At 73.3% G+C, this 57,671-nt stretch carries 47 protein-coding genes and 1 pseudogene (1 of these 48 running past the window's edge); 20 read left to right on the top strand and 28 right to left on the bottom strand.

Features of this window, described 5'->3' with window-relative positions:
* Nucleotides 1-2,496 carry the 3' portion of a right-handed parallel beta-helix repeat-containing protein gene (locus tag ACFC09_RS02225; RefSeq protein ID WP_376522943.1) on the top strand. 207 nt of this gene lie to the left of the window's left edge, so the window shows 2,496 of its 2,703 coding nt (coding positions 208-2,703); the start codon falls outside the window, past its left edge; the stop codon is at nt 2,494-2,496.
* Nucleotides 2,497-2,674: 178 nt separating this feature from the next.
* On the opposite strand, the gene ACFC09_RS02220 is transcribed toward ACFC09_RS02225, so the two are convergent.
* The 14 genes from ACFC09_RS02220 to ACFC09_RS02155 all read right to left on the bottom strand — a co-directional run bounded on the left by ACFC09_RS02220 (nt 2,675) and on the right by ACFC09_RS02155 (nt 16,410).
* Nucleotides 2,675-3,514: a sirohydrochlorin chelatase gene (locus tag ACFC09_RS02220; RefSeq protein WP_376522940.1), complete on the bottom strand. Its 840-nt coding sequence runs from the start codon at nt 3,512-3,514 to the stop codon at nt 2,675-2,677.
* A gap of 8 nt (nt 3,515-3,522) precedes the next feature.
* Entirely contained in the window at nt 3,523-4,425 is a 903-nt protein-coding gene (locus ACFC09_RS02215; protein WP_376522938.1) for an ABC transporter permease, read from the bottom strand.
* Nucleotides 4,412-5,191 carry an ABC transporter ATP-binding protein gene (locus ACFC09_RS02210; RefSeq protein ID WP_376522935.1) on the bottom strand — a complete coding sequence of 260 codons (780 nt, stop codon included), beginning with the start codon at nt 5,189-5,191 and terminating at the stop codon, nt 4,412-4,414. Before ACFC09_RS02210 ends, ACFC09_RS02215 begins: the two co-directional genes overlap by 14 nt.
* A 33-nt stretch (nt 5,192-5,224) precedes the next feature.
* A complete protein-coding gene (locus ACFC09_RS02205) occupies nt 5,225-6,337 on the bottom strand; it encodes an aliphatic sulfonate ABC transporter substrate-binding protein (protein WP_376522932.1) in 1,113 nt (370 codons plus the stop codon).
* Between the two features lie 226 nt (nt 6,338-6,563).
* Entirely contained in the window at nt 6,564-7,877 is a 1,314-nt protein-coding gene (locus ACFC09_RS02200) for a sulfate adenylyltransferase subunit 1 (protein ID WP_376522930.1), read from the bottom strand.
* 2 nt (nt 7,878-7,879) lie between these two features.
* Nucleotides 7,880-8,815, bottom strand: a complete 936-nt coding sequence (cysD, locus tag ACFC09_RS02195; RefSeq protein ID WP_376522927.1) for a sulfate adenylyltransferase subunit CysD — start codon at nt 8,813-8,815, stop codon at nt 7,880-7,882.
* Nucleotides 8,812-9,348 carry an adenylyl-sulfate kinase gene (gene cysC, locus ACFC09_RS02190; protein WP_376523611.1) on the bottom strand — a complete coding sequence of 179 codons (537 nt, stop codon included), beginning with the start codon at nt 9,346-9,348 and terminating at the stop codon, nt 8,812-8,814. Before cysC ends, cysD begins: the two co-directional genes overlap by 4 nt.
* Nucleotides 9,349-9,374: 26 nt before the next feature.
* The gene (locus ACFC09_RS02185) at nt 9,375-10,085 is read right to left on the bottom strand and encodes a phosphoadenylyl-sulfate reductase (RefSeq protein ID WP_376522924.1); all 711 of its coding nucleotides are present in this window, start codon (nt 10,083-10,085) and stop codon (nt 9,375-9,377) included.
* On the bottom strand, nt 10,082-10,360 hold the full coding sequence (locus ACFC09_RS02180) for a hypothetical protein (RefSeq protein ID WP_376522922.1): 279 nt from the start codon (nt 10,358-10,360) through the stop codon (nt 10,082-10,084). The genes ACFC09_RS02185 and ACFC09_RS02180 overlap by 4 nt, the downstream gene beginning before the upstream one ends.
* Nucleotides 10,357-12,054: a nitrite/sulfite reductase gene (locus tag ACFC09_RS02175; protein WP_376522920.1), complete on the bottom strand. Its 1,698-nt coding sequence runs from the start codon at nt 12,052-12,054 to the stop codon at nt 10,357-10,359. The genes ACFC09_RS02180 and ACFC09_RS02175 overlap by 4 nt, the downstream gene beginning before the upstream one ends.
* Before the next feature lie 126 nt (nt 12,055-12,180).
* Complete coding sequence (locus tag ACFC09_RS02170; protein ID WP_309486338.1) at nt 12,181-12,264, bottom strand: putative leader peptide; 84 nt, start codon at nt 12,262-12,264, stop codon at nt 12,181-12,183.
* A 127-nt stretch (nt 12,265-12,391) separates the two neighbouring features.
* Nucleotides 12,392-12,964, bottom strand: a complete 573-nt coding sequence (locus ACFC09_RS02165; protein WP_376522918.1) for a GNAT family N-acetyltransferase — start codon at nt 12,962-12,964, stop codon at nt 12,392-12,394.
* 17 nt (nt 12,965-12,981) lie between these two features.
* Nucleotides 12,982-14,313 (bottom strand): hypothetical protein, encoded by a 1,332-nt coding sequence (locus ACFC09_RS02160; protein ID WP_376522915.1) that lies wholly within the window; start codon nt 14,311-14,313, stop codon nt 12,982-12,984.
* Nucleotides 14,314-14,763: 450 nt separating this feature from the next.
* Complete coding sequence (locus tag ACFC09_RS02155; protein ID WP_376522913.1) at nt 14,764-16,410, bottom strand: acyl-CoA dehydrogenase family protein; 1,647 nt, start codon at nt 16,408-16,410, stop codon at nt 14,764-14,766.
* A 163-nt stretch (nt 16,411-16,573) separates the two neighbouring features.
* Between ACFC09_RS02155 and ACFC09_RS02150 the strand changes: the two genes are divergently transcribed.
* Both ACFC09_RS02150 and ACFC09_RS02145 read left to right on the top strand, forming a co-directional pair.
* Nucleotides 16,574-17,731 carry a YihY/virulence factor BrkB family protein gene (locus tag ACFC09_RS02150; protein ID WP_376522911.1) on the top strand — a complete coding sequence of 386 codons (1,158 nt, stop codon included), beginning with the start codon at nt 16,574-16,576 and terminating at the stop codon, nt 17,729-17,731.
* Between the two features lie 159 nt (nt 17,732-17,890).
* The gene (locus ACFC09_RS02145; RefSeq protein WP_376522909.1) at nt 17,891-18,577 is read left to right on the top strand and encodes a helix-turn-helix domain-containing protein; all 687 of its coding nucleotides are present in this window, start codon (nt 17,891-17,893) and stop codon (nt 18,575-18,577) included.
* Here the strand turns inward: ACFC09_RS02145 and ACFC09_RS02140 are convergent.
* Nucleotides 18,560-18,961, bottom strand: a complete 402-nt coding sequence (locus ACFC09_RS02140) for a VOC family protein (protein WP_376522906.1) — start codon at nt 18,959-18,961, stop codon at nt 18,560-18,562. The two genes, ACFC09_RS02145 and ACFC09_RS02140, sit on opposite strands and share 18 nt — an antisense overlap.
* Before the next feature lie 202 nt (nt 18,962-19,163).
* A complete protein-coding gene (locus ACFC09_RS02135; protein ID WP_376522904.1) occupies nt 19,164-19,415 on the bottom strand; it encodes a hypothetical protein in 252 nt (83 codons plus the stop codon).
* A 338-nt stretch (nt 19,416-19,753) separates the two neighbouring features.
* Between ACFC09_RS02135 and ACFC09_RS02130 the strand changes: the two genes are divergently transcribed.
* Nucleotides 19,754-20,617, top strand: a complete 864-nt coding sequence (locus ACFC09_RS02130) for an oxaloacetate decarboxylase (protein WP_376522903.1) — start codon at nt 19,754-19,756, stop codon at nt 20,615-20,617.
* Nucleotides 20,614-20,895: a hypothetical protein gene (locus tag ACFC09_RS02125; RefSeq protein ID WP_376522901.1), complete on the top strand. Its 282-nt coding sequence runs from the start codon at nt 20,614-20,616 to the stop codon at nt 20,893-20,895. The genes ACFC09_RS02130 and ACFC09_RS02125 overlap by 4 nt, the downstream gene beginning before the upstream one ends.
* 390 nt (nt 20,896-21,285) lie before the next feature.
* Here the strand turns inward: ACFC09_RS02125 and ACFC09_RS02120 are convergent, their stop codons facing one another.
* Entirely contained in the window at nt 21,286-22,656 is a 1,371-nt protein-coding gene (locus ACFC09_RS02120; protein WP_376522899.1) for an aldehyde dehydrogenase family protein, read from the bottom strand.
* A 163-nt stretch (nt 22,657-22,819) separates the two neighbouring features.
* Nucleotides 22,820-23,257 (bottom strand): GFA family protein, encoded by a 438-nt coding sequence (locus tag ACFC09_RS02115; protein WP_376522896.1) that lies wholly within the window; start codon nt 23,255-23,257, stop codon nt 22,820-22,822.
* 254 nt (nt 23,258-23,511) lie between these two features.
* On the opposite strand from ACFC09_RS02115, the gene ACFC09_RS02110 reads away from it, so the two are divergent.
* Nucleotides 23,512-24,495: a helix-turn-helix transcriptional regulator gene (locus tag ACFC09_RS02110; RefSeq protein ID WP_376522895.1), complete on the top strand. Its 984-nt coding sequence runs from the start codon at nt 23,512-23,514 to the stop codon at nt 24,493-24,495.
* Between the two features lie 58 nt (nt 24,496-24,553).
* On the opposite strand, the gene ACFC09_RS02105 is transcribed toward ACFC09_RS02110, so the two are convergent.
* Nucleotides 24,554-25,606 (bottom strand): LacI family DNA-binding transcriptional regulator, encoded by a 1,053-nt coding sequence (locus ACFC09_RS02105; RefSeq protein WP_376522892.1) that lies wholly within the window; start codon nt 25,604-25,606, stop codon nt 24,554-24,556.
* 533 nt (nt 25,607-26,139) lie between these two features.
* Between ACFC09_RS02105 and ACFC09_RS02100 the strand changes: the two genes are divergently transcribed.
* A complete protein-coding gene (locus ACFC09_RS02100) occupies nt 26,140-27,711 on the top strand; it encodes a carboxylesterase/lipase family protein (RefSeq protein WP_376522889.1) in 1,572 nt (523 codons plus the stop codon).
* 208 nt (nt 27,712-27,919) lie between these two features.
* Here ACFC09_RS02100 and mmuM read toward each other — a convergent pair whose 3' ends face one another.
* Nucleotides 27,920-28,846 carry a homocysteine S-methyltransferase gene (gene mmuM / locus ACFC09_RS02095; protein ID WP_376522887.1) on the bottom strand — a complete coding sequence of 309 codons (927 nt, stop codon included), beginning with the start codon at nt 28,844-28,846 and terminating at the stop codon, nt 27,920-27,922.
* 881 nt (nt 28,847-29,727) lie between these two features.
* Here mmuM and ACFC09_RS02090 point away from each other — a divergent pair.
* The 3 genes from ACFC09_RS02090 (at nt 29,728) to ACFC09_RS02080 (ending at nt 31,892) form a co-directional block, all read left to right on the top strand.
* Nucleotides 29,728-30,201, top strand: coding sequence for an HPP family protein (locus ACFC09_RS02090; protein WP_376522885.1), 474 nt, complete (start codon nt 29,728-29,730; stop codon nt 30,199-30,201).
* Nucleotides 30,202-30,411: 210 nt separating this feature from the next.
* Nucleotides 30,412-31,350, top strand: a complete 939-nt coding sequence (locus ACFC09_RS02085; protein WP_376522883.1) for an isocitrate lyase/phosphoenolpyruvate mutase family protein — start codon at nt 30,412-30,414, stop codon at nt 31,348-31,350.
* A gap of 110 nt (nt 31,351-31,460) precedes the next feature.
* On the top strand, nt 31,461-31,892 hold the full coding sequence (locus tag ACFC09_RS02080) for an NUDIX hydrolase (RefSeq protein WP_376522882.1): 432 nt from the start codon (nt 31,461-31,463) through the stop codon (nt 31,890-31,892).
* On the opposite strand, the gene ACFC09_RS02075 is transcribed toward ACFC09_RS02080, so the two are convergent.
* From ACFC09_RS02075 to ACFC09_RS02065, 3 genes are read right to left on the bottom strand one after another with little or no spacing between them, the layout of a single operon-like run.
* Nucleotides 31,873-32,601: a hypothetical protein gene (locus tag ACFC09_RS02075; RefSeq protein ID WP_376522880.1), complete on the bottom strand. Its 729-nt coding sequence runs from the start codon at nt 32,599-32,601 to the stop codon at nt 31,873-31,875. The two genes, ACFC09_RS02080 and ACFC09_RS02075, sit on opposite strands and share 20 nt — an antisense overlap.
* Nucleotides 32,602-32,638: 37 nt before the next feature.
* Nucleotides 32,639-34,024, bottom strand: a complete 1,386-nt coding sequence (locus ACFC09_RS02070) for a hypothetical protein (RefSeq protein ID WP_376522879.1) — start codon at nt 34,022-34,024, stop codon at nt 32,639-32,641.
* A gap of 60 nt (nt 34,025-34,084) precedes the next feature.
* The gene (locus tag ACFC09_RS02065) at nt 34,085-34,693 is read right to left on the bottom strand and encodes a TetR/AcrR family transcriptional regulator (protein ID WP_376522876.1); all 609 of its coding nucleotides are present in this window, start codon (nt 34,691-34,693) and stop codon (nt 34,085-34,087) included.
* Nucleotides 34,694-34,904: 211 nt separating this feature from the next.
* On the opposite strand from ACFC09_RS02065, the gene ACFC09_RS02060 reads away from it, so the two are divergent.
* Nucleotides 34,905-36,116, top strand: coding sequence for an MFS transporter (locus ACFC09_RS02060; RefSeq protein ID WP_376522874.1), 1,212 nt, complete (start codon nt 34,905-34,907; stop codon nt 36,114-36,116).
* A gap of 273 nt (nt 36,117-36,389) precedes the next feature.
* Here the strand turns inward: ACFC09_RS02060 and ACFC09_RS02055 are convergent, their stop codons facing one another.
* The 3 genes from ACFC09_RS02055 to ACFC09_RS02045 all read right to left on the bottom strand — a co-directional run bounded on the left by ACFC09_RS02055 (nt 36,390) and on the right by ACFC09_RS02045 (nt 42,356).
* Nucleotides 36,390-39,245, bottom strand: a complete 2,856-nt coding sequence (locus tag ACFC09_RS02055; RefSeq protein ID WP_376522872.1) for a glycoside hydrolase family 2 TIM barrel-domain containing protein — start codon at nt 39,243-39,245, stop codon at nt 36,390-36,392.
* Between the two features lie 492 nt (nt 39,246-39,737).
* Entirely contained in the window at nt 39,738-40,973 is a 1,236-nt protein-coding gene (locus ACFC09_RS02050; protein WP_376522869.1) for an ROK family transcriptional regulator, read from the bottom strand.
* Between the two features lie 138 nt (nt 40,974-41,111).
* Complete coding sequence (locus ACFC09_RS02045) at nt 41,112-42,356, bottom strand: FAD-binding protein (RefSeq protein ID WP_376522866.1); 1,245 nt, start codon at nt 42,354-42,356, stop codon at nt 41,112-41,114.
* Between the two features lie 194 nt (nt 42,357-42,550).
* On the opposite strand from ACFC09_RS02045, the gene ACFC09_RS02040 reads away from it, so the two are divergent.
* The 6 genes and pseudogenes from ACFC09_RS02040 (at nt 42,551) to ACFC09_RS02015 (ending at nt 50,647) form a co-directional block, all read left to right on the top strand.
* Complete coding sequence (locus tag ACFC09_RS02040; RefSeq protein WP_376522863.1) at nt 42,551-43,882, top strand: radical SAM protein; 1,332 nt, start codon at nt 42,551-42,553, stop codon at nt 43,880-43,882.
* Between the two features lie 283 nt (nt 43,883-44,165).
* Complete coding sequence (locus tag ACFC09_RS02035; protein ID WP_376522861.1) at nt 44,166-45,707, top strand: cellulose binding domain-containing protein; 1,542 nt, start codon at nt 44,166-44,168, stop codon at nt 45,705-45,707.
* A 247-nt stretch (nt 45,708-45,954) separates the two neighbouring features.
* Complete coding sequence (gene rsgA / locus ACFC09_RS02030) at nt 45,955-47,049, top strand: ribosome small subunit-dependent GTPase A (protein ID WP_376522859.1); 1,095 nt, start codon at nt 45,955-45,957, stop codon at nt 47,047-47,049.
* Nucleotides 47,050-47,148: 99 nt separating this feature from the next.
* On the top strand, nt 47,149-48,660 hold the full coding sequence (locus ACFC09_RS02025; RefSeq protein WP_376523609.1) for a DNA-3-methyladenine glycosylase 2 family protein: 1,512 nt from the start codon (nt 47,149-47,151) through the stop codon (nt 48,658-48,660).
* Nucleotides 48,657-49,173: pseudogene (locus ACFC09_RS02020) on the top strand (methylated-DNA--[protein]-cysteine S-methyltransferase). The gene ACFC09_RS02025 and the pseudogene ACFC09_RS02020 overlap by 4 nt, the downstream one beginning before the upstream one ends.
* Before the next feature lie 208 nt (nt 49,174-49,381).
* A complete protein-coding gene (locus ACFC09_RS02015) occupies nt 49,382-50,647 on the top strand; it encodes an SGNH/GDSL hydrolase family protein (protein ID WP_376522856.1) in 1,266 nt (421 codons plus the stop codon).
* Nucleotides 50,648-50,698: 51 nt separating this feature from the next.
* On the opposite strand, the gene ACFC09_RS02010 is transcribed toward ACFC09_RS02015, so the two are convergent.
* Nucleotides 50,699-51,181: a DUF456 domain-containing protein gene (locus ACFC09_RS02010; protein WP_376522853.1), complete on the bottom strand. Its 483-nt coding sequence runs from the start codon at nt 51,179-51,181 to the stop codon at nt 50,699-50,701.
* A 47-nt stretch (nt 51,182-51,228) separates the two neighbouring features.
* The gene (locus ACFC09_RS02005; protein ID WP_376522851.1) at nt 51,229-52,218 is read right to left on the bottom strand and encodes a helix-turn-helix domain-containing protein; all 990 of its coding nucleotides are present in this window, start codon (nt 52,216-52,218) and stop codon (nt 51,229-51,231) included.
* 1,857 nt (nt 52,219-54,075) lie between these two features.
* On the opposite strand from ACFC09_RS02005, the gene ACFC09_RS02000 reads away from it, so the two are divergent.
* The 3 genes from ACFC09_RS02000 to ACFC09_RS01990 all read left to right on the top strand — a co-directional run bounded on the left by ACFC09_RS02000 (nt 54,076) and on the right by ACFC09_RS01990 (nt 57,638).
* Nucleotides 54,076-55,023 carry a protein phosphatase 2C domain-containing protein gene (locus tag ACFC09_RS02000; protein ID WP_376522849.1) on the top strand — a complete coding sequence of 316 codons (948 nt, stop codon included), beginning with the start codon at nt 54,076-54,078 and terminating at the stop codon, nt 55,021-55,023.
* Between the two features lie 91 nt (nt 55,024-55,114).
* Complete coding sequence (locus ACFC09_RS01995) at nt 55,115-56,857, top strand: pyruvate dehydrogenase (protein ID WP_376522846.1); 1,743 nt, start codon at nt 55,115-55,117, stop codon at nt 56,855-56,857.
* A gap of 298 nt (nt 56,858-57,155) precedes the next feature.
* Nucleotides 57,156-57,638: an ATP-binding protein gene (locus tag ACFC09_RS01990; protein ID WP_376522844.1), complete on the top strand. Its 483-nt coding sequence runs from the start codon at nt 57,156-57,158 to the stop codon at nt 57,636-57,638.
* The last annotated feature ends 33 nt before the right edge of the window (nt 57,639-57,671 follow it).

Genomic DNA, 57,671 nt, shown 5'->3' with positions numbered 1-57,671 from the left:
TCACCCACCGGCGACGACCACGCCGACGGCAGCGCCCGCCATCCCGTCCGCACCCCGCAGCGCGCCCGCGACCTGGTCCGCGCCCGGACCGCGGAGATGCGGACCGACCTGACCGTGCACCTCGCGCCGGGCACCTACCGTCTGGCGCAGCCCCTCGTCCTGGACGCCCGCGACTCGGGAACGGACGGCCACCAGGTGATCTGGCAGGGCGGCGGCGACGCCGTGTTCAGCGGCGGCCGTCAGGTCACCGGCTGGCACCGGGTGCCCGGCCGCACCGGGCTGTGGTCCGCGCCCGCACCCCAAGGGCTCACCGACACACGGCAGTTGTACGTCGACGGCGTGCGCGCACAGCGGGCCCGCGGCACCGTACCGGTGACCCTCACCCAGACCGCCACCGGCTACACGGCGTCAGCCGACACGATCGCCCACTGGAAGCGTCCCACCGACGCCGAGTTCGTCTACACCAGCGGCGAGGCCCTGTGGAACGTCGAACGCGACGGGCTCGGCCAATGGACCGAGCCGCGCTGTCGCATCGCCGCCGCCCAGGGCACCACGATCACCATGGTCCAGCCCTGCTGGGACAACTCCAACAAACGGGTGGAGTTCCCCGACATCCCCGGCCGCACCGTCAGCATGGTCGGCCCAGGACGGCTCACCAACGGCGGTCGGGCCTCGTACGTCGAGAACGCCTACGAACTCCTCGACCAGCCCGGCGAGTGGTACCTCGACCGGGCGGCCCGGACGGTCTACTACCTGCCGCGTCACGGCGAGAACCTCGCCCGCGCCGACGTCGAGGCCGCCGCGGCCGAGAAACTCGTCGACGGGCAGGGCACGGCCGCCGACCCCGTCCACGACATCGCCTTCCGCGGCCTGCGGTTCAGCTACGCGACCTGGCTGACCCCGAACACCCCCACGGGCTTCTCCGAGATCCAGGCCGGCAACACCATCACCGGAGAGCGGGGCTGGGCCACCCAGGGCCTGTGCCAGTACGTCGAAGGCGGCACCTGCCCCTTCGCGTCCTGGACCAAGATGCCGGGCAACGTCTCCTTCAGCCACGGCCGGCGCATCGAGTTCAGCGACGACGTCTTCGCCCATCTCGGCGCCGCCGGACTGGACCTGGGCACCGGCAGCGCCGACGCGACGGTCCGCGGCAGCGTCTTCACCGACATCTCCGGCAACGGACTTGAGATCGGCGGAGTCGACGGCGGGACCCCCGCCTCCGGCGTGACGGTGACCGACAACCACCTCTACGCGCTGCCCCGCGAATACCACGGCGGGGTAGCCGTCCTCGACGGCTACACCCAGCACACCACGATCGCCCACAACCAGATCGACCACGTCGGCTACTCCGCCGTCTCCATGGGCTGGGGCGGCTGGCCCGACAAGATCGGCGACCCGGCCACCCCCAACCCCAGCCACGACAACGCCGTACGCGACAACCTGATCTTCGACTACATGCAGATGCTCGACGACGGCGGCGGCATCTACACCCAGGGCCTGACCGGCACCTCGATGACCGACGGCGAGAAGGTCACCGGCAACGTCATCCACGACCAGTGGGGCCTCGGCAAGAGCGTCTACACCGACAACGGCTGCACCTACGAGACCGTCGAGGGCAACGTCCTCTACGGCGCGTCCTACGCCAACGTCGCCTCCCGGCACACCGACTACCGCGACGGCCTCGGCAACAACGACCCGACCCTGGTCAAGGACAACTGGTGGGAGGAGGGCACCGCCGACGGCGCCGACAAGGGCCTGGTGACCACCGGCAACCACATCATGACGGGGCCGGCCGACGTACCGGCGGACATCCTGGCGAACGCCGGGCTCGAACCGTCCTACCGGTACCTGCTGAACCTCTCGGTCGCGGCGCCGTCCGTGCCCGAGGCGCCGTCCCGCGTCGGCACGAGCACGGCGGGGCCGGACGCGCTGTACGTCACGTTCAACCCGACGTTCGCGGACGGCGGGTTGAACGTGACGCGGTACACGGCGCGGGCGTACGACGCGGTGGGCCGGCAGGTCGCCGAACAGGCCGTCGGCGTCGCCGAGTTCAAGCGGACCGCGTTGCTGCGGATCGACGGCCTGCCCGCGTCCGGAGGTCCGTTCACGGTGACCGTCACCGCGCGCAACGCGCACGGCGACAGCGCCCCGTCGCTCGCCTCGCTCCCGCTGGCCCCCACGGCCGCGACCGTGCCGGCCGGTGCCCCCACGAGCCCCAAGCTGCGTACGGCGGCCACGGCGGCGACCCTGGCCTGGACCCCGCCGTCCGTGACGGGCGACGCGAAGATCGTCGGCTACCGGGTGACGGTCTCCGACGGCCGTGACCCCATCGCCGTCACCGGCCGGGACGCCCTGGTCACCCAGCCCTCGGCCAAGGCCATGTTCCGGGTGATCGGCGGGCTCGAACCCGGGACGTCCTACACGGTGACCGTCGCGGCGGTGACCGCGGCCGGCACCGGCCCGGCGGCCACGGTCACGGCGACCACCAAGCCCTGACCGCACCACACCCCCCTGCCGGGCCCGACCCCGACCAACCACCGGGCCCGGCACCCCCTCCTCCGCCCAAACCACCCGCGGTCGCCCCCTGTCGTAAGCCCCGTCTCTCAGGGGCGCGGGGAACTGCGCGAGAACTTCCCGCCGGCCCGCGGCTGCCCACTGCGGTAAGCCCCGTCTCTCAGGGGCGCGGGGAACTGCGCGAGACCCTCCCACTGGCCCGCGGTCGCCCACTGTCGTAAGCCCCGTCTCTCAGGGGCGCGGGGAACTGCGCAACCCACGCCGACGCCGACGCCCCGTCATACCGCTCCAGCACCACCCGGGCCACCTCCGGCGCCGCCCCCAGCACGTCCGCCAGGACATCCGCATCCCGCGCACCACGCGCGATACGGTCCGGCAGGAACCCGGGAGCCAGGACGTACGGCGCGACAGCGACCCGCGCGCAGCCGACCGCGCGCAACTCCCGCACCGCGTCCTCCGTACGCGGAAACCCCACGGACGACCCGGCGGAGGCGGACGCGGGCCGCACGGCCCGCCAGCCGGTGCGCCGCCGCCACTCCCGCGCGAGATCCGCGATCACCTCGATCGCCTCCGGGTCGGTGGACCCGGCCGTGGCCAGCACCACCCCGGTCGAGGCCCGGTCGCCGGGCGCGACACCGGCCTCGCGCAGCCGGCGCTCCAGCGCCGCCAGCAGCAGCGGCGCCGGCCCGAGCACCTCGGCCTGCCGGATCCGCAGCCGCGGCGGCGCGTCCCGCAGCACCGCGGGCACATCGGCCTTCGCGTGGAAGGCACGGGTGAGCAGCAGCGGCAGCGCCACCACGTCCCGCACGCCGTCCGCCGCCAGGCCCTCCAGCACACCGTGCACGGACGGCACGTCGAAGTCCAGGAAGGCCGTCGCCACCCGCAGCCCCGGCCGCAGCGACCGTACCCGCCGTACCAGGGCGTGCACGGTCGCGGCGTGCCGCGGATCGCGGCTGCCGTGGGCGATCACCACGAGGGCGGGGCGGACCGGTGCGCGCACGGGATGCCTCAGTTCCGCACCAGCAGCCCGCGGCTGCGCAGCACCCACCGCTCCAGCGGGCTGAAGATCAGCAGGTCGATGGCGATGCCGACGAACAGGATGAGCAGGATCGCCTCGAACACCATGGCCATGTCGCTCGCGTTGCGGCCGTTCTCCAGCAACTGCCCGAGGCCCACGCCGAGATCCGGGAACGACGCGATGATCTCGGCGGCCATCAGCGAACGCCAGGAGAACGCCCAGCCCTGCTTCATGCCCGCCACATAGCCGGGCAGTGCGGCCGGCAGCGTGACGTACCAGGTGCCCTTGAGGCCGGTCGCGCCCATCGTGCGGCCGGCCCGCAGGAACAGCGGCGGCACCTGGTCCACGCCGGACACCAGGCCGTTGGCGATCGAAGGGACCGCGCCGAGCAGGATCACCGCGTACATCATCGAGTTGTCCAGGCCCAGCCAGATCACGGCCGGCGGCACCCACGCCACCGACGGCAGCGACTGGAGCCCCGACAGGATCGGACCGATGGCCGCGCGCACCGGCCGCACCCGCGCCACCAGCAGGCCGAGCGGGGTGCCGATGATCAGCGCGAAGCAGAAGCCGAGCAGTCCGCGCGAGACACTGGTCCAGATGTAGCCGAGCAGCTTTCCTTCGAGCCAGGCGTCGTGGAACTCCTGCCACACGGCCTTCGGGGACGGCAGCTTGGTGGGATCGTCGACGATCTTGAGGGATATCAGTCCCTGCCAGACCACCAGGACCACCAGGATCGCGACGAGCGGCGGCAGGATCTTGTCGACGAACGTCCTGCGGAACGGTGTACGGCTGGTGTGCGAACTTTCCAGCGCGTCGAGGCCCGCCCCGATGCCGGGCAGTTCGGCGGGGTTCGTCGCGGCGTCCGTCGTCTTCGTCTCAGTGCTGGCCATGACGGCGGATCTCCCCACGCAGGACTTCGGTGATCTCGACGGACAGTTCCGCCACGGGGGCGTCCTCGACGCGGCGCGGCTGCGGGATGTCGACCGTCCACTGCCGGGCCACCCGGCCCGGCCGCGACGACAGCAGCACGACCCGCTGGGCCAGCCGCACCGCCTCGCGCACGTTGTGCGTCACGAACAGCACGGACAGCCCGGTCTCGGTCCAGATGCGGGTCAGTTCGTCGTGCAGCACGTCCCGGGTGATGGCGTCGAGCGCCGCGAACGGCTCGTCCATCAGCAGCAGACTGCTCTCCTGGGCGAGCGAGCGGGCCAGCGCCACCCGCTGCCGCATACCGCCGGACAGCTCGTGCACGCGCTTGCCGTACGCGCCCTTCAGCCGGACCAGTTCGAGCAGTTCCTCGGCCTTGGTGCGCCGCTCGGGCTTGGCGACGCCCCGCAGCTTGAGGGCGAGTTCGATGTTCTTGCCCGCGGTCAGCCACGGGAAGAGGGCGTGCTCCTGGAACATCAGGGCCGGGCGGCCGTCCGTCGTGATCGAGCCCGTGGTGGGCGCGTCGAGGCCCGCCACCAGGTTCAGCAGCGTGGACTTGCCGCAGCCCGAGGCACCCAGGAGGGTGACGAACTCGCCCGGCGCGACATCGAGGTTGATGTCGTCCAGGACGAGCTGCTGCCCGCCCGGCCCCGTGAAGGACTTCGAGACGTGGTCGAGGCGGGCCGCGTGCTCCACGGACTCGGCGGCCTCGGCGTACGTCGTGGCCATGGTCGTCACCTCCTGGATACTCGTCGGAACGGGTCAGCTGGTGCCGAGACCGGCGGCGGAGACCGGGCTCTCGCCCTCGGCCTTGAGGACCTTGTTGAGGATCGTCAGGTCGTAGATGCCGTCCAGGTCGGGCTTCGCCAGCAGGCCGGCCTTGACCGCGTGCTCCGCCTCCGTGTTCAGCGTGGCGGCCAGTGGGTCGTCGGTGACCTGGATCGACTTCCAGGCCGGGTCCAGCACATCGGCGGGCAGCGCCTTGCCGGAGTCCGTCTCCAACTGCTTGTTGGCCGCGGCCTTCGCCTGGTCCGGGTTGGCCTTGATCCACTTGTTGGTCTCGACGGACGCCTTCAGCACGGCCTCGACGGCCTTCGGGTGCTCCTTGAGGAACTTCTGCGACACGATGATGTTCGTGATCACGAACTTTCCGTCCGGCCACAGCGAGGACTCGTCGAGGAGGACCTTGCCGCCCTCGGCGACCAGCTTCGACGCGGTCGGCTCCGGCACCCAGGCGCCGTCGATCGAGCCGGACTTGAACGCGTCCGGGGTCACCTTGTTGTCGCTGCGGACGACCGTGACGTCGCCCTTGCCGCTCTGCGCGTCGGCCTTCCAGCCCTGGTCCGCGATCCAGTTGAGGAACGCCACGTCCTGCGTGTTGCCGAGCTGGGGCGTGGCTATCTTCTTGCCCTTGACGTCCTTCAGGGTCTTGATCTTGTCCGGATCGACGACGAGCTTCACCCCGCCGGAGGCCGAACCGCCGATGATCTTCAGGCTCTTGCCCTTCGACTGGGTGTAGCCGTTGATCGAGGGGGAGGGGCCGATCCAGCCGATGTCGATGGAACCGGCGTTCAGCGCCTCGATCTCGGAGGGTCCCGCGTTGAAGGTGGCGTACTGGGCCTTGGTGGCGCCCAGCTCCTTCTGGAAGAAGCCCTTCTGGTTGCCGACCAGCGCGGTCGCGTGGGTCAGATTGCCGAAGTAGCCGATCTTGACGGAGTCCAGGCCGTCGATCTTCTCGGCGCCCGCGGCGACCTTCTGGTTCGCGGAGCTGTCGTCGGACTGGGAGCCGTAACCGCAGGCGGCGAGTGCGAGCAGGGGGAGCGCGGCGGCCACGGCGAGCGCGCGACGCAGTGCGGGGGTGCTGTTGGCAGGCACGGGAGGGGTTCCTCTCGTTGGCCCGGCGGTCACGGTCTCTCAGGGCGTGGCCGGGAGGTCGGCAGGTCTTCGGACAAGGGCGTGGGGGGTGTGGGCGCGCAGGCAGTGCGCGTACGTCAGCGCACACATCGGGCCACTCCGCCCTGTCCGCTGCCGAGGGCGCCGCTGCCGACGCGCCCGCCTTCCTTGGCGAACGTCGAGAAGACATCGGTGGACGAGGTCACGGTCAGAAGTCCCAGCCGTCGTTCTCGGTCTCGTCCTTGACCGGTTCGGGCGCGGCGAAGGACTCGCCGACCATGCCCGCGGTCAGTGTCGTGCCGTCGCTCGGGTCGATCAGGATGAACGAGCCGGTGCGACGCGAGTCGGCGTACGAGTCGACCGGCAGCGGTTCGGCGGTGCGGATCTTGACCCGGCCGATGTCGTTGGCGACGAGCTGCCCCGGGTGCGGGTGCAGGGAGAGGTCGTCGAGGGTGAGCCGGGAGGGGATGTCCTTCACGATCGCCTTGACGGTGCGGGTGCCGTGCTTGAGCAGCACCCGGTGGCCGACCTCCAGCGGCTGGTCGGCGACGTGGCAGACGGTCGCCTCGACGTCCTGGGTGACCTCCGGCGCGTCCTTGCTCGGCACGATCAGGTCGCCGCGCGAGATGTCGATGTCGTCCTCCAGCAGGATCGTCACCGACTGGGTGGTCCAGGCCGCTTCGACCGGTGTGCCGAGCAGGTCGATGCCGCTGATCCGGGAGGTCCGGCCGGCCGGCAGGACCGTCACCTCCTCGCCCACGCGGAAGGAGCCGGCCGCGATCTGGCCGGCGTAGCCGCGGTAGTCGGGGTGCGCTGCGGTCTGCGGCCGGATGACGTACTGCACGGGCAGCCGGGCGTGGCAGTGCGCCAGGTCGTGGCTGACCGGGACGGTCTCCAGGTGTTCGAGGACGGTCGGGCCGCCGTACCAGTCCATGGTCGCGGAGGGCTCCACCACGTTGTCGCCCACCAGCGCCGAGATCGGTATCGCGGTGACCTCGGGAACGCCGAGATCGGTGGCGTAGGCCGTGAACTCCTCCGCGATCCGTGCGAAGACGGGCTCCCGGTAGCCGACGAGGTCCATCTTGTTGACGGCGAGGACGACGTGGGGGACGCGGAGGAGGGCGGCGATGGCGGCGTGGCGGCGGGTCTGTTCGACGACTCCGTTGCGGGCGTCGACGAGGACGACGGTGAGTTCGGCGGTGGAGGCGCCGGTGACCATGTTGCGGGTGTACTGCACGTGGCCGGGGGTGTCGGCGAGGATGAAGCGGCGGCGGGGGGTGGCGAAGTAGCGGTAGGCGACGTCGATGGTGATGCCCTGTTCGCGTTCGGCGCGCAGTCCGTCGGTGAGGAGGGCGAGGTCGGGGGTGTCCTTGCCGCGGCTGAGGGAGGCGTGTTCGACGGCTTCGAGCTGGTCGGTGAGGACCGATTTGGAGTCGTGGAGGAGGCGTCCGACCAGGGTGGACTTGCCGTCGTCGACCGAACCGGCCGTCGCGAAGCGCAGGGTGTCGATGGTCGTGCTCATGTCTAGAAGTACCCCTCGCGCTTGCGGTCTTCCATCGCGGCCTCGGAGAGTTTGTCGTCGGCGCGGGTGGCGCCGCGTTCGGTGAGCCGGGAGGCGGTGATCTCGGCGATGACCTTGTCGATGGTGTCGGCGTCGGAGTCGACGGCGCCGGTGCAGGACATGTCGCCGACGGTGCGGTAGCGGACCTGGCGCTTCTCGACCGTCTCGCCGTCCCTGGGGCCGCCCCAGTCGCCGGCGGTCAGCCACATCCCGTCCCGCCGGAACACCTCACGCTCGTGCGCGTAGTAGATCTCGGGCAGGGCGATGTCCTCGCGGGCGATGTACTGCCAGACGTCGAGTTCGGTCCAGTTGGAGAGGGGGAAGACGCGGACGTGTTCGCCGGGGGCGTGGCGGCCGTTGTAGAGGTTCCAGAGTTCGGGGCGTTGGCGGCGGGGGTCCCATTGGGAGAATTCGTCGCGGAGGGAGAAGACGCGTTCTTTGGCGCGGGCTTTTTCTTCGTCGCGGCGTCCGCCGCCGAAGACGGCGTCGAATTTCTCGTGCTGGATCTTTTCGGTGAGGGGGAGGGTCTGGAGGGGGTTGCGGGTGCCGTCGGGGCGTTCTTTGAGGGTGCCGCGGTCGATGTAGTCCTGGACGGAGGCGATGTGCAGGCGCAGGTTGTGGGTGTGGGCGGTGTGGTCGCGGTGGTGGAGGACTTCGGGGAAGTTGTGGCCGGTGTCGACGTGGAGGAGGGCGAAGGGTACGGGGGCGGGGGTGAAGGCTTTGAGTGCGAGGTGGAGCATGACGATGGAGTCCTTGCCGCCGGAGAAGAGGATCACCGGTCGTTCGAACTCGCCCGCGACCTCGCGGACGATGTGCACCGCCTCCGACTCCAGCGCGTCCAGATGCGACAGGGAGTACGGCGTGTCCGTGCCCTCGCCGGACCGCGTGACCGTCGTCATGCCAGCCCCCTCTCGCTGAGCAGCGCGTACACCGACGCCGCCGACTCCTGCACGCTCTGGTGCTGCGACTCGATCCGCAGATCGGGCTTCTCGGGCTCCTCGTACGGGTCGTCGACCCCCGTCAGACCGGTCAGCTCGCCCGCCGCCTGCCTGGCGTACAGGCCCTTCACATCGCGTACGGAGCACACCTCGACCGGCGTCGCCACATGCACCTCGACGTACGACGTACCGTTCTCCTCGTGGCGTTCCCGGACGGCCGCGCGGCTGTCGGCGTACGGCGCGATCACCGGGACGAGCGCCTTGACGCCGTTGCGGGCCAGGAGTTCGGCGAGGAAGCCGATGCGCTGCACATTGGTGTGCCGGTCCGCACGGCTGAAACCGAGGCCCGCCGAGATGAACTCGCGGATCTCGTCGCCGTCGAGCACCTCGACGAGGTGGCCCGACGCGCGCAGCCGGCCGGCCAACTCGTGGGCGATGGTGGTCTTGCCGGCGCTCGGCAGACCCGTGAGCCAGACGGTGGCCCCGCTCGTCACGTGTGTCTCCTGGGTCTCGGTGATCGTCATTCGTGCAGCCCGCACTCGGTCTTGGCACGTCCGGCCCAGCGGCCCGCCCGTGCGTCCTCGCCCGCCGACACCCGGCGGGTGCAGGGCGCGCAGCCTATGGAGGCGTAGCCGTCCATCAGCAGCGGGTTGGTGAGCACGCCGTGTTCGGCGATGTAGGCGTCCACGTCGTCCTGCGACCAGCGGGCGATCGGGGCGATCTTGACCTTCTGCCGCCGCTCGTCCCAGCCGACCACCGGGGTGTTCGCCCGGGTCGGGGACTCGTCGCGGCGCAGACCGGTCGCCCACGCCAGGTAGTCCCTGAGCCCCTCCTCCAGGGGGAGCACCTTGCGCAGCCGGCAGCACAGGTCGGGATCGCGGTCGTGCAGCTTCGGGCCGTACTCGGCGTCCTGTTCGGCGACCGAGCGGCGCGGGGTGAGCGTGATGACGTTGACGTCCATCACCGCCTCGACCGCGTCCCGGGTGCCGATGGTCTCGGGGAAGTGGTAGCCGGTGTCGAGGAACACCACGTCGACGCCCTTCATGGCGCGCGAGGCCAGATGGGCGACCACCGCGTCCTCCATCGAGGACGTCACACAGAAGCGGCGGCCGAACGTGTCCGCCGCCCACCGCAGGATGTCGAGCGCGGAGGCGTCCTCCAACTCGTGCCCCGCCCGTTCGGCGAGGGTCCGCAACTCGTCGCTCGTACGTTCTTCCTGAGCCGTGTTCATGTTCGGTCATCCCCTCCGTTGTCGGAGTGCCGGAGGCCGCCCTCGTCGGGGGAGTTCGCCTGCGGCGCGCTCCGAGCGCTCCCACGGCTCACACCGCGGGCCAGCAGCCCGAGGAACTTCAACTGGAAGCCGCGGTTGCACGCCGCGCATTCCCAGGCGCTGCCCCCGGACCGGTGGCCGTGCCCGGTCGGGGGGGACGCCGCTGTCTGCTCGCTGGGACGCAGGTCCTCGTCGCCGCAGTAAGGACAGTAGAAAGGAGCGGCCCGCTCGCTCATGAGAGGGCCTCCTCGCCGGCTCGGGCGGTCCAGGCGGCGAACCGCTCGCCGTCCTCGCGTTCGGCCAGGAAGCGCCTGAGGACGCGCTCCACGTACGCCGGCAGTTCCTCGGAGGTCACCTTCAGCCCCCGCACCTTGCGGCCGAAGCCGGCCTCCAGGCCGAGCGCGCCGCCCAGGTGCACCTGGAAGCCCTCGACCTGGTTGCCTGCGCCGTCCAGGACCAGCTGGCCCTTGAGCCCGATGTCCGCGACCTGGATGCGGGCGCAGGCGTTCGGGCAGCCGTTGACGTTGATGGTGAGCGGCTCGTCGAAGTCGGGGAGGCGGCGCTCCAGTTCCTCGATGAGCGCGGCGCCGCGCACCTTCGTCTCGACGATGGCCAGCTTGCAGTACTCGATGCCGGTACAGGCCATGGTGCCGCGCCGGAACGGGGACGGGTGCGCGGTGAGGTCCAGCGACTCCAGCCCCTCGACCAGCGAGTCGACCTGCTCCTCGGCGACGTCGAGCACGATCATCTTCTGCTCGGCGGTGGTACGCACCCGGCCGGAGCCGTGCGCCTCGGCGAGATCGGCGATCTTCGCCAGCGTGGCGCCGTCCACGCGGCCGACCCGCGGGGCGAAGCCGACGTAGAACCGGCCGTCCCGCTGCCGGTGCACCCCCACGTGGTCGCGCCACCGCTCGACCGGCTGGGCGGGCGCCGGGCCGTCGGTCAGCTTCCGCTTCAGGTACTCGTCCTCAAGCACCTGCCGGAACTTCTCCACGCCCCAGTCCGCGACCAGGAACTTCAGCCGCGCCCGGGTGCGCAGTCGGCGGTAGCCGTAGTCACGGAAGACCGAGAGGACACCCTCGTGGACGTCCGGGACCTCGTCGAGCGGGACCCAGGCGCCCAGCCGCTGCCCGATCTTCGGGTTGGTGGACAGACCGCCGCCGACCCACAGGTCGAAGCCGGGCCCGTGCTCGGGGTGCACGACGCCCACGAACGCCACGTCGTTGATCTCGTGCGCCACGTCGAGCAGCGGCGAGCCGGAGACCGCGGTCTTGAACTTGCGGGGCAGGTTGGAGAAGTCCTTGTTGCCGATGATCCGGCGGTGGATCTCCTCGATGGCCGGGGTGCCGTCGATGATCTCGTCCTCGGCGATGCCGGCGACGGGCGAGCCGAGGATGACGCGCGGCGTGTCGCCGCAGGCTTCGGTGGTCGACAGCCCGACGGCCTCCAGCCGGTTCCAGATCTCGGGGACGTCCTCGATCCGGATCCAGTGGTACTGGATGTTCTGCCGGTCGGTGATGTCCGCGGTGCCGCGGGCGAACTCCTGGGAGATCTCGCCGATGACCTTCAGCTGCCGGGTGGTGAGGCGTCCGCCGTCGATCCGCACCCGCAGCATGAAGTAGCTGTCGTCCAGCTCCTCCGGCTCCAGGATCGCGGTCTTGCCGCCGTCGATCCCGGGACGGCGCTGGGTGTACAGCCCCCACCAGCGCATACGGCCACGCAGGTCGTTGGGGTCGATGGAGTCGAAACCGCGTTTCGAGTAGATCGTCTCAATGCGTGTCCGCACATTGAGACCGTCGTCGTCCTTCTTGAACTGTTCGTTGCCGTTGAGCGGGGTGAAGTGACCCGCGGCCCACTGCCCCTCTCCGCGATGACGGCTCACCTTGCGGCGGGGCGCGGAGGCAGCAGGGTTCTGCGGAGTGGCGGCCATGGCGAGTACGTCCTTCGGGACAGGCGGAATACGGCTCTGACCTGCGCGGCAGGCGCATGGAGCATACGTGTGCGGCCTTTGCGCAGGAAGCAGGCAAAGGCGTGGAATGTCGACGTCGCGGGGCGGTCAGCTCGCCGGACAGATGGCGCTGGACATGCGGCCGAGGTCGACGTGCCGCCGACTCACCAAGGCAATTCCAGTTCCGGACATGACGGAAGCGTGTCACGGCGATCTGGACACAGTCCAGCATTGCCCGCCATGTGGACGTCATCGTCTCGGAATGCGATATGGGCGTGTGATCGGTCACATGTTCCGCAGGGGGCCTTGTCGATGCAGGTCAGGCCGGGTAGGCCCCGGGCCAGGGACCCGGCGTGGCCACCTCGCGCTCCTCCTCGACCCTGGTGTCGAACAGCCGGAATCCCCGGCGCAGATAGTTGTCCATCGCATGCGCGCCGTCCTGGCTGCACGTATGCAGCCAGACCCGCTTCGTCGGGGTCCGCTCGGGCCACCGCTCCGCGAGGTCCCAGGCGCGGGCCGCGCCGTACGACAGCAGATGGCCGCCGATCAGCCGTCCCCGGAAGGCCGGCAGCAGTCCGAAGTAGACGATCTCCACGACGCCGTCGTCCTGCGGGTCCAGTTCCGCGTAACCGGCGGGCGTGCCCCGGTCCAGGGCTACCCAGGTCTCCACGCCGGGCCGGTCCAGGTGCTCCAGCCACCGGGCGTGGCTCCAGCCGAGCCGGTCGGTCCAGCGGATGTCACCGCCGACCGAGGCGTAGAGGAAGCGGCTGAACTCGGGGGAGGGGACCTCGGCACGGACGACCCGGACGTCCCCGTCGGGTGCGGCGGCGGGCAGCAGGTCGGTCGGGGAGGTCTGTTCCAGGGACCAGGTGGTCACGGCGACGGTGCTCATGCGGGCCAGGGAACCAGCTAACCCAGCGACTTGTCGACATCGGCCAGCGGGACGGTGAAGAGCATGTGGTTCGTGACCGACCACACCTCGCCCGTCTGCGGCGCGTAGGACAACGACCCGGTGTGTTCCGCCCAGCAGTGGCGCGTCGCGTCCGAACCGCAGCGCGTCGCCCGCGCGCCCCCGGTGTCCTGGCGCCACAGGCCGCCGTGGCCCGTCAGGTCGGAGGGCGGATGGGTGAGGTACCAGGTGGTGCGGGCCGACCCCGGCGGCCGGTAGGAGAGCACGCCGCGGATCCGGTGCGCCTGCGTCGTGTACGCCTCCACCGCGTCCGCCCGTCCCGCGGCGTCTATGGCGAGCAGGCCGCTGCGGGCCGGGTCCGAACTGAACGAGTACCGCCACAGGCGGGCCCGCCGGTCGCTGCCGGTGGGGGTCCCCTCGCCGAGGACCAGGCTGTCGGGGGCCGTGCCGCGGTCGAGGGAGATCGTGCCGGGGCACGGCGAGCCGGTCGCGGTGCACCGTCCGGCGGGGTAGCGGTAGGCGGCGACCGCGGGCATGACGTACCGGTAGCCGTCGGCCGACCAGCCGTCCGGCACCCGGCCGATCGCCGCGGCGTCGACCGTGGTGCGCTGGATGCGGTCCAGGTCGTAGACGTAGAGCGCGTCGGCGCTGCCCGTGTTGGTGGTGACCAGCAGCTTGTCCTGGTACCAGACCATGCCGGAGACCTGGGAGGACAGTCCCCGGTAGTCGCGGCCGTCCGCGGTGGGCACCACGAGGAGCACCCAGCGGTAGGTGAGGCGGTCGGGGTCGTCGGCGTCCACGAAGGCCACCCGGGCGAGCCCCCGGTCGGCGGCGGGCCCGGCCGTCGTGTGCGTCGAGCCCGCGAGGACCACCCGGTGCTCGCCCCACAGTCCGTCGTCTTCCGCGTCCGCCGAGGTGGTCACCGACGACGGCCGCCAGTCCGGTGCGGCGGCGTCGGCGCGGTCCCAGCAGTAGGCCCGGTCGGCCGCCGGTTCGACGGGCAGCGACTGGCGGTCGCCCTCGGTGCAGTCGGTCGCGTCGCGCAGAGTGCGGTCGGCGCTGCGCAGGACGGCGTCGACGCCGACCGGACGGCCCATCGCCGAGGTCAGCCGGTCCAGCGTCCGGTACGGCACCGGCTGCTCCTGGAGGCGCAGCTTCGCGGTGTCGGCGGCGGAGGTCAGCGGCCTGAGCGCGCCGGGGTCGTCGGGGATCGTGGCCTGCGAGGCGCTGATCAGGGTGGCGGCCGCGGTGAGCGCGAGCGCGGTACCGGCCAGGACCGCGCGCAGGGCCTTGCCCCGCTTGCGCCTGCGATGTCTGCCGCGATGCTGCATAGTTCCTCCCGACGCGGGCCAACTGCGCCTGGTGGTCCGTACGTTGACCGAGGAGCAGGTGGGGAAGCCCGTACGAGGATGCTACGACAGGAGCGGCCCCCCGCGGTCGAAGACCCTGCAAATATGCGATGGATACCGCTGGATGTGCCGAATCGGATGCGTTGCATATGCCACCGGCCCTACCCTTTCACCTCCCGTACGCCCTCCCGCGCGCCCTCTCGGCCGCCGCCGCGGTCGTGCGGCGGGCCGGACGGGTGTGCCGGAGGAGCAGCGACACGCCCGGCCCGCCAGGACGTCCGAGCAGGCCGGGCGAATCCGCCGCGGTCCGACTGCGCCCCGCACGGGCTCCGGCCCGGCCCCGCGGGGTGTGCCTGCCGCGGCTCGGGCGTGGCCGATGCGGCCTCTCCCCGGGGGTCTGCCCGCGGCCGCCCTTCCCCGGAGGGGACCCGCTCAGGACTCGGGTCGTGCCCGGTCCACCACCGCCGCCAGGTCCAGGGAGTTCGGCAGGGTGCCGAACGCGGAACCCCAGTCGCCGCCGAGGCGGGACGCGCAGAACGTGTCGGCGACCTCCGGGGGCGCGTACCGCACCAGCAGCGAACCCTGGAGGACCAGCGCCATGCGTTCCACCAGGCGCCGGGCGTGTCCCTCGGCGCTCTCCGCGTCGCCCAGGTCGCCCAGACCGGCCAACAGGTCCTTCACCGCACCGTCCAGCCGGTGGTCGGCGCCGCGCGCCCGGCCGACCTCCAGCAGGAAGGCGTCCAGCGACTGCGGTTCACGGCGCAGCGCCCGCAGCACGTCCAGCGCCTGCACGTTCCCGGCGCCCTCCCAGACGGAGTTGAGCGGCGACTCGCGCACCAGCCGGGGCAGCCCCGACTCCTCGACGTAGCCGTTGCCGCCCAGGCACTCGGCCGCCTCCACCGCCACCGGCGCACACCGCTTGGTCACCCAGTACTTGGCGGTGGGCACCGCGAGCCGCAGCAGCGCCAGTTCCCGCTCGCTCCCGTCGTCGCAGGCGGCGGCCAGCCGCAGCGCGAGCGCCGTCGCGGCCTCCGACTCCAGGGCGAGGTCGGCCAGCACGTTGCGCATCAGCGGCTTGTCGACCAGCCTGCCGCCGAAGGCCGCACGGTGCGCGCAGTGGTGCACCGCCTGCGCCACCGCCTGCCGCATCAGGCCCGCCGAGCCGAGCACGCAGTCCAGCCGGGTCGCGGCGACCATCTCGATGATCGTCCGCACCCCGCGCCCCTCCTCGCCCACCCGGCGCGCCCAGGTCCCCGCGAACTCGACCTCGGCGGACGCGTTCGACCGGTTGCCCAGCTTGTCCTTGAGCCGCTGGAGCAGGAAGACGTTGCGGCTCCCGTCCGCCAGCACCCGCGGGACGAGGAAGCAGGTCAGCCCCTCCGGCGCCTGCGCCAGCACCAGGAACCCGTCGGACATCGGGGCCGAGCAGAACCACTTGTGCCCGGTCAGCTCGTACGCCCCGGGCTCGGCGAGCGGGCGGGCCGCGGTCGTGTTCGCCCGTACGTCGCTGCCGCCCTGCTTCTCCGTCATGGCCATCCCGAAGAGGGCGCCGGGTTTCTCCCTCGCGGGCCGCAGCCCGCGCTCGTAGACCGTGGACGTCAGCCGGGGCTCCCACTCGGCGGCGAGCGCGGGCTCGGCACGCAGCGCGGGCACCGCCGCATGGGTCATGGACAGCGGGCAGCAGGTGCCGGCCTCCACCTGCGTCCAGACCAGGAATCCGGCGGCCCGCCGCACCTGCCCGGCCGGCCGGACCCAGGCCGTGGTCAGGCCCGCCGAGACCCCCTTGCCCAGCAGCCGGTGCCAGGCCGGATGGAAGTCGACCTCGTCGATCCGGTGGCCGTAGCGGTCATGGGTGCGCAGCCGGGGCGGATACTCGTTCGCCTGCGCCCCCCACTCCTGCAACTGGGCCGAGCCGGCAGCCCGGCCGAGCACGGACAACTCGTCGCGCACCTCGTCGAGCAGGGCGGGGTCGGTGTGTCGTTCGACCGCCTCGACCAGGGCCTGGTCGGCGGTGAACACGTCGTATCCGGCCAGCGGTGGCGGCTGGTTCGTCACGGTGTGCGTGGTGGTGCCTGCCATGTCTGCGAACCTATCCCGGGGCGACGGCGGGGGGCACCACAGTGACACAGGGGGCGCCGCTCGGCGCCCTGTCCGGGCGGCGCACGCCCGCGGCTCTCCCCGGAAGGTCGCCCGCGCTCCGCCCGGAAGGTGAGGGGGCGTCGTACGGCGATACCTTTGGCTCGTGCAGCCAGCCAGTGAACCCCCTGAGCAGCCCACCGGGCGCTTCCACCGGGCACGTGCCCTCTACCGGAACGTTTCCATGCGGCGGACCGTCTGGCTGCTGCTCAAGGACACCGTCAACTCCTGCCTGGAGTACCGCATCCTGGGCCTGGCGGCCGAGGCGGCGTTCTTCACGCTGCTGTCGGTACCGCCGCTGCTGCTCAGCCTGATCGGGCTGCTCGGCTACGTCGACGACTGGACCGGCGCGGACACCATCCAGAGCCTGGAGACCAATCTGCTGGACGCCTCCCGCACCGTCCTGTCGGACAAGGGGGTGAAGGAGATCGCGGAGCCGATCCTGCACGACGTGATGCAGGGCGGCCGGCCCGACGTCATCTCCATAGGCTTCCTGTTCGCGCTGTGGTCGGGTTCGCGCGCGGTGAACGTCTTCATCGACACGATCACCGTGATGTACGGCCTCGACGGCGTCCGGGGCATCGTCCGCACCCGGCTGATGGCCTTCCTGCTGTTCATCGTGGCGCTGGTGATCGGCTCGGTGGCGCTGCCGCTGACGGTGGCCGGGCCGGACGCGGTGGTGCGGGTCCTGCCGTGGTCGGAGACGGTGGTGCAGGTCCTGTACTGGCCCGTCGTGATCGTCCTGTCCATCGTCTTCCTGACCACGCTGTACCACGTCTCCGTGCCGGTGCGTTCGCCGTGGATCGAGGACGTGCCGGGCGCGCTGGTGGCCCTCGCGATGTGGGTCCTGGGCAGCTTCCTGTTGCGCATCTACCTGACGCACACCATCGAGGGCGCCACGATCTACGGATCCCTGGCCGCCGCGGTGGCGGTACTGCTGTGGGTCGGTGTGTCGGCGTTCGCGGTGCTCGTCGGCGCCGCCGTGAACGCCGCGATCGACCGGGTCTGGCCGGCCGCCTCCACGGCCGCGGCCCGCGCCGCCAACGAGCGGGTGCGCAAGGCCCAGGTCGCCGAGTACGTGGCCTGGGCCGCCACGGTCGGCGCCCCCGACGACCCGGACGACCCCGACATGCCGTCCGAGTTCCCGGAGCGCTGGTCCCGCTTCCTGCCGCCGGAGGACGTGACGGCGAGGCTCCGTACGCATGCGAAGCACGCCCAGCAGCCGCACAAGGCGAACGGCACCACCGCCCCACCGGACAAGTGACGCCCGCTGCCTGCCGTACGCCGTCCGGGCCCGGCCCCGCCGCGTCCCGCCGGGCCGCCCTCCGGTCGGCCTGGCCGGCCTGGCCGGTGCGGCCGGGCCGGGCGAGGTCCGGGACCGGTCGGCGGGAGCACCGCACCCGCCCGGCGTAGCCTGGCGTACGTGTACGAGGAGCGGGCGTCCCGGCTGGCCGGTGCGGTGGTGTGGCGGATCACCCCGGACGGTGCCGTCGCCGCACCCGTGCTCCCCGACGGCTGCATGGACCTGCTGTGGAGCGAGGGACGGCTGCTGGTCGCGGGCCCGGACACCCGCGCCCACCCGCCCGACGGCCCGGCCCGCCGCTGGGCGGGCCTCCGCTTCCGGCCGGGCACCGCGCCCGCCTTCTTCGGCGTGCCGGCCCACGAACTGCGCGACCGGCGGGTGGAGTTGGCCGACCTCTGGCCCGCCGCGCGGGTGCGCCGGCTGGGCGCGCGCGTCGACATGGCGGCCGACCCGGCGACCGCGCTTGAGGAGATCGCCCTGGAGCGCTCGGCCGGCCTGCCGCCGCCCGAGCCGTTCCTCGCGCCCCTGGTCGAGGCCCTGGACGCGGGCCGACCGGTGGCCGCCACCGCCGACGAACTAGGACTCGGCGCCCGCCGGCTGCACCGCCGCAGCCTGGCGGCCTTCGGCTACGGCCCGAAGACACTGGCCCGTGTCCTGCGGCTGCAACGGGCCCTCGGACTGGCCCGGTCCGGGGTACCGCTCGCCGAGACCGCGGTCCGTGCGGGCTACGCCGACCAGCCCCATCTGGCCCGCGAGGTGAGGGAGTTGGCGGGGATGCCGCTGGGGCGGCTACTCGGCGGCGGTTAGCGGAGCGAACAGGTCGACGGCGTTGCCGTCCGGGTCGTGCACGGTGGCGTACCGCTGCCCCCAGAAGGCGTCCCACGGCTTCAGTTCCCCGTGGTACCCGGCGCCCACCAGGTCCTGGTACAGGGCGTCCACCTCGGCCGGCGAGCCGCACCGGAAGGCGAGCGAGACCCGGCCGCCGCCGACGGGAGGCCGCCAGCCTGGGTGGAAGGAACGGACGGTCTCCTCGGTGTCCAGGGCGAAGGTCAGCCCGCCGGGCAGTACGGCCTCGACGTGCGGCTGCTCCTCGGCGTCCGCGGGGAATTCCAGGCCGAGGCGACGGTAGAAGGCGAGCGAGGCGGCGAGGTCACAGACGACCGCGCCGATCAGGGCGAAGCGTGGTTCCATACCGTCACCGTAGGCGGCGTCCGGACCACCGGTCTTGAACGAATCGGACGCCCTGCGAGAACGCAGAAGACGCCGTCTCGCCCCTGCCCTCCCCCGTTCCTGCCGCTGTCCTGCTCCGTTCTGCTCCGTCCGGTCCCGTCCCGTCCTGCCCTGTTCCGTCCTTTGCCCTGTTCTGTCCTGCCCCCTCCCGTCCCGTCCTGCCTCAGTCGAAGGCGACCGGCCCTCGGGGCGTGTCCACCGTGAAGGACAGCGCCACCGGGCCCTCGGCAAGGGCGAGTCCGGTGCCCAGAACGGTCAGCAGCGGGTGGATCGCGTCCGGATCGGGCGCGGTGGCCGAGACCGCCGGCAAGGGGGTGACCGGCAGGCCGGTCCGCCGGGTGAAGTCGGCGACCGCCGACGCCAGGTCCCAGGTGGCGAGGACCAGGTGGTCGAGGAGGGGCGGGACGGCATTCATTCCGGCCGACGCCAAGGGCCCCGTGGGTCCCGTTCAAGGTGCGCCGCGGAGAAAGCCACGGCGTGGACGGACGGCAATCGCGCCGGGGAGGACGGCTGGGCCACTCGGGGCAACTTCGCCGCCCCGCCCGCCGCGGCGGGGTACGCGGCCCCGGCCACCCCTCGTACCTGGGCTCGGACACCGGCCGGACGGCCCTGTCGACAGGCCCAGTGACGTTTCTGCGGTGAAACGGATCCGCCATTGGGGTGAGTAAAGCGCGCGCACGGAGAGGGTCACGTGAATACATAGACATCCTCTTGTCCTGGTAAAGGACATACCCCCATGGGAGGAGCCAGACCGTGACTTACGGGACCCAATTGCGTGAGCAGATCGCTGCTGAAGGGACGACTCCGCTGATCGGCGTGTACGACATGTACTCGGCATCGATCGCGGCCAAGCACTACGACGGGATGTTCGTCTCGGGCTTCGGCTTCGCGGCCTCGTACTACGGCCTGCCGGACATCGGGTTCATCGCCTGGCCGGACATGGTCGCGTTCGTCCAGCGGCTGCGGGGCGCGTTTCCGCGCCACCACCTGCTGGTGGACATCGACGACGGCTACGTGGACCCGGAGGTCGCCTGCCACGTCGTGGAGGGGCTGGAGCGGATCGGTGCCTCGGGCGTGATCCTGGAGGACCAGAAGCGGCCGCGGCGTTGCGGACACGCCGAGGGCAAGCAGGTGCTCCCGCTGGAGGAGTACCTGGAGAAGCTGGAGAAGGTGCTGGAGACCCGCCAGGACCTGGTGGTGGTGGCCCGTACGGACGCCACGGACGAGCACGACATCCTGCACCGGGCCGAGAAGCTCGCCGCGACCGACGCCGATGTCGTCCTGGTCGACGGGGTCCGCAGCGTGGAGTGGATCCGCCGGATCCGTGAGGTCGTCGGCGGCAAGCCGCTGCTGTTCAACCAGATCGCGGGCGGCAAGTCGCCCCGGCTGTCGTTGGGCGAGCTGACCGACCTCGGTGTGGACGTCGCGATCTACAGCACGCCGTGCCTGTTCGCGGCCCATGAGGCGATGGATTCCGCGCTCGCCGGCCTGAAGGCGGCCGACGGTCGGCTGCCCGAGGTGGACGCGGCGAGCGGGGTCGGCGTCAAGGCGTCCACCCTGCTGCTGGAGAAGAACATCGCACGCGAGCGGCGGCAGCCCGAGGGCGTGGGCGTGTGACGCGATCCGTACCCACGTTGCGGACTGCGACGGTGATCGCCGCGGCGTTCCTCGGGGCAGCCGCCGCGCCCGCGGCGGCGGGCGGGCCCGAGGGCGCAGTCAAGGGCGGCAGCCTGATCACCGTCCTCGACAACTCGCAGGCCGACTCGATCCTGGAGGTGGACCGCACGGCGAACCTCCAGACCGGCCGTGGCACCGCGGGCAGCGACCACGACGGCAGCGCCGTCGACGCCATCCAGGCCCTCATGGGCGAGGACGCCTCGGCCGACGAGGACTGATCCGGCCTCGTCGGCCGGTCGACGGCCGGGCCCCCGACCCACGGGCGCCCGGCCGGTGGCACCCCGTCCCGTTCGGCTCGTGGCACCGCGTCCTGTTCGGCTCGTGGCACCGCGTCCCGTTCGGCTCGTGGCACCGCGGCCTGCCGCCGACGGGCCCCGGCAGGCGCCCGCCGAAGCCCCGTTCTTGGGTAAGCGTCCGCCGATGTCTCGCCCTTGGGCACGCGCCCGCCGAAGCCCCGTCCTTGGGCAAGCGTCCGCCGACGTCTCGCCCCTGGGCAGGCGCCCGCCGAAGCCCCGTCCCTGGGCGCGCACCCGTCGAACCGCCCTCCCCGGCGGGCATCCGCCGAAGCGGCGTGCGCAGGCGGGCAGTACCCGCCCCCGTTGCGCGGGCTACGGTGCGACCCTCACGAGCTTGCGGTTGAGGAATTCGCCGATGCCCAGTTCCGACAGTTCACGTCCGAACCCGGAGTTCTTGACCCCGCCGAAGGGCAGGCTGGGCGAGTCGGCGAAGCAGGAATTGATGTACACCATTCCGGCCTCGATACGAGTCGCCACCTGCCGGGCATGCTCGACGTCGGCGTCGAAGACGTAGCCGCCCAGGCCGAACCTGGTGGCATTGGCCACCTCGATCGCCTCTTCCTCGCTGTCCACGACGTAGAAGGACAGCACCGGCCCGAACGCCTCGTCCTGGTAGAGCGGGTTGTCCGGGCCGATGTCCGTGACGATCGTCGGTTCGAGGAAGAACCCGGGGCGGTCGACGCGGTTGCCGCCGTGGACGATTCGGGCTCCCGCGGCCTTCGCGGTCTCGATCTGCCGCAGCAGCACGTCCAAGGCGCGTTCACTGGACACGGGGCCGACGAGGGTGGCCTCGTCCTTCGGATCACCCACCCTGATCGCGGCGAAGCGTTCCTTCAGCGCGGCCAGCATCTCCTCGCCCCGGTCCCTGCCGACCACGATCACGCGCTTGATGTTGACGCAGCCCTGCCCCGAGTTGTAGGTGCGTCCCATCACGACCTGTTCGACCGCGTGCTCCAGCGGCGCGCCTTCCAGGATCAACGCGGGGTCGCTGCCGCCGAGTTCCAGGACCGCCTTCTTGAGGTTGCGGCCGGCGCGTTCGCCGACCGAGGCCCCGGCCCGCTCGCTCCCGGTCAGGGTGACGCCGCGTACCCGGAAATCGTCGATCAGCCGGGCGATCTGCTCGATGCCGCAGAAGAGATTCGCGTAAGCCCCTTCCGGGGCTCCCGCCTCCTCGAAGAGTCGGGCGAAGGCCAGGGCGCACTGCGGCACGCTCTCGGCGTGCTTCAGCATGACCACGTTGCCCGCGACGAGTTGGGACGCGGCCACCCGGGCCAGCTGGTAGTAGGGGAAATTCCACGGTTCGATCGCCAGGATGACGCCGATGGGCTCGGCGGTCAGCTTCGCGCCGGGCTCGCCGGGCAGTGACCGCTCCGCGAGGAATTCCGCCGCGTGCTCCGCGTAGTAGTCCAGGATGTCGGCCACCAGATCCACTTCGAAGTAGCCGAAACGGGTGACCTTTCCCATTTCCAGGGTCAGGTATTCCACGTATTCATCCCGCTTCTCGCGGAGGATCCGGGCGGCGCGGGCGACGATCCGGGCCCGTTCCGCAACCGGCCTGAACCGCCAGTCCTCACGGTAGAGCCGGTCCGCGGTGGATAGCGCCGCAAAGACTTCCTCATCCGACTGCTGCGGGAACTCCTTCACGAGTTCACCGGTGGCCGGGTTGATCGTACGAAAGCTCATGATCTGTTCCTCTTCCTCTTCCTCTTCCTTTTCCTCTTCCTGGCTTTTCCTGCCGGCCCTTCCCGGTGCGAAGGCCGTGGGTCCCGTCGTGGCCTCAGCCGCCGCCGGGCTCCGGCCCACGCGGCACCGCCCGCTGACAGGCGTCACCGCTCGCCGACTGCCGTCACCGCGCGTCGCCGTCGAACCTCGCTCGGCCCGGGGCAGGTTCGAGCCAGTCCTGGGCTCGGCGCCACCACACCTCGGCGGACGGCTTCAGGCCCGTGGGGTCGTCGAGGGTCCCCGCCTTGACGATCACGAGATCGGGCCGTTCGTGAAGGAGCGTCAGGATCGGAGTGCCGCACTCGCCGCAGAAAAGCCGGTCCCGCGGGTTGCCGTTCTCCGCTCCGACGGTTCGGTAGGACTTGGGTGTTCCCGTGATTTTCAGTGCATCGCGCGCCACCAGGACGTTCACCGAGAACGCCGCGCCGCTGTGGCGCTGGCAGTGACCGCAGTGGCACAGGACGACGGTCTCCGGCTCGGCGTCGAATCGATAGCCGACCGAGCCGCACAGGCAGTGACCGGTACGCGCACCGCGGACGGGCGCCGGATCGATGTCGGTCATGTGAGGGTCTCCCTTGTCTGGTTCGCCGGACTGTTTTTCGGTTCGCTGCGTTGCGCCGCCCTCGGACGGCTCTTTCGTGCGCGGTGCCGCCGCCGCGTTCCGTGCGCGCGTCCGGTCCTCTGGGGGCACACCGAGCGTGCTTCGGGCGTCCGCCGTCAGCCAGACACCCGGTTCAGCTACGTCTCGGGTGGCTATCACTGGCAGGGACAGGCTGAGCCGCGGACCGCGAGGGACACCCGAGGGATACTCGACACATGGCAACCCATCGCGCCGGGCGCGTCGGACCGTCGGCCGCCGCGGAACCGGCTCCGGTGTCCGACCCGGGGCGGGGGCTCGACCCGCGCGTGGAGCTGGGCGAGTTCCTGCGCACCCGCAGGGCCCGCCTCAAGCCGGCCGACGTGGGGCTCACCGACCACAGCCGCCGACGCCGGGTACCGGGCCTGCGGCGGGAGGAACTGGCCCAGCTCGCCGGAGTCTCCGCGGCGTACTACACGCGGTTCGAGCAGGGCAACGCCCGCAACGTCTCGCGCGAAGTGCTGGACGCGATCTCCCGGGTGCTGCGGCTCTCCGACGCCGAGCACGCCCATCTGCTCGGCCTGGCCCGGCCGGGGCGGCACCGGCAGCGGCCCACGCCGGCGCGCATGCAGGTCCGGCCCGCGGTGCGAGAGCTGCTGACGGCGATGGAAGGCGTACCGGCGTACGTATGGGGCCGCCACACCGATGTGCTGGCGTGGAACCAGACCGCCTCCGCCCTCTTCGGGGACTGGGCGGCCCGTGCTCCGCAGGACCGGAACTGGGCCAGGATCACCTTCCTCGACCCGGCCTCCCGGACGCTGTTCGCGGACTGGGAGGCCAAGGCGTACGACGTGGTGGGGCAGCTGCGGCTGGGCGCCGACCCACAGGCGGACGACTCGCCCCTCGCGTCGCTGATCGGCGAACTCTCCGTGCGGAGCGAGGACTTCCGCAGGCTGTGGGCCGCCCACGACGTCAAGAAGAAGACGCACGGAACCATGCGTTTCTCGCATCCGCTGGTGGGCGAACTGACGCTGCGTTACGAGACTCTCGCGGTCCTCGGCGACCCGGAGCAGAAGCTGACGGTCTACCATGCCGAGCCCGGTTCGCCGTCGGAGGAGGCGCTGCGCCTGCTGGCCAGTTGGGGAGCGGACGCCTCACGGGAGCGCCCGGACGACCCGGCCGACCTCGCCGCCCCGGAACGCGGCACGCGCCGCCCCGACTGACGCTGCGGCGGTGGGTTCAGTGTGCGGGCCCCGTGGCCGGCCCGGTGCGGCAGGCGGGTCAGCGTCCGGGGCCGGGTCGGATGGCCGTGCTCGTGCGGGGGACGAGGCGGGTCGGCAGTTCCGTGCGCGTTCCCGCCAGGCGTTCGCCACGCGTCATCCGTACCAGCAGCCGCAGGGCCGTCGTCGCCATCTCCACCAGCGGCCGGTGGACCGTGGTCAGCGCCGGGACGGCCCAGCGGGCCTCGGGCAGGTCACCGAAGCCGACCACGCTCAGGTCGTCCGGCGCCCTGAGCCCGCGCTCCGCCAGCGCCTCGTGGATCCCGGGCGCCATCCGGTCCGAGCAGGCGAACACGGCCGTCGGCGGCTCGGGCAGGTCGAGCAGTTCCAGCGTGCACAGCCGGGCGCCGGTGTCGTCGGGGCCCGCATGCCGCACGTACTCGGCGTGCTGCCGCACCCCTGCCGCGGCGAGGGCGGAGCGGTACCCGGCCACCCGGGCGTCGCCGTGCACCGTGCCCGCGCGTCCGGCGAGCACGGCGATCCGCTCGTGGCCCAGCGCCAGCAGGTGCTCGGTCGCGGTCACCGCGCCCTGGCCGTCCGCCGCGCCGACCGAGACGACACCGGGCGGCGGCTGGTGCGCCGGGTCGATCAGTACGTACGGGAGGCGGCGCCGGGTCAGCCAGGAGTACTGGGACGGGGACAGCCCCGGCAGGTGGAACAGCACCCCGCAGGAGCCGCGCGCGGCGGCCCGGTCCAGCCAGGCGTGCTCGGCGCGACCGCTCGCGGTCCGGTCCGGGACGGCGGACACCACCACCTCAAGACCCGCCTCGTGCGCCGCCTCCGCCACCCCGCGCAGCACCGGTCCCGATCCGGGGCCGTCCAGTGACTCCAGCACGAGATCGACCAGACGGGGCGGCCCGGCCGCCTCGAAACGGGATCTGCGCACGTAGCCGAGCCGGTCCAGCGCCTCGGTCACCCGGCGGCGGGTCTCCGGCGCCACGTCCTTGCGGCCGTTGACCACCTTCGACGCGGTCGGCACCGACACGCCCGCCTCGCGGGCCACCATCGCCAGCGTCGGACCGGCCGCCGCGCTCGCGCTCCCCGTACCGACCATCGTCGAACCAGCCTCTCCGGCCCGCCCGAGGGCCAACGAAAGGTGCGGCCGACGCCGCCTCCGCGGCCTGCCAGAACATCATCGAGAAAGCGCTTGCTACGAGAGCTGTGACTCAAGACGACGCGAAGACAAGGGAATTCGCGCAAACATCGGCGATGGAAGTCGCGATCACGAGGTATCGAACTCATGATCACGGGGGTGTCGAACTCGTGATCACGGAGGCGATGAAGGCGTGATCGCAGAGCTGGCGGACCCGCGATCACGGAGGGTGGGGCTCGTGGTCGTCGCGGTCTCCGACGTCGGCGGAGGCGTCGGAGCGGGCGTCGGAGCGGGCGTCGGCGGTCCCGGGGCGCGGGAACGGCGAACCTGAAGCGGGCGCAAACCCACCGGACGGCGCACCGGCGTACGCCGAACAGCCCTCCGGGCGCTGCGCGACCCCGGAATACCGGCGGACGCTGGAGTGCTCTGATGTCACGGTGAAAGCGCTTGAGGACGACCGGTGCAAGCGCACGGCGGGAGGAGCTGGTGGGCGGATGACGGCAGACCAGGCGGGCCCCGTGGCCGACACGCCGTACGGTGCGGTACGCGGCAGACACGAGCGCGGTGTCGCGGTGTTCCGCGGCATCCCCTACGCGGCCCCGCCCTTCGGGCCGCGCCGGTTCCGCCCGCCCGAGCCGCCCGAACCCTGGGACGGCGTGCGCGACGCGGGCTCCTTCGGGCCGACCGCGCCGAAACCGCCGTACGCGGAGGCGTTCGCCCGCTATCTGTCCGACCCGGCCGTCCCCGGCGACGACTGCCTCAATCTCAACATATGGACCCCGGACCCCGGGCGAGGCGCCCGGCTCCCCGTCCTGGTCTGGCTGCACGGCGGCGCCCTGACCAGGGGTTCGTCCGCAGTGCCGGTGTACGACGGGCATGCCTTCGCCCGTGACGGCGTCGTCCTCGTCTCCGTCAACTACCGGCTGGGTGTCGAGGGCTACGGGCTGTTCCCGGACACGCCCGCCAACCCCGGACTCCGCGACCAGCTGGCCGCGCTGCACTGGGTGCACACCGCCATCGCGGCCTTCGGCGGCGACCCCGACCGGATCACCCTGGCCGGGCAGTCGGCCGGAGCGATCAGCATCGGCGCGCTGATCGCCGCCCCGCAGGCCCACGGGTTGGTGCGCCGGGCGGTCCTGCAGAGCGGCCCGCCCGAGGTCGTGGAACGGGACAAGGTACGGCGCATGGTGCGCCGGATGGCCACCCGGCTGAAGGTGCCCGCCACCGCCGAGGGCTTCGCCGCGGTCGACCGGGGCCTCCTGCTGCGCACCCAGGCCGAGGTGGGCCGGCTGAGCAGCCCGGTCCTTGGCGGTCCGGCGTTCGGGCTCGTCGTGGACGGCGACGTCGTCCCGCGCGACCCGCTGGAGGCGCTGACCGAGGGCGGAGTGGCGCGGGACGTGGACCTGCTGCTCGGCTGGACCCGCGACGAGTACCGGCTGTGGCTGGTTCCCGGCGGCCTGATGGACCATGTGGACCGGCTCGGCCCGGTGGCGCTGGCCGGTGCCATGGCCCGCTGCCACTGCGGCCCCGAGGTCCCGCGCGGCTACCGCGCCCTCAACCCCGGAGCCCGTACCGCCGAGGTCGTCGGCCAACTGGTCACCGACCATCTGCTGCGCCGCCCGCTGCACCGGTTGGCCGACGCCCGCCCCGGCACCTCGTACGTCTACGAGTTCGCCTGGCCCTCCAACCTTCCGGACCTCGGCGCCTGTCACGCCCTCGAACTGGGCTTCGTGTTCGACACCGGCGACATCCCCGAGTCCCGCAAACTCGCGGGCGAGGGCGGCCCGCAGGAACTGTCCGACCTGATGCACGCGGCCTGGGTGCGCTTCGTCGCCACCGGCGACCCCGGCTGGCAGGCATGGGACGACACCCACCCGGTGCGGATCCTCGGCGACGGCGACCCGCATACCGCCCACGGCCCGCGCGACGCGGAACTCGCCCTGTGGACCGCCGGCAGCGGCGCCCGCGGCTCGGCCCCCGTCGACGGCACGTCGGCCACGCGCGGCACCGAACTGGCCTCCGCCGTACGCCGACTGCGCCGCACCATGGCAGCCCGACTGCACTGAGCCCGTCTGTACTGAGCCCGACTGCGCTGAGACCGTCAGCACTGAGACCGACTGGGCTGGGATCGGCCGCATTGGGATCGACAGCATTGGGATCGGCCGGGTTGGGATCGGCCGGGTTGGGACCGGCCGCATTGGGATCGGCCGGGTTGGGACCGGCCGTAGGGAGACTGTCCCCACCGAGGCCGCCTGCGCCGGGATCGGCTGCGCCTCAGCCTGCTTCCAGGGTCCGGGCGATCGACGCGATGGTCCGCGGTCCCACCCGGCAGCAGCCGCCGATCAGCCGGGCGCCCGCGTCCCGCCACGCCGAGACCCGCTCGGCGGCGAAGGTGGCACGGCCGTCCCAGGCGCGGGCCGCGGCGTCCCAGGACTCGCCGCTGTTGGGATAGGCGACGACCGGTTTGCCGGTGACCCGGGCGGCGATCCCGACCGCCCGGTCGACGTCCTCGGGCGCGCAGCAGTTCACGCCCACCGCGATCACCTCGTCCGCGTCCGCGGCCAGGGCGAACGCCTCCGCCAGCGGTTGTCCGGCCCGGGTGCGCTCCCCGTCGACGCTGTACGACAGCCAGACGGGCACGCCGAGTCCGCGCACCGCCCGCAACAGGGCCGCCGCCTCGTCGGCGTCCGGGACGGTCTCCAGTGCCAGCACGTCCGGGGCGGCCCCGGCCAGCACCTCCAGGCGCGGGCGATGGAAGCGTGCCAGCTCCGCCACGCTCAGCCCGTACCGGCCCCGGTACTCGGAGCCGTCCGCGAGCATCGCCCCGTACGGTCCCGCCGACGCGGCCACCCACAGCGGGCGCGTGATCCCCTCGTCGCGGGCGCGCCGTGCCGCGTCCCGGGCCAGCCGCACGCTGTCGGTGAGCAGCCGGGCCGCCTGCCCGCGGCCGATCCCGCGGTTTGCGAAGCCCTCGAAAGTGGCCTGGTAGGAGGCGGTGGTGGCGACGCTCGCGCCCGCCCTGAAGTACGCGAGATGCGCCGTGGAGATCGCCTCCGGCCGCTCGACCAGCAGCCGTGCCGACCACAGTGCGTCGGCCAGGTCGTGCCCGGCGGATTCGAGCTGGTTGGACAGACCGCCGTCGAGCACGACCGCACCGGCCCCGAGCGCTTCGGCAAGCCGCGGTGAGCTGTCGCTGGTCATGCCTCGACGCTAGCCGATGCCACCGGCGGACGGCCCGAGTGCCGAGTGCCCGAGTGCCCGAGGTCGACGACGGGCCGTGGCCCCTCGGCCACGCACCACCGACCGGCCGTGGCGGCAACGCCACCAGCCCGGTCACCACACCGGACCATTCCCATCCCCAGTTTCCGCCTGACCCCCTGACCCCCTGACCCCCTGACCCCCTGACCCCCTGACCCCCCTGACCGCCTGACCCCCTGAACGCCCGCCCAGCCGCCTGACCGTCTGTCCCCGGCCCGCCACCCACCCGATACAGGACTTGCCGCACCCGATCCCGAACTGCCGCCACTCGACCTGGAGTTGCCCCTACCCGATACCCGACTACCCTGCGCGGCGAGCGAGTCAGCCGACGCGGCCCCCGAGCCGACGCCGCGGAACACCCCCACGGCGAGTCGATAAAGGTCCTCAATCGCTCGATAAGTGGAGGATCTTGGACAGGATCCGGTCCACGACGTCAGGATGCCGGGCGTGATCCCCGTCTTCACGGACGACGAGCCGCGTGGGCCGAGAGCGGGGATGTTTCCGAGGAGTTCGCGTGCTGATTCCGAGCGCCCCGCAGACTTGCGCCCCGCCCGGCAGTCCAGAGACCACTTCGTACCCGTTCCGCCTGACCCTCAGTCCGACCCCGACCCCGACCCCGACCCCGACCCCGACCCCGACCCGGACCACGCCCCCGACCCCGACCCCGATTCCGACTCGGGCTGTGGGCAGCCTCCTCCGCTCCGCGGCCGTCGGTCTCCCGTCCGGGCGAGAGTGCCGGATCCATGGCGGCTGAAGCGTCCGGAACAACACAAACCGTCGACGCGCCGGTCCACCCACCGAAGCGATCCCGGCCGCGCAGATGGATGTCCGACGAACCACGGCCGCCCCGGGGCAGGGTCGCCGCGTCGGCCGTCACCACGTCGGCCGGACTGGCGGTGCTGGTGGCGGTGGGCACGCTCATGCACCAGACGGTGCTGGTACCGCCGCTCGCCGCCACCACGGCGATCGTCACCGCCACCCCCGACTCGCCTCTCGCCCAGCCCCGCCACGTCCTCGGCGGCCACCTGCTGTCCTGCCTCGTCTGCTTCGCCGCGCTCGCGCTCGGTTTTCACGGTCCGTGGGCCGCCGTCGTGGCCTGCGGCATCGCGTCCGCACTCGTGCTGCTGCTCAAGGCGGCCCATCCACCGGCCCTGGCGACCGCCGTCATGATCATGCTCACGGACCCGCCTCCTGGCCACTTCGTACCCCTGCTGGCGGCCGGCGCGGTGCTGCTGGTCGTGGTGCAGATGGTCTCCGCCCGTCTGCGAGGAGAGGTCTACCCCACGTCCTGGTGGTGAGCCGACACGGCCGTGACGTCGGCCCGCCACCGCCCGCCACCGCCCGCGATCGGCCGCCGCGCCAGCCCGCGCATCGCGACCTGCCGGTCGTCACTGACCGCGGGCGGCAGGCAGGTCGGCATCAGTCGGCGGCGCGGAACGAGCCCTCGCCGACGCGATCCCACGACATTTCGGTCGGCGCCGAAGCGAACCGGGCCTAGCGTCGGCCCTATGAGCGACATCGCGCAGAAGACCGCGGCGGAAGCGGTGGTGGCGGCGGAAGCGACCATGCCGACCGTGGCGGCCGTGCCGACCGTGCCGACCATCCCGACCGTGGCGGCCGTGGAAGGGGCAGCGGGATCGTTGCCGGGACGGCAAGGGGAGACGGAGCCGGGCACAGGTCCGCGTACCAGCCGGTCCTTCGCCGCGCTCCATCACCGGCCCGGTCGACCCCTGTTGCTGCCCAACGCCTGGGACCACGCCTCGGCCGCCGCCCTCGCGGCCCGCGGATTCGCGGCGATCGGGACGACGAGCCTCGGTGTCGCCGCCGCGGCCGGGCTGCCCGACGGCGCGGCGGTGACCCGCGATCACACCCTCCGGCTCGCCCTCACCCTCGGCACCGAGCCGTTCCTGCTCTCCGTCGACGCGGAGGGCGGGTTCAGCGACGAACCCGACGAGGTGGCCGAACTGGCACGGCAGTTGTGGGCCGTCGGGGCCGTCGGCGTCAACCTGGAGGACGGGCTCGGTCCCGCGGACCGGCACGCCGCGAAGATCGCCGCCGTCAAGGCGGCCGCACCCGGCCTGTTCGTCAACGCCCGCACCGACACCCACTGGCTGGGCGACGGCACGGGCACCCGCGAACGGCTGGACGTCTACCGACGGGCGGGCGCGGACGGCGTCTTCGTACCGGGGCTGAGCGACCCCGGGGAGATCGCCGGTCTGGTGCGCCACCTCGACGTCCCCCTGAACGTCCTCTACTCGCCCACCGGGCCCACCGTGCGCCACCTCGCCGACCTGGGCGTGCGCCGGATCAGCCTCGGCTCGCTGCTCTACCGCAGGGCGCTGGGCGCCGCCCTGGACGCCATGGCGGACATCGCGGGCGGCCGCGCGCCGGACGGTACGACGCCCTCGTACGACGACGTACGGGCGCTGGAACGGCGGCCCGGATGAGAGCGGGAGCACAGCCCGGTCCCGGGCGCGCTGGTACGGTGGACGCCTTTCTGGGTATGCCTGTACGACAGACCCTTTTCGACTCGTCACCGGCGAGAGACCGAGGAACCATGGACCTGGAGATCCCCGGCGAGAGGCGCCTGGCCGCCGCCGTCGTGATGGACGAACGGGAGCGGGTGCTCCTGGTGCGCCGCAGCGAGCGCGAGCGGTTCCTGCCCCGGGTGTGGGGCGTGCCGTGCGGGAAACTGGAGCCGGGGGAGAGCCCCATGGACGGCGCGCTGCGCGAACTGAAGGAGGAGACCGGCCTGCTCGGCGAGATCGTCGGCCGGGTCGGCGAGTCCTCCTTCGTCAGCGACTACCGCGGTCACGAGGTCAAGAACTGGCAGGACAACTTCCTGGTCAGGCCGCTGACCCGGGTCGTCACCCTGCCCGAGCCGGACCAGGCCCACGCCTGGCTGGCCCTCGACGAACTGACCGGCGTCGACATCGACGACTACAACCTGGACGTCGTCCGCCAGGCCGTCACGTACACGAGCTTCTGAGCAGTTCGGCCAGCTCGTCCAGCGCCGCCAGATAGCCCCGCACGTCCAGCGGAACCTTCGCCACCGCCCCCGGACGCGGACCGGCCACCGTGAACACGTCCGTGTGCCGCCGGCGCCCCGCACCCGTCTCCAGGAACAGCGTCACCGTCGGCCCGTCCGAGTCGCACCAGGCGCGGTGCAGGGTGTGCGCGGGCAGCGCGTAGGTGCTGCCCGCCGTGTAGCGCCCCACCTGAGTCAGCCGCAGCGGCTGACGTCCGGCGGGCGCCAGCCGCCAGTCCGCCGCCCCGTCCGACAGCGTCTCCTCGTAGCGGTCCGCCGCGATCCCCTCGCCCCCGGCCTCGTACAGCTCCATCGCCAGCCGGCCCCGCACGATGCAGGAGGCCAGCGCGCAGCGGTGGTTGTGGACGTCCTCCTTGCCCGCCGAGCCGGTGCCGGGATGCCAGACGTGGGCGCGCAGCATGTGTCCGGTGCCGGCGTCGACCAGCAGGAGCTTGTCGAAGCCGAGGACGTGCCGGTACGACAGCCGGGCGCGGTCCGCCGGGTCGCCCTCGCCCGAGGCCAGCTCGGCGATCAGCTCCAACAGCCGGTAGGGGGAGCCCAGTTCGGCGACCACGGCGCGGGCCGCCCACACCCTTTGGGGTTCGGGCAGTTCACCGTCCAGGGTCTCGGCCAGCAACCGCCGTGCCGCCAGGACCTGTCGACCGCCCATGCACCCACCCTTCGGCCGCCGGGCCGGAACGACGGGTTCAGCCGTCCGGCTGATACATCCATACGGCATGCGCCCGCATCGCCGAAAGACCTTGATAGGTCATCCACATGGGACGGCGCAGCTCGGTGCCGTCGTCCCGGTCCCAGCTCCAGATGCCGTCCGTGTGCCCCGCCCACACGGCGGCGAACGCCCCGTCGAGCCGCTCCCGCCAACGCGCCTGGAGACCGTCCGCCAGCGCGACCTCGCGGGCACCCGGCGTGGTCAGGGCGCGCACCAGCCAGGACGCGGTGAAGTGCCGCACGTTCAGCACCTCGTGCCGGGCCGGGTCGTCGGTGCGCGGCCTGCGCACCTCCTCACGCAGGTTCGTCACGTCCGGGCAGACGTCGTGCCGCAGGTCGGGGCAGGCGAGCAGCCAGCGCACCCCGTCCTGCCGGGCCGCCCGCGCCGCCGCGCTCTCGCCCAGCACCCGCGCCGCCCGGTCCAGGGCGACCACGGCCTGCGCGGTGTGCAGCGCCGACGGCGGCCCGTACGGCGGACACAACCGGTAGGCCCAGCACCGCAGATGCTCCCGGCGCTCGTCGTCGAGCGCGCCGTCCACCAGGGCTTCGCACAGCTCGGGCAGGTGCGGCGAGCCGGGCGTGGCGCGCAACAGACCGCGCAGCACGGTCGTGACGACATGGGTCGAGTCCCGGCCGGCCGGGTCGAGCGCGCGGGTGAACCGCGTGGTGCACCCGGCCACCTCCGCCGCCACCCGGTCGCCCGACGACCCGGCCCGCGCCAGCGCACCGAGCACCAGCGCGGTGATCTCGGGCCGGGCCTCGGACCCCTGGGTGCGCGCCGACCAGCCGCCGTCCGGCAGCCGCAGCCGCCACAGCGTCTCCACCAGGTCGCCGGTGCTCAACCGCCCGTCGGGCACGCCCAGATCGAGCATCATGTGCAGGCCGTACGCCGTGCTGAGCGCCGTGGGCGGCGCCGCGTCGCCCTCGCCCAGCGAGTGCGACCAGCCGGTGAGCCGGCCGCGCACCGGGTCGTCGACCACGGTCACCTCGCCCACCAGCGTCTCGTACGCGGCGGCCAGCACCCCCGGCAGCGGGCCGGGCGCCCCGGCAGTCGTCCTGGCGGACACCGCGGCGGGCTGCCCCGCCCCGGCGGCCCGCATCCGCAGCAGTGCTGCCGCCAGCCAGGCCGCCACCGCCGTACCGATCCCGCTCACCCCGGCGACCAGCCACTTGGCGGGCTCCCCGCCGAGCGAGTCCGGCAACACCCCGAACAGGGCCTGGAAGACGCCGTATCCCGCCGCCGCGCAGCCCAGGCTGCCCAGCCGGCCGACGAACCGGGCGGGCGGCGAGCCCACGCCTGCCGGCGGCACCGGCCCGGCCGCCCCGGATCCCGAGGGCCCGCGTCCCAACTGCTGTTGCGACAAGGCGCGCTCCCTCCCCCGCGGCGGCACACGACACCCGCTCACACTCGCGAAAAGTCCAGTCTATGGGGTCGGCGGGACCCCGGTGCCGTCGGCGGCGGGCGCCGTCCGGGGCCAGTGCTCCAGCGCGATGTGCAGGGCGTCGACCGCCTTGTCCCAGGAGAGCTGTACGTCCCGTGGGGCGGCGAAACCGCCCGCCGACTCCAGGGCGCAGTAGCCGTGGAAGGTGCTGCGCAGCAGGCGTACGGCGTCGGTCAGATCGGGTTCGGCGAGACCGTAGGCGCGCAGCAGGCCGTAAGTTGTCTCGGCGGTGCGGCGCAGGGCGGGGGAGTCCGTGACGAGGTCCTGGTCGATCCGGATCTGGGTGGCCGCGTACCGGCCCGGCCGCTCAAGCGCGTACGACCGGTAGGCCGCGGCGAACGCGACCAGCGCGTCCTTTCCGGTCCGGCCCGCCACGGCGGCCGCGATCCGGCCGATCAGCTTGCCGCCCGCGTACAGCGCGAGCCGGGTGCGCAGCTCTCCCAGGCCGCGGACGTGCGAGTACAGGCTGGCGTCCCTGACGCCGAAGCGGCGGGCCAGCGCGGACAGGGTGACGTGCTCGAAGCCCACCTCGTCGGCCAGTTCGGCCGCCGCGGCGACGAGCCGGTCGACGGTGAGTCCTGCCCGGGGCATGCGGCGGGCGACCTCCGAATCCCTCTGTCGGCGACCGGTCGGCGCCCGGTCGGTCGGCCGAGACCGGCCGCTCCACCGACGGTCGGTCGGACCACGGTCGGCCGGCCCATGCGGCCGGCCGCCTAATATAGCCAGGTCCGGCGGTGCGTCGGCGTGGGCCGCGGGCGGGGAGCCGGGCCCGGACGCACGCGGTGACACGGGGGTGGGACGGATGGACGACGGGGCGCGGCCCCTGTGGCGGCAACGGGACTTCGGGACCTTCTGGTTCGCGCAGACCCTGTCCGTCCTCGGCGACTCCTTCGCGATGATCGCCCTGCCGCTGCTGGTGCTCCAGGCCACCGGTTCGCTCGCCCGGATGGGGCTGCTCACGGCGGTGGGCGGTGCGGCCTCCGTGCTGGCCGCGGTCTTCGCCGGGGCGGTGGTGGACCGGGTCGACCGACGCAGGCTGCTGATCGGCTGCGACCTGGTGCGCATGGTGCTGTACGGACTGGTGCCGCTGGTGTGGGCGTTCGGCCCGCGCGGCTGGCTGCTCTACGTGGTCCTCCCGGTGTGCGAGGCCGTCGGCATGCTGTTCGCCGTCGCCTACGTCACCGTCGTGCGGGGGCTGGTCGACCGGGACCGGCTGACCGAGGCCAACGGCCGGCTGAACGCCACGGCGGCCGCGGCCGGGGTGTGCGGACCGCTGGGCGCGGGCCTGGTCGCGGCCTGGACGGGACCCTCCGCCGCGATCGGTGTGGACGCGGCGAGCTTCGGGGTGTCGGCGGCCTGCCTGTGCTTCGTCCGGATCCGGGCGCGCGCCGTGGACGGCGCCGAACAGCCCGGTCGGGCCGGCCTGTGGCGGGACCTGCGCACCGGCGTGTCCTTCCTCCGCCACCACCCGGTGCTGCGCACCCTGACCGTCCTCCTCTTCGTCTTCAGCTTCCTCACCCTCGGCCTCACCGACCTGGTCATCTACCACGTCAAACACGACCTCGGCCATCCGGACGGCACGGTCGGCACCGTCATGGCGGTGGGCGCGCTCGGCACGATCGCGGGCTCCCTCCTCGTCGCCCGGGTCCGGCGGCGGTTCGGTTTCGGGCCGACCTGGACCGGTTCGGTCGCGGTGTGCGGGCCGGCCTTCGCCGGTCTCGGCCGGACGCACGAGGTGGCCGTCGTCGCCGTGCTGAGCGCCGTCTTCCTGGCCTGCGTGGGCATGGCGGGCACCTGCTCCATGTCCCTGCGGCAGGAGGTCACTCCGGAACCCCTGCTGGGCCGGGTCACCTCCGCCTTCTGGACCCTCCAGTACTCGGCGGCACCGGTCGGCGCCGCCGTCCTCACCTGGGCCGCACAACGGCACGGTACGGCGCTGGTCGCCGCCGTCGCCGGCGGCTGCTGCGTACTGATCGCCGCGGTCGCGTCGGCCACCCCGGTCCGCGGGGCGTGACCGGCGGGCGGTGGTGCCGCGAACAGGGCCCCCAGCCGGGAGGTCGAGGAAACCGGCGAGGATCCGGGGCAGGCCGAGCGGACCCGGCCCGGCGGCCGGTGCCCGCGCCGCGCAGTCCGGGCACCGCCGGCCCCGCGCTGCGCAGTCCGGGCACCGCCGGCCCGTAGAGGGCCTGGAGCATGCCGATGAGGACGAAGCCGATGCAGGACGCCACCGCGGCCGGCCGGGTGAACAGGCGCCGGCCGGCCGCGGTGGCCGTCATGTCCCGGTCGGTCAACCGAGTTCCGAGAAGACGAAGGAGAACTCCGCGGGTTCGGCCCGCAGGTGGTACCGCGGGAGTGGGCCGGGACCGCAGGACTGCGAGCCGATGCCGTGCTGGCCGTGGTCCAGGTTGACCCACACCGTGTCACCGGGTGTGAGGTCGCCGCGGTGGGTGGCGGCGTCCAGTTGCTCGGTGGTCCAGCGGCGGGCGGTGAACCAGAACTCCGGGTCGCCCTCGACGCGCAGCCCGCCGATCTCCGCCCAGCGGACGTCGGCGCGGGCGCCGTTCTCCTGCGGGCGGACGTACGGGGTCTGCAGGTCGTCGACCGTGGACTCCCAACGGGCCGGCAGCGCCGCCGACCTCGTGTCCGGGTACGCCTCGCCGGGGCCGCCGCCGAACCAGCGCACCCGGTCGGCGGCCGACAGCCCGAGGCGGACACCGAGCCGGGGCAGCGGCACCGTCCAGTCGCCCTCGGGGGTCACGGACACCGTGAGCCTCACCCGGTCGCCGTCCGACGTCCAGCGGTACACCGTCGCCAGCCCCGCCTCCCGGGCGGCGGGCGCCACCCGGGTGCGCACCGTCAGCGCGTCGCCCTCCGCTTCCACCGCGTCGATGCGGTGCCGCATGCGGTGCAGACCGAGCCGGCGCCACAGCGGCCCGTACCGGGTGTCGGTCTGCCAGGCCGCGCCGTCGTCGTTGTCGGTGGGCGCCCGCCACACGTCGAGGCGCGGACCGGTGACCGGCAGCGCGCCGATCGCCGTCAGCGTGCCGGTCCGGGCGTCGAAGGAGGCCGGGCCGAGGGTGATCAGCCGCTCGCCGGGCACCGGACGCGCACGCGCCGTGACGGACGGCACCGGGCGCGGCGTGACCGGGAACCGTCCCCAGGCGACCACGTGGCCGCGCGGCCCCCACGCGGTGTCGGCGGCCAGCACCGCCCGTACCGTCCCCTGGACCTCGCCCGGACCCGCCGGGGGCGGCTGCGGGAGCTTCACCTCGGCCGACTCGCCGGGTGCCAGGGCCGGCACCGCCAGCGCGCCCGACTCGACCGTCTCGCCGTCCACCTGGTACGACCACTCGAAGGCGAACGCGGACAGATCGGCGAAGTCCTGCTTGTCGGTGATGCGCACGGTGCCGCGCGCGCCGTCCCCGTCGATCAGGACGGGCTCGATCACCTTCTTGTACTCGACCAGACCGGGGGAGGGCCGGCGGTCCGGGAACAGCAGGCCGTCGCAGACGAAGTTCCCGTCGTGCAGTTCCTCCCCGAAGTCGCCGCCGTACGCGAAGCCGTACCGCTCGTCCTCGATGCCGTGGTCGATCCACTCCCAGATGAACCCGCCCTGGAGCCGCTCGTACGACTCGAAGATCCGCTGGTAGTCGGCGAGGCCGCCGGGGCCGTTGCCCATGGCGTGCCCGTACTCGCACAGGATGAAGGGGAGTTCGCGGCGGCGCCGGGTGCCGCCGTCCAGGCCGCGGCCGATCCGTTCGACCTCGGCGTGCGGGGCGTACATCCGCGAGTACACGTCCGTGTCACGGCAGGTGCGGTCGCCCTCGTAGTGGACGAGCCGCGCGGGGTCCCGGCCGTGGATCCACTCGGACATCGCGGTCAGGCCGCGGCCGGTGCCGGCCTCGTTGCCCAGCGACCACATCACCACCGACGGGTGGTTCTTGTCCCGCTCCACCATGCGGGCGGCACGGTCCAGCAGGGCCGGGGTCCAGCGGTCGTCGTCGACGGGGTTGTCCCGCCACCCCTGCTCGGTGAAGCCGTGGGTCTCCAGGTCGCACTCGTCGATCACCCACAGGCCCAGCTCGTCGCACAGGGCGAGGAAGGCGGGGTGCGGCGGGTAGTGCGAGGTGCGGACGGCGTTGATGTTGTGCCGCTTCATCAGCAGCACGTCCTCGCGCATGGTCGCCAGGTCGAGGGCGCGGCCCAGGCGCGGGTGCCACTCGTGCCGGTTGACGCCCTTGAACAGCACCGGCCTGCCGTTGACCTTGATCAGGCCGTCGGACAGTTCCACCGTGCGGAAGCCGACGCGCAGCGGCACCCGTTCGCCCTCGGTGGCCAGCACGCCGTCGTACAGCGTCGGGGTCTCCGCGGTCCACGGCCGGGCCGGGACCGTCACCGGCTCGCCGGTCGCGACGTCGATGCCGAGGCCGGGCACGGTGACCCGGCCGTCCACGTCCGAGTCGACGCGCAGCGTGCCCGTGCCGGTGCGGTGGTCGTAGGCGGCGTGCACGAAGAAGTCGAGGACGGCGCCCGCCGGGCGGTGCAGCAGGGTGACGTCCCGGAAGATGCCGGGCAGCCACCACTGGTCCTGGTCCTCCAGGTACGAGCCGGCCGACCACTGGTGGACCCGGACGGCGAGCACGTTGCCGGTGGGCCGCAGCAGGTGTCCGACCGCGAACTCGTGCGGCAGCCGGGACCCCTTGAACTCGCCGATGTCCGTGCCGTTCAGCCAGACGCGGGCGCAGGACTCCACCCCGTCGAAGCGCAGCACGCAACCGCCCTCGGCGAGGTCCGGCCAGTCGTCGGGCAGGTCGAAGAGGCGCAGGTGGTCGCCGGTCGGGTTCTCGGTGGGCACGCGGGGCGGGTCCACCGGGAACGGGTAGAGGTGGTTGGTGTAGATCGGGGAGCCGTGGCCCTGGAGCACCCAGTGGCCGGGCACCGGGATCTCCGCCCAGCCGTCAAAGTCGTAGCCCGGCTCGGCGAACGCGTCGTCCTCGGCGTCGGCCGTCGGCGACAGGCGGAAGCGCCAACCGCCGTTCAGGGACAGGGAAGCGGCATCGGAGGAGGGGTACCAGGCGCGGGGCGGCAGGGCCCCGGAGCCGGGCGAGACGTCCTCGACGTAGTCAACGGTCCGGAAAGACATCGGTCTCCTTGCTCGGCCCTCGACGCCGGTCCGCGCGGCTCCCCCACCGGCCGTCGCCGGGGGAGAGGAGGAACGCGGGCGGCGGGGGCGGGATGGACGTGGCGGTGGCCGTGGAGATCAGGTGGCGGGGACGGTCGGGTCGGCCAAGGTGGTCTGGTGGCCGTGACGGGGGCGGTCTCGGTGGCCGGGGTGGCCGTGGTGGTGGCCGCGATCGGGGTGGCCGCGACCGGGGTGGTCACGACCGGGTGGTCGCGCGGGAACCCCGGGAAGTACTGCCGGACGGGTCGGCGGGTGGCACCACCGGTGCCGCGGCCGGAGCCACGGCCGTTGGGACGCTACCCTTCGCCCAATACTTCGGCAAGGGGTTGGACGAAGTGCCCCCCGAAGGGGTGGGGAACCAGTGGTCCACCTGTTCGAACGAAGTCGAGAACCCGGGGGAGCGAGCTGCCGTGACGGATCCGCGCTCGACGTACCGGACGTCCCGCGGAGCGTTCAGCGCCTGGCCGGGGGCCTGGTGCGGGCCGGGTCCGGGCCCGGCCGGCCGGCCGGCTGGAGCGCGCCCTCCAGCGCGAACGTCGCCGCGCCCAGGGAGACCGGGTCGGTGGGGATCGGCGAGAGGACGATCTCGGTGGCGGCCAGCGGGCGGCGCAGCGCGTACCCGGCGACGGCCGCGCGCACCTCGGTGAGCAGCCGCTCGCCGAGCCGCGCGGCGACCCAGCTGCTGAGCACGACGACCTCGGGGTTGAGCAGGTTGATCAGGTCCGAGATGCCCGCGCCGAGATAACGGGCGGTGTTGCGGACCACCGTGACCGCCACCGGGTCGTCGGCGGCCACCGCGCGGGCCAGCGCCTCGATCGTGGCGGTCTGGTCCGCCGGGTGCAGCAGCGCGGACCGCGGGCTGACCTCGCGCAGGTTCCGCATGATGCCGGGCGCGCCGACGTACGTCTCCACACAGCCCTGATTGCCGCAGTGGCACCGCCGGCCGTCCAGCACGAGCGTGGTGTGCCCCCACTCGCCGGCACTGTTGCTGACCCCCCGGTACAGCCCGCCGCCGAGCGCCAGACCCGCGCCGACCCCGGTGCCGAGGTTGACCACCACGGCGTCCCCCCGGCCGCGCGCGGCCCCGAACCACAGCTCGGCCACCGTGCAGGCGCGCAACGGGTTGTCCAGGTACAGCGGATAGGCGATGTGCTCGGCGAGCAGGGCGTGCAGCGGTACCCCGTGCCAGTCCCAGTTGGCCGCGTACTCGGCGACACCGGAGTCCCGGTCCACCTGGCCGGGGAAGCTCACGCCCACACCGAGGACCCGGGCCGCCTCGACCCCGGCCTGCGCCACCACCGAGCCGACCGCCGCGGCGACGTGCCCGACCACCTGCTCCGGGCGGTTCTCGTCGGGACGCAGCTCCTCGTCGGCGCGGGCCAGCACGTTCAGCGCGAGATCGAACAGCTCGGCGTGGACGTAGGTCTCCGCGATGTCGACGCCGATCAGCGCGCCCCCCGACGCGTTGACGGCGACGAGCCCGCGCGGGCGGCCCCCCGCCGAGTCCTCGAAGCCGACCTCGGTGATCATGCGGAGGTCGAGCAGCTCCCCGACGAGCGTGGCGACCGTGGCGAGGCTCAGCCCGGTGGCGGCGGCCAGTTCCTGCCGGGACGCCGGGGACTCGGCGATGATCTGACGCAGCACCTCGTAGCGGTTCGCGGTACGGATGTCACGTGACGTGCGCTTCACGGAACTGCCCCTCCCAGCCCCGTTCCCGCAGGCCGGACGGGGGCGGCTTCGGCGTCGGGCTCCGGCGTGGCGCAAGGGTATGGGCTGGAAGGGGCGCGGGCAAGTTCGGCCAGGACTTAGGAAATGGCCTTTATGAAGTCACTCGCCCAGAGCGTCGCGGACGAAGTCGTTGGCGAACTTCCCGGTCGGATCCAGGGATCCCGCGAGCGCCAGGAAGTCGTCGAGACGCGGATAGCGCCCGCGCAGCACGGACGCCGACGCGGTGAACACCTTGCCCCAGTGCGGACGCGGTCCGAACGGATCCAGCGCCTCCTCCAGCCGGCGCACCACCGGCAGCACCGCGGCGATGTCGTCGACCCAGGTGAAGTGCAGCGCGACCGAGTCCCGGCCGTGGGCGGGGCCGAGCCACTGCGGGTCGGCGGCGACGGTCCGCACCTCGCAGGTCTGCAACAGGGGCGCGACCGTCCCCCGGACCGTGTCCAGCGCGTGCAGCGCGTCAAGGGCGGCCGACCGCGGCAGCAGGTACTCCGACTGCAACTCGTCGCCGTTGCTCGGGGTGAAGTCCGCCCTGAAGTGCGGCAGCCGTTCGTGCCAGGGACCGGGCACCCCGAACTGCGGGGTGCAGTTGACCGCGGACATGCCCGGCACCGGGTGCATGGCCTCGGTCGCGGGCGCCGCCCAGGGGAAGACCGGCGGCGCCTGGTCGGTGCGCCGCTTCAGCCACACCTGCCGGAAGCCCGGCTCCCGCCAGTCGGTGAACAGGCTCACGCTGTACGCCGCCGCCGCGACCGTCTCGAAGTCGAGTCCGGCCAGCGGCAGTTCCGTGAAGACGTGCTGCTCGACCTCGTAGGCCGGTTCCAGGTCGAGGGTGAGCGCGGTGACCACGCCGAGCGCGCCGAGGGCGGTGACCGCACCGCCGAAGCGGGCGTCGCCCCGCGCGACGACCACCGTCGAGCCGTCCGCGGTCAGCAGCTCCACCTCCCGTACCGGGGCGGCCAGCGAGCCGTTGCCGACCCCCGAGCCGTGGGTGCCGGTGGCCACCGAACCGGCCACCGAGATGTGCGGCAGGGACGCCATGTTGGGCAGGGCGAGACCGCGCGCGTGCACCGTGCGGGCCAGTTCGGCGTACCGGACGCCGCCCGCGACCCGTACCGTGCGGGCCGCTGTGTCCACGTCGAGGTCGGGCGGCAGGTCGGCGATGGAGACCAGGACGCCGTCGGCGCCCGGGTCGGCGATCCGGTTGAAGGAGTGGCCGCTGCCCAGCACCCGCAGCCGGGTGGCGGCGGTCACCAGGGACCGCAGCGCGTCCAGCGACCGCGGGCGGTGGTACTCCTTGGCCGTGTAAGTGATGTTGCGCGCCCAGTTGGTGACTCTCTGCGTCAACCCCGTCACCTCTCCCAGTGAGTGTTCGTGCTGCTCAGACCTTCTCATTCGCGGTGCCGCACGGCGGCGGTCCCCCTGGTCGGGGCGGCGCGGACGCCGTGGCGGCACGGCCCGCAGGGGGACCCGGCACATCCGACGCGCGAGCGGGGGCATACCGTGAGGAGTCGAACGCCTGAGCCGGGAGGAGACACGGGATGGGCAGCCGTACCGCGCTGGTCGAGGATCTGATGGAGCGCTTCCCGCACGTACCGCGGGAAGCCGTCTTCAAGGAGGACCTGCTACGGGGCGGTGTCGCCTTCGACGCGTCCGCCCTGTCCGACAACGAGGACGGCGAGGTCAAACCGAAGTCGTACTTCATCTTCTCCTTCGACCACGGCACCCTGCCGGAGCTGGGCGAGGCCGCGCTGCGCCGCCCGCCGGAGGAGATCATCCTCACCGGCGGCCCGTACGACCTGCGCCGGACCGTGGTGTCCGTGCGGGTGAACCCGACCTCGCCGTACCGGGTCGCCGCCGACGGCGAGGGGCAGCTCGGGCTCTACCTCGACGGAAAGCGGATCGCCGACGTCGGCGTGCCGCCGATGCCCGAGTACTACCGGCACACCCTCTCCAACGGGAAGTCCGTGATGGAGGTGGCCCCCACCATCCAGTGGGGCTACCTGATCTACCTCACCGTCTTCCGCGTCTGCCAGTACTTCGGCGCGAAGGAGGAGTGCCAGTACTGCGACATCAACCACAACTGGCGCCAGCACAAGGCGGCCGGCCGGCCCTACACCGGCGTGAAGGACGTCGAGGAGGTCCTGGAGGCGCTGGAGATCATCGACCGGTACGACACCCAGAAGGCGTCCACCGCCTACACGCTCACCGGCGGCGCCATCACCAAGACGGTCGCCGGGCGCGACGAGGCCGACTTCTACGGCCACTACGCCAAGGCCATCGAGGAGCGCTTCCCGGGCCGCTGGATCGGCAAGGTGGTCGCCCAGGCCCTGCCCAAGGACGACGTGCAGCGCTTCAAGGACTACGGCGTGCAGATCTACCACCCGAACTTCGAGGTGTGGGACCGCCGCCTCTTCGAGCTGTACTGCCCGGGTAAGGAGCGCTACGTCGGCCGCGACGAGTGGCACCGCCGGATCCTGGACTCCGCCGACGTCTTCGGCGCGCGCAACGTCATCCCGAACTTCGTGGCCGGTGTCGAGATGGCCGAGCCGTTCGGCTTCACCACCGTCGACGAGGCCATCGCGTCCACCACCGAGGGCCTGCGCTTCTTCATGTCGCACGGGATCACGCCCCGCTTCACCACCTGGTGCCCTGAGCCCACCACCCCGCTCGGCAAGGCCAACCCGCAGGGCGCGCCGCTGGAGTACCACATCCGGCTCCTTGAGGCGTACCGCGCCACCATGGACGACTTCGGCCTGTCCTCCCCGCCCGGCTACGGCCCGCCCGGACCCGGCCGCGCGGTCTTCTCCGTCAGCTCCTTCATGGACAGCCTCCCGGCCCGGGAGACGGCGACCGAGCCGGCCGAGGTCTGACGCCACCGGAGCCTTGGGCCGTCGGACAGGGAGGTCCCTTCCGGCGGCCGTCCGGCATGCGCCGCGGGGCGCGTCCCGGCGCGCGGTTCCTGCTCCGCGCGCGGCCCCGCGGCCGGTCCCGCGCACGGCCGCGAGCCCTGCTCCGACCGGCCCGGAGCCAGCGCCGAAGAGGCTGCTTGTCAGCCGTGTCGACGTCGTGAAAGGCTCGGCTTCGCCGCGAGGTTTCCCCACAACCACACGGCCCCTATGGTGAGTTGACCTCGCCCGTGGACGCAGGAGACCCATGCCCGAACCGCCGACCCCTCAGGACGCCACCGAGGCCGCGCTGTTCGCCGAGTACGGGGACATCGTGCTCTCGTACGCCGACCTGTGCACCTCCGGCGCCGGGACGGCCGAACGACTGGCCGCGGAGGCGTTGACGCTCGGCACGCGCGAGGCCCGCGCCATGGGATACGCACCCGGGCGCACCGCGGGCCGGCGCACCGCCCGGCTGCCCGTGATCCCGCTGCTGCTCGCCGCCGTACGCGCCACGGCCGCCGGCTGGGAGGCCGCGGGGCGCGGCCACCAGCTCGACCCCGGCCTGCGGCTGTGGCTCACCTCCGGGCAGGCCGCCCGCTACACCGGGCCGCCCCCGCAGCGCCCGGTCGCCCTGCGCGGCCTCAGGGACCTCCAGGAGGCGGACGCCACACTGCTGTGGCTCGCCGAGGTGGAGGCGCTGCCGCTGCCCGTCGTGGCCCGCAGGCTCGGGCTCGACCCGGACCGCGCGGCCCGCGAACTCGACCAGGCGCGGACCCTGTTCCGGGACCGCTGCCACCGCGCCCACCTCGACACCCCGATGGACGCGGAGTGCCGCAGCTTCGCCCGGCTGCTGGACGTGGTCACCCGCGCGCCCGCCACCGACACCCCCGACGACCTCGCCCGGCACCTCGCCTGCTGCGCACGGTGCGCGGAGGCCGCCGGCTGCCTGCGGCTGCACGGCGGCGGACTGCCCGCGGCGCTGGCCGGCGGAGTCGTCGGCTGGGGCGGCCTCGCCTATCTGGAGCGCCGCCGCCGGGCGGCCGAGGCACGGCTCGGCGCGGTCCGCCCGCAGACACCGGCGGACCGGGAGACCGACGACCCGACGGCCGGCGCCGGCCATGGCCGTCTGCTGCGCAACAGCCTGCTCGCCACCGCCGTCCTGCTGTCGGTGCTGGCGCTCGGGGTGTCGATGACGCCCCGCGGCGGCACCGCCCGCACCGGGGGCTCCGACGCCGACTGGGCCGCCCGTCACGACAACCGGCAGCCGTCCGCCGAACCCACCGAACCACTGCCGTCCGCCGAGGCCAGCCGCCGCCCGCTCCCGTCCGCGAGCCCCTCGCGGTCCACGCCCGCCACCCGCTCCGCCACTCCCACGGCGATCCGCACCGCCCTCGGGGCCGGCGACCGCGAACCCGGCCCGGAACCCCAGGGCACCACGTCCGCGACCGCGTCCGCCGCCACCCGTGCTCCCGCCGTCGCGCCCAGCCCGCCGGCCGCCTGCCGGGTCGAGTACGACCAGGTCGACGAGTGGACCGGCGGTTTCCAGGCCACCGTCACCGTCACCACCGCCGAGGCCCTGAGCGACTGGCGCGTCGCCTGGTCCTTCCGGGACGGCCAGCAGGTGAGCCAGATGTGGGACGCGCGGATCAGCCAGCAGGGCTCCCGGGTCACCGCGCGCGCCACCGACTACGACGCGTCCGTCGCCGCGCACGGCAGCCTCAGCTTCGGCTTCCTCGGCGCGTGGCACGGCAGGAACTCCGCGCCGTACGCGTTCACGCTGAACGGCGCCGCCTGCGTCGCCTCCTGACCGCCCGCGGGAAAACAGGTTGACGCGGGGAGTTCGGGGCGGGATAGATTCTGCGTGCGCACACCGAGCGGTGCGCGCGACCGAGAGCGGACGAGGAGGTGTCGACCGATGGCTGTCGTTGCGATGGGCGCTGCCCGCATCCAGGAATCCATCAAGTCCACCTCCGTGGCCACCGGCTGACGACCACTCACCGAGCCGCGCACCAGGCGCGCGCCACCGCCGGGGCCACCCTGTGAAGGGTTTCCCGTTGTCTTCCACCTCCGAAGTTTTCGCCGCTCTCGCTCCCTACGGCTGGGACCAGGCGTGGGCGGACCAGTTCACTCCCCACGCGGCCGAAGGGCTGCTGCCCGGCCGGGTCGTCCGGGTCGACCGCGGCCAGTGCGACGTGATCACCGCCGGCGGGGTGCTGCGCGCCGACACCGCCTTCGTCACCCCCCACGACCCGCTGCGGGTCGTGTGCACCGGCGACTGGGTCGCCGTCGAACCCGGCGGCAACCCGCGCTACGTACGGTCGTACCTGCCGCGCCGTACCGCCTTCGTGCGCTCCACCTCGTCCAAGCGGTCCGAGGGACAGATCCTCGCCGCCAACGTCGACCACGCCGTCGTCGCCGTGTCCCTGGCCGTCGAACTCGACCTCGGCCGCGTCGAACGCTTCCTGGCCCTGGCCTGGGAGTCCGGGGCGCAGCCCGTGGTCGTGCTCAGCAAGGCCGACCTCGTGCCCGACCCGGAGACCCTCGCGCACCTCGTGCGGGACGTGGAGACGGCCGCTCCCGGGGTGCCGGTGCTGACCGTCAGCGCCCTGCGCGGGGAGGGCCTCGACACCCTCGTCGCGCTGGTCGGGGCGGGCACCTCCGTGCTGCTCGGCCAGTCCGGCGCGGGCAAGTCGACCCTCGCCAACGCCCTGCTCGGCGAGGACGTGATGGACGTCCGGGCCGCCCGGGACGTGGACGGCAAGGGCCGGCACACGACCACCACCCGCAACCTGCTCGCGCTGCCCGGCGGGGGCGTGCTCATCGACACACCGGGGCTGCGCGGCGTCGGGCTCTGGGACGCCGAGACCGGCGTCGGACAGGTGTTCGCCGAGATCGAGGAACTGGCGCAGGAGTGCCGCTTCCACGACTGCGCGCACGACTCCGAGCCCGGCTGCGCGGTCACGGCCGCCGTCGAGACCGGCCGACTGCCGGTCCGCCGCCTGGAGAGCTACCGCAAGCTCGTCCGGGAGAACCAGTGGATCGTCGCCAAGACCGATGCGCGGGCCCGCGCCGAACTGCGCCGGGACTGGAAGCGGAAGGGGGCGGAGGGCAGGGCGGCGATGCAGGCCAAGCGCGGACACCTGCGCTGAGTCCGCGGGGGCGGCGGGCGGCGGGCGCACGGGAGCGGCAGCGTCGCGTCCGATTTCCGCCAGCCGCCCCCGCCCGCGTCACCCACACTGGATGACGTGATGGACGAGGACAGCAGGTACGAGGCCGTGCGCAGCCGGGACGCCCGGTTCGACGGGGAGTTCTTCTTCGCCGTCGAGACGACCGGGATCTACTGCCGTCCCAGCTGTCCGGCCGTGACCCCGAAGCGGCGGAACGTGCGGTTCTTCACGACCGCCGCCGCCGCGCAGGGCCGCGGCTTCCGGGCGTGCCGCCGTTGCCGCCCGGACGCCGTGCCCGGCTCCGCCGACTGGAACGTCCGCGCCGACGTCGTGGGCCGTGCGATGCGGCTGATCGGCGACGGCGTCGTCGACCGCGAAGGCGTCGCCGGGCTCGCCGACCGGCTCGGCTACAGCGCACGGCAGGTCCAGCGGCAGCTCACCGCCGAACTGGGCGCCGGACCCGTCGCGCTCGCCCGCGCCCAGCGGGCGCACACCGCGCGCGTCCTGTTGCAGACCACCGACCTGCCGATCACCGAGATCGCCTTCGCGTCCGGGTTCGCGAGCGTGCGGCAGTTCAACGACACGATCCGGGCCGTGTACGCGGCCACCCCGAGCGGGCTGCGGGCCACCGCGCCGCGGGGCCGGGGCGCGGAGCCGCGCGGCATCCCGGGCTCCGGGATCCCGCTGCGGCTCGCCCACCGGGGTCCCTACCAGGCCGCCGCCGTCTTCGACCTGCTCGCGCGCGAGGCCGTACCCGGGATCGAGGAGATGCACGGCGCCCGGGGCGAGCGGAGCTACCGGCGCACGCTCCGGCTGCCGTACGGCACCGGCATCGCCGCCGTGGCCGAGCGGACCCGCTCCCCGCGGACCGCGCCCGCCCACCCGGGCGGCTGGCTGGACGCCCGGCTGCACCTCACCGACCCACGCGACCTGACCACGGCGGTGCAGCGGCTGCGCCGCTTGTTCGACCTGGACGCCGACCCGTACGCCGTCGACGAACGGCTCGCCGCCGACCCGCAACTCGCCCCGCTGGTCGCCGCCCGACCCGGCCTGCGCTCGCCGGGCGCCGCCGATCCTGCGGAGTGGGCGGTGCGCGCGCAGGCCGGACGCGCCCGGTCCGAGTGGCTGGTGCAGCGGTACGGGAAGGCGCTGGACGCCCCCTGCGGCGGCCTCACCCACCTCTTCCCGGAACCCGCCGTGCTGGCCGCCGCCGAGCCGCACGGCACCCTGGGCGCGCTGGCCGTCGCGCTGGCCGACGGCACCGTACGGCTCGACGCCGGCGCGGACCGGGACGACGCCACGCGGGCCCTGCTCGCCCTGCCCGGCCTGGCGGCGGACGTGGCCGCCGCGATCCGGATCCGCGCACTCGGCGATCCCGACGTGGCCCCGCCCGGCCTCGACATGCCGGACGGCCGACGGCCCTGGCGTTCGTACGCCGCGCGGCACCTGGACGCCGCGCGCCACCTGGACGCCGTGCGTGAGCCGGACGACGGGAACCACCCGTGCGCCGTGCGTGAGCGGGACGACGGGAACCACCCGTACCCTCACGCTCCGCGGCAAACGGACGGGGAAAAGAAGCCGCAGCCGGTATGAGTCTCGAACCGGCCTACCGGACCATCCTGACCGCACCCATCGGCCGGCTCCTGCTCACCGCGGGCCCGGACGGCGCGCTCACCGCGCTCCCCGTGCCCGGCCGGCTCTCCGCGCCCGGCCAGAAGGGCGACCGCGCGGCGGCGAGGACCGGCGGCGCGATCCCGGCCCGTTCCGGGCGGCCGGGCGCAACTGCCCGCCTACCGCGCCGGTGAACTCAAGGAGTTCCGGCTGGAGCTGAGGACGCGGGGCAGCGACTTCCGGCAGCGGGTGTGGGGCGCGCTCGACGCCGTTCCCCACGGCGTGACCACGACGTACGGCGAGATCGCCGCGCGGATCGGCGCCCCGCGGGCCGCGGTGCGTGCGATCGGCGGCGCGACCGGCGCCGACCCCCTGCTGATCGTCCGCCCGTGCCACCGGATGATCGGCGCGGACGGCTCCCTGACCGGCTACCCGGGGGGCCTCGACCGCGAGACCTGGCCGCTCACCCTGGAGGGCGCGCTCGGCCCGCGCTGACCGACGGCACCGGGCCGCCCCGCCCGGCGGAGCCGCCCTTCGGCACCGCCCGTCCACGACGGTTCCCCGTGCCCCGGCACGGCACCCGCGAACTGCGGAAAGCTCCCGCTGGGCCGAGCGGGTGTCATCCCGGTGACGTTGCTCCGGCGCCGCCCTGCCATGTGTCACCTTCGCCTCCTGCGGGCCATCGGGAAGGGCGGGCGCACACATGGTCAAGGGCGGGCGGGTTCTCGCGGCGGCGCTGCTGGCGCTGATCGGTACGACGGCGACGGCACCCGGGGCGGCGACCGCCTCCCGCGACGGCGGCACGGCGACGGCAGCGGCACGGACGACGGTGACCGCGACCGCGGCCACGGCCCGCGCCGGATCCCTGCCGAGCCCCTGGTCCGGCACCTGGGAGGCCGCCCCGTCCGGCACCACGCCCGCACTGCCGGGCGCCGCCGTCCGCAACGTCGTCCGCCTCAGCGTCGGCGGGACCCTGCTGCGGATCCGGGTCAGCAACCGGCTCGGCACCGCGCCGCTGGCGCTCGGCGCGGTCACGGTCGCGCTGCGCCGCGGGACCGGCCCGGACGCCGTGCCCGGCACGATGCGCACCGCGACCTTCGGGGGCCTGCCCACGGCCACCGTCCTGCCGGGTTCCGACGTGGTCAGCGATCCGGTGCCGCTCGTCGTGCCGGCCGCCGCCGACCTGCTCGTCACCGTCCACACCCCCGGCGACTCCGGGCCCGCGACGCACCACCGCACCGCCCTGCGGACCAGCTACATCGCCCCACAGGGGGCCGGCCGGGCCGCCGACGTGGACGGCTCCGCGTACACCGCCACCACCAGCCAGTGGTACTACGTCACCGGCGTCGACGTCCTCGGCCGCGGCGGCGCCGGCAGCGTCGTGGCCTTCGGGGACTCGCTCACCGACGGCACCGGCTCCACACCCGACGCCGACCGCCGCTGGCCCGACCGGCTCGCCGAGCGCCTTTGGCCCCAGCGGCTCGGCGTGCTCAACGCGGGGATCGCCGGCAACCGGCTGCTGCGCGACGGCACCGGGCCGAGCGCGCTGTCCCGGCTGGATGCCGACGCCCTGTCCCGGGCCGGCGTGCGGGCACTGATCGTCTTCGAGGGCATCAACGACATCAACGGCAAGCCCCAGGCGGACGACGTCCGCGACTACGAGGCCGCCTACCGCACGATCGTCAGCCGCGCGCACGCCCACGGCATCCGGGTCGTCGGGGCCACCCTCACGCCGTACGGCGGGCACGGCGGCTTCACGGCCGCCCGCGAGGACCTGCGGCAGCGGATCAACGCCTTCATCCGCACCGGCGGTGCCTTCGACGCCGTCGTGGACTTCGACGCCGCCGTCCGCGACCCGGCCGCCCCCCAGCGGATCCGGCCCGCCTACGACCCCGGCGACCACCTGCACTTCAACGACGCGGGCATGCGGGCGCTGGCCGACGCGATCGACCTCGGCGCACTGCGGTGAGGCGCCCCGGCCGCCGTTGGCCGGTTTTCGCCGGTCTCGGGCCCCGCGCCGTCAGCCCCAGACCACCGCACCCAGCCAGGCGCCCAGGATCAGCAGGCAGGTGAACAGTTCCGTCAGCACACCGGAACCGCCCGAGCGCATCGCCGTACGCAATGCCGCCATCGCCTCGCCGTGCCCGCCGAGCCGCAGCCGCTCGTGCAGATAGATCCCGGCGAGGAAACCGGGAACCGCGCCGATCACCGGGAGCAGGAAGAAGCCGAGGAACGCCCCCACCCCTGCGTACGCCTCCAGGTCCGGCGGGGCTGCGCCCGCGCGCAGCCGCCGGGGCGGCAGCGCCCAGCGCACCACCTGGGACAGGAACAGCACGACGGTCGCGCCGACCAGCACACCCCAGGCCAGCGGCTGCGGATCCTGAAGCGCCCACCACAGCACCCCGGCCCACACCAGCCACGACCCCGGCACCCCGGGCACCAGCACTCCGCACAGGCCGAGCACGATGACCAGGCCGACCAGCAGGAGTTCCCACACTCCCATCTGCCCAGGGTGCCGGAGCGTGGCCACCCGCGCAGGTCAAGTACGGGTCACTCGGGGGCGTCCCGGGCCACCCAGCCGCGTTCGTAGGCGTGCCAGCCCAACTGGAGCCGGGTCGTCACCCCGGTCAGCTCCATGAGCCGCTTCACCCGCCGCTGTACGGTCCGCAGCCCGAGGTCCAACTGCTTGGCCACGCTGGCGTCGGTCAGCCCGGCGAGCAGCAACGACAGCACCTCCAGGTCGGTGCCGTCGGGTCCGTCCGGCTGCTGCTCGCGGACGCCGGAGGCGCCCAGGCTGAGCGGCAGTGCCCGGCGCCACACCGACTCGAACAGTCCGGACAGCAGCTCCAGCAGGCCGCTTGCGTGCACCACGAGCGCGGCCGGTTCCGCACTGTGCGCGGTGAGCGGGACCATGGCGAGCGCGCGGTCGGCCACCACCAGCTTGGTCGGGACCTCGTCCACCACCCGCACCTGCTCGTCCCGGCCGAGGGCCGCGGTCAGCTCGGTGATCCCGCCCGGCAGGTCGAGCACCGACCGCTCGACCACCACCCGGTAGCGGACGCCGCGTCCGGCGGCCTGTTCCTCGGCGTCGTTCTCGGCGCCGGAGACGACCATCGGGTTCCCGGTCACCAGCGCACAGACCTCGTTGCTCGCGGCCAACTGCATCTGGAGGAACCGCTGGGCCACCGCGGCGGCGCCGGTCACCACCTCGACCAGATCGTGCACGGCGGGCTCGGCCGCCGCCGCCCGGTACTCCTCGGCGAGCAGCGCCGCCGCCAGTTCGGCCTTCTCCAGTTCGTGCCGCTGCTGGGTGAGCAGGGCGCCCAGCGCGACGCCCGGCGGCGCCGCCACCCAGCGGCCCGGACGGGCCGACGACTGGGCGGCGAGGCCCTGTAGTTCCAGGCGGCGCAGGGCCCGCTCGGTGTCGTGCTCGGCCAGGGTCAGCCGCCGCGCCAGATCGGGCACGTCCGCGGCGCCCACGGACACCAGCGCCCGGTACGCCGACTCGTGCGTCTCGTCCAGACCTATAGCTGCCAGCATCAGCCCGTCCCTCCCCGGCGCACCCGCGCCCCCGGCGGCGGGGCGTGGCGGAAATCGGCCACGGCGCAAACCCGCCTCGGGACATCATCGCCGTAGCACGGGTCGCTCTGCCAAGGTGGCGCTACCGCGAAGTCGATCACTTCTTGGGTCGCCGCGCCGACGGTGGTCCGCGACCGGGCCACTTGGGTGTCGCCGGGCGGTTCTCCCGTGGGGGGTGGAACCGCCCGGTGACCCGCACCGGGTCTGTCCGGTGCCCTGCTGAGTCACGTATCGCCCAGTTCCGTAAGGGAGTTCACCGCCTGCCTCGCTCGCCGTCGGCGGCGGACCCGGGCACCGTTTTTTTTCCGATGCCTCGTTTTCCCGGGCCCCGCGCTGTCGACAATTAGGGGCATGAGCGAGCAGGGGGGCAGGCCCACCCGATCAGAGGACGACTGGTGGGGTCAGCTGTACGACGACTCCACCCCCGACACGGGACCGGCACCGGCGGCGGACTCCCTGGACGACCGCTTCGCCTCGGCATCGAACACGGTGGCGGCTCACCCGCCCGTGCCCGCCCCCGCTCCGTCCCCGGCACCCACGACCGCCCCTGCCGGTGCCCCGGCATCCGGTCCGGCCACCGGGTCCGCCGCCGGGACGGAGACCGGGGGCGGAGCCGAGCGTGCGACCGGGGGCGGACCCGGGAGCGGGACCGGGAGCGGGACCGGGAGCGGACCCGAGGGTGCGACCGGAGGCGGCGCCGAGCGCGGGACCAGGGGCGGGGCCGGGGGCGGCGCCGGGGGCACGGTGTCGGCACAGCGCACCTCCGGTGTCCCGGAGGCGGGCCTGCCGGACACCGATGTGCCGGACTCCGGTCCGCCGGACCTTGGTCCCCGGACCGGTGTGCCGGAGGTCGGTGTGCCGGAGGTCGGTCCGCCGGAAACCGGGCCGCCGGAAACTGGTCTGCCGGAAACCGGTCCGCCGGACCCAGGTCTCCGGGCGGCCGGTCCGTCGGGCGCTCGTCCCTGGGCCGCAGGTCCACCGGGCGCTGACCCCTGGGCGGCCGGTCCGTCGTATGCCGGTCCGTCGGACGCCGGCCCCTGGGCTGCCGGTCTGTCTGATGCGGGTCTGTCTGATGCGGATGTGTCTGATGCCGGTGTGTCTGATGCGGATGTGTCTGATGCCGGTGTGTCTGATGCGGATGTGTCTGATGTCGGTCTGTCTGATGCGGGTGTGCCTGATGTCGGTCTGTCGGATGCGGGTCTGTCGGATGCCCGTCCGACGGGTGGTGGTCTCCGGGACGTCGGCCCCTCGGGCGGTGGTTCGTCGGGTGCGGATCCCTGGGCGGCCGGTCCGTCGGACGTCGGCCCTTCGGGCGGCGGTCTCGGGGACCCCCGTCCGTCAGGTGGGGGTCTTCGGAAGGCCGGTCCGTCGGGGGCCGCTTTCCACGTGGCCGGTCCGTCGGGCGCCGCTCCGCCGGACGCGGTTCCCTGGGGCGCCGTGCCACCGGCGGCCACACCACCGGCGGCCACACCACCGGCGGCCACACCACCGGCGGCCACACCACCGGCGGCCGGACCACCGGCGGCCGGACCACCGGCGGCCGGACCACCGGCGGCCGGACCACCGGCGGCCGGACCGCCGGCGGCCGGACCGCTGGACGCATGGCCGCCGGCTGCCGATCCGACGCGGCAGCGGGCGCCCTGGGAGCCGCCCCCCGCGGTCCCGGAGCCCCCGTCGACCTTCCCGCCCGCGGGCCTTGGGCGCCGGACCCCCGCCGGGGGCGCCCCGCACCTGCCGCGGGACCCCGGTCCGGTTTCCGGCGCCGAGTGGGACAGCGCGGGAGCCGGGACGCGGGGCGGGGCCGATTACGTCGGGTCCGTGCCGCCCGCCTACGACGCCGAGCCCACCACCCTGCCCCCGGCCGATCCCGACGACCTAGGCGGCCTCGTCGCGGACACCGTGCTCGACGGCGCCCGGTACGGGGTGTGCACCCTGCGGGCCGCGTCCGTGCGGGGCGACTCCGCGCGCTTCCGCGGCGAACCGCGCCGGGACGCGCTGCTCACCGCCCGGTTCGGCACGGGCGACCAGGCGCTGATCCTCGTCGCCGTGGCGACCGGCGCGCGGGGCGCACCCGGCGCCCACCGCGCGGCGGCCGAGGCGTGCCACTGGATCGGCCGGGCCGTGGGCCGCAGCCACCAGCGGCTGGTCGACGACATCCACGCGGCCCGCCGCGACGACCTGAAGTCCGGCCTGCACCGGCTCACCGACCGCAGCCTGGGCAAGCTGCGCGCCAGCGCCACCGAGCAGGGGATTCCGCCGCAGGAGTACGCGGCCGACCTGCGCTGCCTGCTGCTGCCGGCCCACCCGGACTGCCGTACCCGGGTGTTCTTCGGCGTCGGCGAGGGCGGCCTGTTCCGGCTGCGGGACGGCGCCTGGCAGGACATCGAGCCGCAGGTCGGCCGGTCCGGCACCACCGGTGACACGGCGCTCGGCCTCGGCTCCCTATCGGCCGAGACCCCGGGCGGCGACCGGCTCACGATGGACCTGGGGATCCCGACACCGCCAAGCCCCTACGAACCCGCCCCCGAGCAACCCCGCGAACCCTTCCGCTTCCGGGCCTCCGTCGCCCGGCCGGGTGATGCGCTGCTGATGTGCGGCGGCGGCCTCGCCGATCCGCTGCGCGGCGAGCCCGCCCTCAGCGCCTACCTGGCCCGACGCTGGTCCGAGGGCACCGCGCCCGGCCTGGCCGAGTTCCTGGTGGACACCCGGGTACGGGTCAAGGGGTACGCCGACGACCGCACGGCCGCCGCCGTTTGGGAGGCGTAACCGCGGCCCCTGTGAATTCATGGAACTCCGAGCCGACCGTCGGATCCCCCGCGACCGGAGGGGTCCGAGCCCGGAGGAGTACGCGAAAGCCATGGCCAAACAGAACGTCGCCGAACAGTTCGTAGACATCCTCGTCCGCGCCGGCGTGCGCCGCCTCTACGGCGTCGTCGGCGACAGCCTCAACCCGGTGGTCGACGCCGTCCGCCGCAACGCGGCCATCGACTGGATCCACGTGCGGCACGAGGAGACCGCCGCCTTCGCGGCCGGTGCGGAGGCCCAGATCACCGGCGGGCTGGCCGCTTGCGCCGGCTCCTGCGGCCCCGGCAACCTGCACCTGATCAACGGCCTGTACGACGCCCACCGCTCCATGGCTCCCGTACTCGCCCTCGCCTCGCACATCCCGTCCAGCGAGATCGGTCTGGGCTACTTCCAGGAGACCCACCCCGACCAGTTGTTCCGCGAGTGCAGCCACTACAGCGAGCTGATCTCCAGCCCCCAGCAGATGCCCCGGCTGCTGCAGACCGCGATCCAGCACGCGGTGGGGCAGCGCGGCGTCAGCGTGGTGGCCCTGCCGGGGAACATCGCCGCCGAACCCGCGCCGGAGAAGGCCGCCGAACTCGCCCTCGTCACCTCCCGGCCCTCCGTACGCCCCGGCGACGCCGAGATCGACGCGCTCGTCCGGATGATCGACGAGGCCGACAAGGTGACCCTGTTCTGCGGCAGCGGCACGGCGGGCGCGCACGCCGAGGTGATGGAGTTCGCCGGGAAGATCAAGTCCCCGGTCGGCCACGCGCTGCGCGGCAAGGAGTGGATCCAGTACGACAACCCGTACGACGTCGGCATGAGCGGCCTGCTCGGGTACGGCGCCGCCTACGAGGCCACCCACGAGTGCGATCTGCTGATCCTGCTCGGCACCGACTTCCCGTACAACGCCTTCCTGCCCGACGACGTGCGCATCGTGCAGGTCGACGTGCGCCCCGAGGTGCTGGGCCGCCGCTCCCGGCTCGACCTGGCCGTGTGGGGCGATGTGCGCGAGACCCTGCGCTGTCTCGTGCCGCGGGTGCGGACCAAGCAGAACCGGCGCTTCTTGGACCGGATGCTGAAGAAACACGCGGACGCGCTGGAGGGCGTGGTCAAGGCGTACACCCGGAAGGTGGAGAAGCACGTCCCGATCCATCCCGAGTACGTGGCCTCCGTCCTGGACGAAATCGCCGCCGAGGACGCCGTGTTCACGGTCGACACGGGCATGTGCAACGTCTGGGCCGCCCGTTACATCTCGCCCAACGGCCGCCGTCGCGTCATCGGCTCCTTCTCGCACGGCTCGATGGCCAACGCGCTGCCCATGGCGATCGGGGCGCAGTTCACCGACCGCGGACGCCAGGTAGTGTCGATGTCCGGCGACGGCGGGTTCGCCATGCTGATGGGCGACTTCCTGACACTCGTGCAGTACGACCTGCCGGTCAAGGTCGTCCTCTTCAACAACTCCGCCCTGAGCATGGTCGAGTTGGAGATGCTGGTCGCGGGCCTGCCCTCGTACGGCACCACCAACACCAACCCCGACTTCGCCGCCGTGGCCCGCGCCTGCGGTGCCTTCGGGCTGCGGGTGGAGAAGCCCCGGCAGCTCGCGGGCGCGCTGCGGGACGCCTTCAAGCACCCGGGCCCGGCCCTGGTCGACGTGGTCACCGACCCCAACGCGCTGTCCATCCCGCCGAAGATCAGCGCCGACATGGTCACCGGGTTCGCCCTGTCCGCCTCGAAGATGGTGCTGGACGGCGGCGTCGGCCGCATGGTCCAACTGGCCCGCTCGAACCTGCGCAACGTCCCGCGGCCCTGACCCGACGCACGGCGGGGCGATGTATTCCGGCCAGATTCACGTGCACGGGACGCGGACCGGTTCCGGATTCCGGGCGTCCAGGCCCGTCGTGACGCGGCGCTCGTGGCGCCGTACCGCCCCTCGACGGCCGGATCCCGCCCCCGGCGACACCCGGGCATCGGTGGCGCCACCGCACCGCCGTGGCCGAACCGCCGGGCGTCGGCGATCGCGCAGGACTGGCCGGTGACTCACGGGGCATGGATCCCCGTGAACGTGTTCGATCAGGAGGGGCAACGGCAACAGCGTGCGGGCGGGGGACATGAGAAGGCAGGCACGAGGGAGCGGTCCCGTGGCCATCGGGGTCTCCTCGGTGAAGGCGGCGGGGGAAGAGACCGGCGACGACACGGACCGGGCGCATCCGCCGCAACTGCGGCGCAGACTCGGCCGGGCGGATCTGCGGGCCGTGCCCGAGGCCCGCAGGGAACTGCGGGAACTCCTGCGGCACTGGGGAAGACCGGGCCGCTCCGAGATCGCGGAGCTGCTCACCAGCGAACTGGTCACCAACGCGCTCGTCCACACCGACCGGGACGCCGTGCTGACGGCCGTCGTCGGACCGCGCGGACTGCGCGTGGAGGTACGGGACTTCGTGGCCCGCAAGCCGGTACTGCGCGGGCCGGCCGCCGACTACGGCACGCACGGCCGGGGCCTGATCCTGGTGCAGTCCCTCGCGGACGCGTGGGGCGTACGGCCGCACGGCGTCGGCAAGTCGGTGTGGTTCGAACTCGGCGCGGAGGCCGCGTGAACGGGACGGGGGCGTGACCCGTGCGGTCACGCC

This window comes from Streptomyces sp. NPDC056161, assembly GCF_042268025.1.
Classification (GTDB): Bacteria; Actinomycetota; Actinomycetes; order Streptomycetales; family Streptomycetaceae; genus Streptomyces.
Note: the sequence above shows the minus strand (reverse complement) of the source record. Positions and strands in the feature narration are given on the sequence as shown.

Coding starts and splice junctions, on each gene's coding strand:
- ACFC09_RS02215 (WP_376522938.1), bottom strand. CDS start 4,425: ATGGCCAGCACTGAGACGAAGACGACGGACGCCGCGACGAACCCCGCC.
- ACFC09_RS02210 (WP_376522935.1), bottom strand. CDS start 5,191: ATGGCCACGACGTACGCCGAGGCCGCCGAGTCCGTGGAGCACGCGGCC.
- ACFC09_RS02200 (WP_376522930.1), bottom strand. CDS start 7,877: ATGAGCACGACCATCGACACCCTGCGCTTCGCGACGGCCGGTTCGGTC.
- cysD (WP_376522927.1), bottom strand. CDS start 8,815: ATGACGACGGTCACGCGGTCCGGCGAGGGCACGGACACGCCGTACTCC.
- ACFC09_RS02185 (WP_376522924.1), bottom strand. CDS start 10,085: ATGAACACGGCTCAGGAAGAACGTACGAGCGACGAGTTGCGGACCCTC.
- ACFC09_RS02180 (WP_376522922.1), bottom strand. CDS start 10,360: ATGAGCGAGCGGGCCGCTCCTTTCTACTGTCCTTACTGCGGCGACGAG.
- ACFC09_RS02175 (WP_376522920.1), bottom strand. CDS start 12,054: ATGGCCGCCACTCCGCAGAACCCTGCTGCCTCCGCGCCCCGCCGCAAG.
- ACFC09_RS02170 (WP_309486338.1), bottom strand. CDS start 12,264: ATGTCCGGAACTGGAATTGCCTTGGTGAGTCGGCGGCACGTCGACCTC.
- ACFC09_RS02165 (WP_376522918.1), bottom strand. CDS start 12,964: ATGAGCACCGTCGCCGTGACCACCTGGTCCCTGGAACAGACCTCCCCG.
- ACFC09_RS02160 (WP_376522915.1), bottom strand. CDS start 14,313: ATGCAGCATCGCGGCAGACATCGCAGGCGCAAGCGGGGCAAGGCCCTG.
- ACFC09_RS02155 (WP_376522913.1), bottom strand. CDS start 16,410: ATGGCAGGCACCACCACGCACACCGTGACGAACCAGCCGCCACCGCTG.
- ACFC09_RS02140 (WP_376522906.1), bottom strand. CDS start 18,961: ATGGAACCACGCTTCGCCCTGATCGGCGCGGTCGTCTGTGACCTCGCC.
- ACFC09_RS02135 (WP_376522904.1), bottom strand. CDS start 19,415: ATGAATGCCGTCCCGCCCCTCCTCGACCACCTGGTCCTCGCCACCTGG.
- ACFC09_RS02120 (WP_376522899.1), bottom strand. CDS start 22,656: ATGAGCTTTCGTACGATCAACCCGGCCACCGGTGAACTCGTGAAGGAG.
- ACFC09_RS02115 (WP_376522896.1), bottom strand. CDS start 23,257: ATGACCGACATCGATCCGGCGCCCGTCCGCGGTGCGCGTACCGGTCAC.
- ACFC09_RS02110 (WP_376522895.1), top strand. CDS start 23,512: ATGGCAACCCATCGCGCCGGGCGCGTCGGACCGTCGGCCGCCGCGGAA.
- ACFC09_RS02105 (WP_376522892.1), bottom strand. CDS start 25,606: ATGGTCGGTACGGGGAGCGCGAGCGCGGCGGCCGGTCCGACGCTGGCG.
- ACFC09_RS02100 (WP_376522889.1), top strand. CDS start 26,140: ATGACGGCAGACCAGGCGGGCCCCGTGGCCGACACGCCGTACGGTGCG.
- mmuM (WP_376522887.1), bottom strand. CDS start 28,846: ATGACCAGCGACAGCTCACCGCGGCTTGCCGAAGCGCTCGGGGCCGGT.
- ACFC09_RS02090 (WP_376522885.1), top strand. CDS start 29,728: ATGTCCGACGAACCACGGCCGCCCCGGGGCAGGGTCGCCGCGTCGGCC.
- ACFC09_RS02085 (WP_376522883.1), top strand. CDS start 30,412: ATGAGCGACATCGCGCAGAAGACCGCGGCGGAAGCGGTGGTGGCGGCG.
- ACFC09_RS02080 (WP_376522882.1), top strand. CDS start 31,461: ATGGACCTGGAGATCCCCGGCGAGAGGCGCCTGGCCGCCGCCGTCGTG.
- ACFC09_RS02075 (WP_376522880.1), bottom strand. CDS start 32,601: ATGGGCGGTCGACAGGTCCTGGCGGCACGGCGGTTGCTGGCCGAGACC.
- ACFC09_RS02065 (WP_376522876.1), bottom strand. CDS start 34,693: ATGCCCCGGGCAGGACTCACCGTCGACCGGCTCGTCGCCGCGGCGGCC.
- ACFC09_RS02060 (WP_376522874.1), top strand. CDS start 34,905: ATGGACGACGGGGCGCGGCCCCTGTGGCGGCAACGGGACTTCGGGACC.
- ACFC09_RS02055 (WP_376522872.1), bottom strand. CDS start 39,245: ATGTCTTTCCGGACCGTTGACTACGTCGAGGACGTCTCGCCCGGCTCC.
- ACFC09_RS02040 (WP_376522863.1), top strand. CDS start 42,551: ATGGGCAGCCGTACCGCGCTGGTCGAGGATCTGATGGAGCGCTTCCCG.
- ACFC09_RS02035 (WP_376522861.1), top strand. CDS start 44,166: ATGCCCGAACCGCCGACCCCTCAGGACGCCACCGAGGCCGCGCTGTTC.
- ACFC09_RS02025 (WP_376523609.1), top strand. CDS start 47,149: ATGGACGAGGACAGCAGGTACGAGGCCGTGCGCAGCCGGGACGCCCGG.
- ACFC09_RS02015 (WP_376522856.1), top strand. CDS start 49,382: ATGGTCAAGGGCGGGCGGGTTCTCGCGGCGGCGCTGCTGGCGCTGATC.
- ACFC09_RS02010 (WP_376522853.1), bottom strand. CDS start 51,181: ATGGGAGTGTGGGAACTCCTGCTGGTCGGCCTGGTCATCGTGCTCGGC.
- ACFC09_RS02005 (WP_376522851.1), bottom strand. CDS start 52,218: ATGCTGGCAGCTATAGGTCTGGACGAGACGCACGAGTCGGCGTACCGG.
- ACFC09_RS01995 (WP_376522846.1), top strand. CDS start 55,115: ATGGCCAAACAGAACGTCGCCGAACAGTTCGTAGACATCCTCGTCCGC.
- ACFC09_RS01990 (WP_376522844.1), top strand. CDS start 57,156: ATGAGAAGGCAGGCACGAGGGAGCGGTCCCGTGGCCATCGGGGTCTCC.